The organism is Sphingobium cupriresistens LL01, from assembly GCF_001046645.1.
In the GTDB taxonomy this organism is placed as follows: domain Bacteria; phylum Pseudomonadota; class Alphaproteobacteria; order Sphingomonadales; family Sphingomonadaceae; genus Sphingobium; species Sphingobium cupriresistens.
Genome location: NZ_KQ130435.1, coordinates 599,722 through 657,392, shown reverse-complemented (window position 1 = coordinate 657,392; position 57,671 = coordinate 599,722). Strand labels below are relative to the sequence as shown.

Sequence of the window (57,671 nt, the reverse complement as noted above, 5' to 3'; positions counted from 1 at the left end):
CTGCGGTTCAGCAGCGCCTGCGCCTTGGCCACGTCGCGCGCCATGATGGTGATGTCGGGCACGCCCAGGCTGGACAGCGCGAACAGGATCGCGCGCGCCGCGCCGCCCGATCCGACGATCACCGCGCTCTGCCCCTTCCACTTGTCGCGTAGCAGCGGCTGGAGGAAGCCGCCCGCATCGGTATTGGTGCCGATCAATGGCCCGCCGGTTTCGCTGGCGATGGTGTTGACCGCGCCGATCCGCTCGCGCACCCCGCCCGGGTCGTCGACATAGTCCATCACCGCGATCTTGTGCGGAATGGTGACGTTGCAACCCAGCCAGTCGGGATCGCTCCGCCGCATCAGGAAATAGGCGGCCAGCCCCTGCGGCGTCACGTGGGTTTTCTTATATTCCGCCTCGATATCCAGCGCGTTCAGCCAGAAATTGTGAATCAGGGGCGATTTGCTGTGGTCGATCGGATCACCGATCACTTCGGCATAGGGCAACTTGTCGGTCATGCCGCCAAAACGCCGCGCACGCGCAGAAAGTCAAGCAAAGGCAGCAAAGGCAGTCCTTGAATCGCGAACTGGCTGCCCTCGACCTTGCTGAACAGTTGTGCGCCCGGACCCTCGATCCGGTAGCAGCCCACGCACCAGCGCAATGCGTCCCAGTCCGCGTCGAGATAGGAAGCGATGAAGGCGTCGGACAAGGGCCGCACCGTCATCCGCACCCGCTCGACATGGCGCCAGATCGGCTCGCCATTTAGCACGATGACCGCCGCGCTGTGGAGGTGATGGACCCGGCCGGACAAGAGCTGCAATATCCGTGTCGCGTCGGCGCGATCAACCGCCTTGTCGATCATTACGCCGCGATCATCGCCATCGCCGATACTCAGCGTCTGGTCGCAGCCCAGCACCAGCGCGCCCGGCACGCGGCGCGACACCTTGAGCGCCTTCAGTTCCGCCAGCGCATCGGCCAGCGCGCGCGCGTCCAGCCCGTCGGCGCGCAGCGCGTCTTTGGCGGCCTCCTCATCGACGCCGGGCGAGAGGGTTTCGAACGGCACCAGCGCCGCAATCAACATCGCCTTGCGGCTCGCGCTCTGCGACGCCAGCACGATCATGCCTCTACGCCCTCCGCCAGTTCGCGGTCGTTGAACAGGTTGATGATCGCCGCGGCGGCCTCCTCGATCGACCGGCGGGTCATGTCGATCACCGGCCAGCCATTGTCGGCGAACATCCGTCGGGCGAAGGCCAGTTCCTCCTGCACCTTCTCATTATCGACATAGGCGGTTTCGGGCGCCTGGTTGAGCGAGAGCAGACGGTTGCGGCGGATCTGGATCAGCCGTTCGGGGCTGACGGTCAGCCCCACCACCATCGGATGCTTCAGGCTGTAGAGATTATGCGGCGGCGGCGATTCCGGGACCAGCGGGATATTGGCGGTCTTGTAGCCGCGATTGGCCAGATAGATCGATGTCGGCGTTTTTGACGCGCGCGACACACCGGCCAGCACGATGTCGGCCTCCTCCCAATTTTCATGGCCCACGCCGTCATCATGCGCGATGGTGAACTGGATCGCTTCGATCCGGGCGAAATAGGCTTCGTCCAATATATGTTTGCGCCCCGGCCGGGTCCGCGTCTCTTGCCCCAATATGTTGGACAGGGCGTCGGCCACGCTGTCGAGCGCCGCCACATGGGGCAGGCCAAGCGCGCGGCAGCGCGTCTCCAGCCGTTTGCGCAGGGGGTGGTTGGTCAGGGTGAAGAGGACGAGGCCGGGATTGGCGCTGATCTCCTCCATGATCCGGTCGAGATGGACATCGGACCGCACCATCGGCCAGAAATGGCGGATCGCCTCGACATTTTCGAACAGGCCGATCGCCGCCTTGGCGATATTCTCCAGCGTTTCGCCGGTGGAGTCAGACAGGAGATGGAGATGGATGCGCGCCATGGGCATATCTCTGTGGGCAGGCTGTGGATAAAGCAAGGGATGAAATAGGGGATAAAAACCCGTCTTTCCGCCATCCCCGGAGCCGGGAATCTTATCCACATGCCCCCAACAGACCCGTAATTTCATCCACAGCCTGTGGATAGCGTGGATGACCATGGTGACTCGGACGGCAAAGCGCGGCGCACCTGAGTCAAGCTGTTGGCAAATCCGGGCGCAACGCATAAACCCCGCTGCCAACCGCCCTACTATCTCCATCATCCTTTTTGAATCTTAATAATAAGAGAGACTATAGATGAGCCCCGCTGCGCCGAGCGACCGTCCCGCCAAACCGCTCATGGCCGTTCTCAGGGGCGAGCGTCCCGCTGTTCCGCCCATGTGGCTGATGCGCCAGGCCGGCCGCTATCTCCCGGAATATCGCGCGCTGCGGGCCGACAAGGGCGGGTTCCTGGAACTGGTCTATGACAGCCCCGCCGCCGCCGAAGTCACGCTCCAGCCCTTGCGCCGCTTCGGCTTCGATGGCGCGATCCTCTTTTCCGACATTTTGATCGTACCCTACGCCATGGGCCAGCATCTGTGGTTCGAGGCTGGCGAAGGCCCGCGCCTCGCCCCCATATTGGCCGAAACCGACCTGTCGGCGCTGACACCCGATTATAGCCGCTTCGAGGCGGTCTACGAAACGGTGCGGCAGGTGAAGGCGGCGCTGGACCCTGCGGTCACCTTTCTGGGCTTTGCGGGCAGTCCCTGGACCGTTGCAACCTATATGGTCGCGGGGCAGGGCAGCAAGGATCATGGGGCGGCGCGCCGTATGGCCTATCAGCAGACGGAAAAGTTCGCCGCGCTGATCGACGCCATCGTCGATGCGACAGTAACCTATCTGTGCGGCCAGATCGACGCGGGCGTCGAAGCCGTGCAACTGTTCGACAGCTGGGCCGGCAGCCTGTCTCCGCTGCAATTCCAGCGCTGGGTGATCGAACCCAATAAGCGGATCGTCGCGCGACTGAAAGCGCTGCACCCGACCATTCCGATCATCGGCTTTCCCAAGGGCGCGGGCGCGAAGCTCGCCGACTATGCCGCGCAGACCGGCGTCGATGCGGTCGGCGTCGATGAAACCATCGATCCGCACTGGGCGAACCAGGCGTTGCCAAAGGGGATGCCGGTGCAGGGCAATCTTGATCCGCTGGCGCTGATCGCGGGCGGCCGCGCGGTGGAGCAGGCGGTCGATACGATCCGCGCCGCCTTCGCCGACCGGCCGCATATCATGAACCTGGGCCATGGCATTTTGCCCGATACCCCCATTGCGCATGTCGAAGCGCTCATTAGCTATGTGCGAAGAGCATGAAGCCGCTTAAGGGAGTTTCCGTCTGATGGCCTATCTCGGCGCCGCCTATCTCTGGGTGAAGGCCGCCCATGTCATCTTCGTCATCTTCCTGATGGCGGGGCTGTTCATGATGCCGCGCTTCTTCGTCTATCATCAGGAAACCGTACCCGGATCGCCCGAAGACCAGAAATGGATCGAGCGGGAAGGACGACTGCTCAAGATCATCCTCAATCCCTCGCTGGTCCTGGTCTGGCTGTTCGGGCTGATGCTGATGGTGGAGATCGGCGCGTGGAGCTTTGGCTGGTTTCACCTCAAACTGCTCTTCGTCCTCGGCCTGTCGGGCTATCATGGCTGGATCGCGGGCTATACGAAGAAGCTTGCGCGGGGTCAGCGCCCGCTCAGCGACAAGCAATTGCGGATGATGAACGAAATCCCCGGCATCGCCGCCGCGGTCATCGTCATCGCGGTGATCGTGAAGCCTTTTTAGGTATCATAATGGGGTAACGCCCTCTCGACGTGATCGATCGATCAGGCCGGATCGACCGCGATATTGTCGATCAGCCGGGTCTTGCCCAGCCTTGCCGCGCCCAGCAGCCGCGCGGGTCGATCCAGCACCGTCATCGGCGCCAGCGTCGCCGCATCGCACAGGCTCACATAATCGACCGGGTCGAAGCCATGCGCCGCCAGCGTAGCGATCGCCTTGGCCAGCGCGCCCTCGACGGGTTCGCCCTTCTCGATCTGCCGTTTAGCCTCGCCCAGCGCGCGGGGCAGGGCCAGCGCCGCCTTGCGCTCTTCTTCGCTCAGATAAGCGTTGCGGGAGGAGAGGGCGAGGCCGTCCTCGGCCCGCTGGGTCGGCATCCCGATAATCTCGACGGATAGGTCGAGGTCCGCCACGAAACGGCGGATCACGGCGAGCTGCTGATAATCCTTCTCGCCAAAAATCGCGACATCGGGCCGAACCTGGTTGAATAATTTGGTAACAACCGTCGATACCCCGTCGAAATGGCCCGGCCGGGCTGCGCCGTCCAGCCCGTCGCTGATCCCGGACACGCTGATGTTCGTGGCGTAACCGGCCGGATACATGACATTGACGGGCGGAATCCAGAGGATGTCCACGCCTGCCGCGGCCAGCATCTGCGCATCCTTCGCCTCGCGCCGGGGATAGGCGTCCAGATCCTCGTTGGGACCAAATTGGCGGGGATTGACGAAGATCGACACGACGACATGCCGCCCGCGCCGCCGCGCTTCCTCCACCAACGCCATATGACCGTCATGCAGCGCGCCCATTGTGGGCACCAATGTCAGCGGCTTTCCGTCGCTTTTCAGCGCATCGACGGCGGCACGAAGGGCGGGCAGGTCACGCAGCGTTTGCACGGAAGGAACGGCTCCGATAAGGGCTTCACTATAGCTGTCCTGCTAGGCTCGCGCCGGCGCGACCGTCAACAAACATTGCGACAATCAACGGGGTTAACCGGGGCAAATGGGCAATCCACAGCCGCATCTCATCGTCTTCGCCAATGAAAAGGGCGGCACCGGCAAGTCGACCACGGCGGTTCACACCGCTATCGCCTTGAGCGCGCTGGGTCATCGCGTCGGCATGATCGACCTCGATCCGCGCCAGCGGACCGTCACCCGCTATATGGAAAATCGCCTCGACACCGCGCGCCGCCGCAGCATTGAATTGCCCACGCCCGATTTCGCCGTCTTCACCGGCGACAGCATCGCCGCGCTGGACGACCAGGTCGTGACCCTGGCGGCCGACAAGGATTTCCTGGTGGTCGATACGCCCGGCCGCGACGACGTCTTCGCCCGGCATCTGGCGCCGCACGCCAACACGCTGGTAACGCCGATGAACGACAGTTTCGTCGATTTCGACCTGATCGGCCAAGTCGACCCGGAAACCTTCAAGGTCCGCCGCCTGTCCTTTTATTCCGAACTCATCTTCGAAGCGCGCAAGACGCGGGCGAAGGTCGATGGCGTGGCGATCGATTGGGTGGTGCTGCGCAACCGCGTTCAGCATCATGACGCGCGCAACAAAAAACGGGTCGGCGACGCGCTGATGGAACTCTCCCGCCGGGTCGGCTTCCGCGTCATACCCGGCCTGTCGGAGCGCGTGATCTTCCGCGAACTCTTCCCTTCCGGCCTCACCCTGCTTGACAAGGGGCATCTGGGCGAATTGGGGGTCAGCCATATCGCCGCGCGCCAGGAATTGCGCGAAATGGTGTCCGGCCTGGCTCTGCCGACGCGCGATGGCGTGACGTCGATGGACCTGCTCGGCGCGGCCTGATGGGCGTGCTGACGCTCTTCATCGCAGCGCTTGCGATCTGGCTGATCTGGACGGGAAAGTTGCAACGCATGACGGCAAAAGATGGCATGGCGTTGGGCGCGGCGCTGGTCGGCGCGGTGCTCGCGGCCAAAGGCAAAGCCGTCATCGGCGCGCCGCTGCTGATCGGCGCGGCGCTGTTTTTCGCCAAGCAGGGCAATATCAAGGCGAAAGCCCGCACGCGCCCCGCCGCGCCCGTCGCGCCGCCGCCTGCCGATGACGTGGCGAAGGCGCGAGCGCTGCTGGGGGTCGCACCCGATGCGGATGCCGGGACGATCCGGGCCGCCCATCGCCGCCTCATCGCCTCGGTCCACCCCGATAAGGGCGGGACCGAGGCGCTCGCCGCCCAGATCAACGCCGCGCGCGACCTGCTGCTCGACGATCAGACGCAGCGTTGACACACCTTTTCGATCCCACGTTGCTGCGCGATTATGATCTGCGCGGCAGGGTGGGCGATACGCTGCGCGCCGCCGACGCCTGGGCGCTGGGGCGCAGTTTCGGCACGATCGTCGCCCGCGCCGAAGGACGACGGATTGCGGTGGGCTATGACGGGCGACTGAGTTCGCCGATGCTGGAAAGCGCGCTGGTCGAGGGATTGACCGCAACCGGCATCGACGTGCTGCGCATCGGCCTTGGTCCAACGCCGATGCTATATCATGCCGACATGGCGCGCGATCTGGATGGCGGCATCCAGATAACCGGCAGCCATAATCCCGGCGACCAGAACGGCTTCAAGCTGGTCCACCGTCATGCCCCTTTTTTCGGGGACGATATCCAGCGTCTGGGCGCGCTGGCGGCGGCCGGTGACTGGAACAGCGGCGTGGGGCGTGTCGAAACGATTGACGTCATGGATAGCTATGTCGCGCGCTTGATGCAGGGTTTCGACGGCCCGGCCTGCCGCATCGGCTGGGACGCGGGCAATGGCGCCGCTGGTCCGGTGGTGGAGAAGCTGACGCAATTGCTGCCCGGTGAGCATCATCTGCTCTTCACCGATATAGACGGACATTTCCCCAACCATCATCCCGATCCTTCCCAGGAACGGAATCTGGCCGACCTGCGCGCGCTCGTCCTTGCCAAGCAACTCGATTTCGGTGTGGCTTTCGATGGCGACGGCGACCGGATCGGCGTGATCGACGGGCTGGGTCGGACGATCGCGGGCGACCAGCTGCTCGGCCTCTTCGCGCAAATCATATTGGAAAAGCGGCCCGGCGCGCCGATCGTGGCGGATGTGAAGGCCAGCCAGACCGTTTTCGACCGCATCGCGATGCTGGGCGGACGACCCGATATGTGGAAGACCGGCCACAGCCATATCAAGTCCAGAATGAAGCAGATTGGCAGCCCGCTGGGCGGCGAAACCACCGGTCATCTCTTCTTCGCCGATGCGTATCCCGGCTATGACGACGGTCTTTACGCCGCCGTCCGCCTGATCCGCGCCGTCGGATCGCTGGGACAAAGCCTGACCGCCCTGCATGACGCGATGCCGACCAGCATCATCACACCCGAATGGCGTTTCCCGGTGGCCGAAGCGCGCAAGTTCGCGCTGATCGCCGATATCCTCGCCCGGCTGAAGGCCGCGGGCGCTGATATCTGCGCCATTGACGGCGCGCGAGTCCGCACCGTCGATGGCTGGTGGCTGCTGCGGGCGTCCAATACCGAGGCTGCGTTGGTGGCGCGCGCCGAATCGGCCGACGAGGCGGGACTGGCGCGGCTGATCGCGCAAATGGATGCGCAACTGGCCGATTCGGGCGTCATCCGGGCAGAATCGACCTGAAAAGCGCCTGCGCCGCTCTCATATTTTGGTATCGTTAATCCGTTTTCTCCCGCTATCTTCCCTTACGGAAAGCATGGCCTGAGATAATGATTGCAGGAAACGCAATCGTCCCTCCATGTTTCGCATTTGCGACAATCCGCGCTGCACCGCAAAAGGAACTCGCCTTTCAGGCATCCTCTCCTAAAATCTCAAGGCCGTCCTTCGGGGCGGCTTTTTTTTCGTCTCGATCCGTTTGCCGTCCTGCCCTGTTGCCGTAGCGTTTCGCCCTGCCACATGCGCCTATAGCCGCGAAAATGGGATGGATCGGGCGATCCGCTCACTGGAATTTAACCACAATCCTGATAATCGGGCTGCGTCCAAACAGCCGGTCGGGCGTTCGAACGCCACCGATCAAGGCCAATATCATGCCCAGTAGAGGATCTGTCATGTTGCTTCGCGGTCGCCCTTTTTCTGCTCTTCTCCTGACCGGCGTCATGCTGGCGTCCGCGACCCCGGCCTTTGCCGGCGGATTCTACCTGCAGGAACAATCGCCCAAGGAAACCGGACGCGCCCTGTCCGGCGGCGCGGCGGCCGGGGACGATCCATCCACCATCTATTTCAATCCGGCCGCGATGACGCAGCTGTCGGGCATCCAGACCTCGGTCGGCGGCGTCGCGCTGATGGCGTCGGCGCACCAGACCAATCGCGGTTCGCGCCGCACCATCCCCGGATCGACCCTGTCGGTCCCGGTCGGCGGCAATGACGGCGGCAATCCTTTCGAAAGCGTCATCCCGATTCCGAGCTTCTATGCCAGCGCGCAGGTCAGCGACCGACTCTGGGTCGGCCTGGGCGTCAACGCGCCTTTCGGCCTGAAACTGGAATATGATGACGGCTTCTTCGGTCGCTATGACTCGCTCTACACCGACCTTAAAACCTATAATATCCAGCCTTCGGCCGCCTATAAGCTGAGCGACAATCTGTCGATCGGCGGCGGCGTCGACGTGCAATATGTCAAGGCGACGCTGACCAACGCGCTGCCGCAGCTCTCGCCCCTGGTCACGACGGATGGTTTCGCCAGCCTGAAAGGCGACGACTGGTCGATCGGCTGGAATGCGGGCCTGTTCTACACCACCGGCGATACCAATTGGGGCGTCCATTATCGGTCGGGCGTCAGCCACAAACTGGCCGGCACGCAGATCGTATCGGGCCTCGTCGGGCCGGTCGCCGCGGGCAATGGCGAATTCGCCGCCACCGCGCCGCTGGAACTGCCCGACATCGTCACCGTCTCGATGATGCATAAGCTGACGCCTCAATTGCGCGCGATGGTCACCGGCAAATGGTATAATTGGTCGAAGTTCAAGGGCATCGCCGTCACCTCGGCCGCGGGCACCACCAACAAGGAACTGGATTACAAGGACAGCTATTCGGTCAGCGTCGGCGGCGAATATGATGTCAGCCCGGCCTTCACGGTCCGCGCCGGCACGATGTTCGATCGTTCGCCGACCAATCCGCAGCATCTGACCACCCGCGTCCCCGATGGCGACCGCGTCTGGCTGACCGGCGGCGCGACCTGGAACATGTCGGATGCCTTCGCGCTGAACCTCAGCTACGCCCATACCTTCGTGGAAAAGGCGAACATCATCCGTCCCGACAGCTATTTCCCATCGCCAGCAACCGTGACCGCCACCACCTTGTCGCAAACCAGCGGCAATGCGGATCAGGTCGCCGCATCCGCGACGCTGCGCTTCTGATTCTCGCGGTGCGGCCTGTTTCAGCGAAGCTGAAACGCAAGGATCTCCCGCTTCTAACCGTCACCAAACATCCCTATAGAGGCTCCGTAGCTTACGGAGCCTCTTTTCATGTCCGATCATAATCCCGGCCTGCGCCCCTGGCGTGACATAGCGCGGCGGCAGTCGCGCCAGATCATGGTCGGCAATGTGCCGGTCGGCGGCGGCGCGCCTGTCACGGTCCAGACCATGACCAACACGCTGACCCATGACGTCAAGGGCACGATCGACCAGATCCGTCGATGCGAGGAAGCAGGCGTCGATATCATCCGCGTCTCCTGCCCCGACGAGGAATCGACGGCCGCCTTGAAACAGATCGTCCGCGCGTCCCGCGTGCCGATCGTCGCCGACATCCATTTCCACTATAAGCGCGCGCTGGAAGCGGCCGACGCGGGCGCGGCCTGCCTGCGCATCAATCCGGGCAATATCGGGTCGGAAAAGCGGGTGAAGGAAGTGGTCGATGCGGCCAAGGCCAATGGCTGTTCGATCCGCATCGGCGTCAATGCCGGGTCGCTGGAGAAGGATTTGCTCGAAAAATACGGCGAACCCTGCCCCGAAGCGCTGGTCGAATCCGCGCTCGACCATATCAGGCTGCTCCAGGACCAGGATTTCCACGCATATAAGGTCGCGGTGAAGGCCAGCGACGTCTTCCTCGCCGTGGCCGCCTATATGCAACTCGCCGACGCGGTCGATTGCCCGCTGCATCTGGGCATCACCGAAGCCGGCGGCCTGATCGGCGGCACCGTGAAAAGCGCGATCGGCATTGGCAACCTGCTCTGGGCCGGCATCGGCGACACGATCCGCGTGTCCCTGTCGGCCGAACCCGAAGAGGAAGTCCGGGTCGGCTATGAAATCTTGAAGTCGCTCGGCATCCGCACCCGCGGGGTCAAGGTCATTTCCTGCCCGTCCTGCGCGCGCCAGGGCTTTGACGTCATCCGCACCGTGCAGGCGCTGGAGGAACGGCTCCAGCATATCCACACGCCGCTCTCGCTGTCGGTGCTGGGCTGCGTCGTCAATGGTCCAGGCGAAGCGCGCGAGACGGACATCGGCCTGACCGGCGGCGGGGCCGGCAAGCATATGGTCTATCTGTCGGGCATCACCGACCACACCGTGCAGGACGAAGGCATGGTCGATCATATCGTCCGCCTGGTCGAAGCCAAGGCGGCGGAGGTCGAGGCGGCCAAGGCGGAAGCCGACATGACCGACGCGGGCAAGGCCGAGGCGGCGGAATAAGCGGAGCGACGCGGTGCGCCCCACGCCCGGCGGGTTCGCCATTCCCTTCGCCATATGCTGCATCGGCGTCGCGCTATTCTCTGTGATGGACGCGGCGATGAAGGGGCTCAGCCTTTCCATCGGCCTCTATAATGCGCTGCTCTGGCGCGCCGCGGCGGGCAGCTTGTTAGGCCTTGCGCTGATGCTGCTCACCCGGCAGCGCTGGCCGGACCGCGCCGTGCTGCGCCTGCACCTGCTGCGCGGCGCGGTCGTGGCGCTGATGGCGGCGCTCTTCTTCTGGGCGCTCATGCGGATGCCGCTCGCCGAAGCGATCGCGCTCTCCTTCATCGCGCCGCTGATCGCCCTCTATCTCGCCGCGTTGCTGCTGGGTGAAACGATCGGACGGCAGGCGATCGCCGCGTCGCTGCTGGGACTGGTCGGCGTGGGGGTGATCCTGTCGGGCAAATTGCAGGGGCGTTATGACGCCGACGCGCTTTTGGGGGCAGGCGCGGTGCTGGCATCGGCCGTCCTTTTCGCCTGGAACCTCATCCTTCAACGGCAACAGGCGCAGCGCGCTTCGCCGATCGAGGTCGCCTTCTTCCAGCATATCGTCATGCTGGGCGTCTTTGTGCTGGGCGCGCCGGCCTGGGCTGTGCTGCCCGACCGTTCTGCGATTCCGCTGGTGCTGCTCGCGGCCGGCCTCGCCTTCACTTCGCTCGCCGCGCTCGCCTGGGCCTATGCGCGGGCGGAGGCGCAGCGGCTCATCCCGGTCGAATATAGCGCCTTTCTCTGGGCGGCGCTGATGGGCTGGCTGGCGTTCGGCGAGCGATTGACCCTGACCACGGTGGCAGGCGCATTGCTGATCGTCGCGGGTTGCCTTATCGCCGCCCGCAGCAAAGGGGCCAATGTCGCCCATGTGGAAGCAGGAACGGCATGACCGACATCATCATTCGCGACGCGCAGGCCGACGATATCGGCACCATTCATGACTTCATCCTGGCGCTGGCCGATTATGAACGGCTTGCCCATGCGGTGAAGGCGGACCGCGCCACGCTCGCCCGCTATCTGTTCGGCCCGCGGCCGATGGCGGAGGTGCTGATCGCCGAACATGAAGGCCGGGCGGTCGGTTTCGCCCTCTTCTTCCACAATTTCTCGACCTTCGAAGCACGGCCGGGCGTCTATCTGGAGGATCTGTTCGTCCTGCCGGATGCGCGTGGCCTGGGCGCGGGCAAGGCGCTGCTCGCGCGCCTCGCCGCGCTGGCGATCGAACGCGATTGCGCCCGGCTCGAATGGTCGGTGCTCGACTGGAACGAACCCGCCATCGCCTTCTATCGGTCGCTCGGCGCGACGGCGATGGATGAATGGACGGTGCAGCGGGTCGATGGCGACACGCTGGCGGCGCTCGCCGCGCTCTGATCGAGCCAGCGCGACGAGCCGATCGGCCGCACTCTTGACGGGGACTCGCCGTCGGGTTCATTGTGCCGAAACGGAACATTTGGGGGACAAGCAGGATTATGGCCGTCGGCCGCACCGTGAAACGCACGCCGGAATGGCGCGAAATGCTGAAGCGCAGCGTCATCCGCAGCGGCGCGCTGATCGGCGCGATCACGCTCATGCTGGCGACCCTGTTCCTGGCCCTGGCGTTGCTCAGCTACGCGCCGAGCGATCCGTCGATGAACACCGTCGCGGGCGATCATGTCGCCAATATCATGCAGGCGCCCGGCGCCTGGACGGCCGATTTCCTGCTCTGGCTGCTGGGCGTCCCCGTCGCCCTGATCCTGCCGTTGATGACGGTCACCGCCCGCCGCATGTGGGGCGACCAGGATATGAGCGGGTGGAAGGGGCAGTTCGGGCAATGCCTGTTCGGCATCGCCCTGATCGGCATCGCGCTCGCCTTGTTCCAGAGCGCGCCGCTGGTCGGCCTGCCCGCGGGTTGGGGCGGGGTGATCGGCCTGGTCGTCGCCAAGGGGATCGCCAGCCTGACCGCGCAGGCGCCGGCCGCCGCGCCCTGGATCACGGGCATTCTTATCGTCGGCGCGCTGATTACGGGCCTGTTCGCCTGTTATCGCAGCCTGGCGCTGGAAAAGCCGATCATCGCGCTGCGTCGGCCCTCCTTGCCCAAACTCAACCTGCCGCGTCCGACGCTCGGTTTTGCCGGCCCCGCCGCTGCGGTCGATGATGACGACGACGCAGAGGATGAGCTGGCCGGGCGCGTCATCGCTCCGCGCAAGCAGGTGTCGCACGAACCCAAGCCGCCGATCACCATCCAGTCGCCCAAGCCCGCGCCGGTGCAGCGCGCGATGGCGCCAGTCAGCCAGGACGACCTGTTCGGGCACAGCTCGCTGCCCTCGCCCGACCTGCTCAACCCTGTCCCCGCCAACCAGGGCGGCAAGATCGACAAGGCCGCGCTGGAACGCAACGCCCGTCTGCTCGAATCGGTGCTCGACGATTTCCATGTGAAGGGCAACATCACCGAAGTCCGCCCCGGCCCTGTCGTCACCATGTATGAACTGGAACCCGCGCCCGGCATCAAGGCGAGCCGCGTGATCGCGCTGGCGGACGATATCGCCCGCAACATGTCGGCGCTGTCCGCCCGCGTCGCGACGATCCCCGGCCGCACGGTCATCGGCATCGAACTGCCCAACGCTCATCGCGAAGGCGTGTCCTTCCGCGAACTCATCACCAGCGAACAGTTCATGCAGGAAGCGACCCTGCCGATCATCCTGGGCAAGAATATCTCCGGCGAACCGATCATCGCCGACTTGGCGCCCATGCCGCACCTGCTGATCGCGGGCACCACCGGGTCGGGCAAGTCGGTGGGCTTGAACGCCATGATCCTGTCGCTGCTCTACCGCATGACGCCGGACCAGTTGCGCCTGATCATGATCGATCCCAAGATGCTGGAACTGTCGACCTATGACGACATCCCGCACCTGCTCTCTCCGGTCGTCACCGAACCGGCCAAGGCGATCCGCGCGCTCAAATGGGCGGTGGAGCAGATGGAGGATCGCTATCGCATGATGGCGTCCATATCGGTGCGCAACCTGGCCAATTACAACGAAAAGGTTCGCGCTGCGAAGGCCAAGGGCAAGCCGCTCGGCCGGCGGGTCCAGACCGGCTACGACCCCGAAACCGGCAAGCCCATTTATGAAGAGGAACAGCTGGATTTCCAGCCGCTGCCACAGATTGTGGTGGTGGTGGACGAGCTGGCTGACCTGATGATGACCGCGGGCAAGGAAGTAGAATTCCTGATCCAGCGGCTCGCGCAGAAGGCGCGCGCCGCGGGCATCCACCTGATCCTCGCGACCCAGCGTCCCTCGGTCGACGTCATCACCGGCGTCATCAAGGCGAACCTGCCGACCCGCATCAGCTTCTTCGTCACCAGCAAGATCGACAGCCGCACCATATTGGGCGAACAGGGCGCCGAACAGCTGCTGGGCAAGGGCGACATGCTCTACATGCATGGCGGTAAGGGTCTGACCCGCGTCCATGGTCCCTTCGTCTCGGACGATGAAGTGCGCGTCGTCGCCGACCATTGGCGCGCGCAGGGCCAGCCCGACTATATCCAGGCCGTCACCGAGGAGCCGGAGGAGGGCAGCTTCGCGCTCGACGGCGTGGACCTGGGCGACGACAGCCCCGACGCGCAACTGTTCCGCAAGGCGTGCCAGCTCGTCTTCGAAAATCAGAAGGCCTCGACAAGCTGGCTGCAACGCCAATTGCGCGTCGGTTATAATTCGGCAGCGCGCCTGATCGAACGGATGGAGGAGGAAGGGCTGGTCGGCCCGCCCAACCATGTTGGCCGCCGCGAAGTGCTGCGCGACGAAAATGGCAATCCGCTCTGATACTGGCCAGATGATCTGGCCAAAATTGGTTACGATTGCGTATCGTGCAATCGCTCCTGCGGCCTTCGCATTTGCAGCATGAAGCGGAACCGGGCAATAGGATCAGGCCTTTCAGGCATCCTCTCCTAAAACTTTTCGGGCTGATCTTCGGATCGGCCCTTTTTTTTATCCGCGATTAGGACTAGGCGAATCCCGCTGCTGCCGCGCCGATAACATAATTGGAGCGGTGCCGCCGGTCAGACCGGCAGGGCGAGGCGGGAGCATGGGGGATCGAGCTGTCGCGACCGTCTGCGGATGCTCTCCCCCATCAAGCCCAAAGCTTGCTATTTCGGAACAGCCGGGTTCACAACGGGTTCAAGCCCGACCGCATATCCACCACTTTCCTGAACAACTGGAGTTGAACGCCATGCAGCGCAGCCTTGCGCCCCTGATCCTGGCCCTCGCCGCCGCGCCGGCGGCCCTGTCGGTCGTCGTGCCGACCGCGCCCGTCGCCGCGCAGCAGGCCTCGCCCGACCTGACCCAGGTCAATGCCTATATTCGCGGCGTCACCACCCTCACCGCCGATTTCACCCAGACCGACCGTAGCGGTCAGACCCTGACCGGCAAGCTGACCCTCAAGCAGCCGGGTAAGATCCGCTTCCAATATCAAAAGGGCGTGCCGCTGCTGATCGTGGGCGATGGCAGGGCGCTGACCATGATCGATTATGAAGTACGCCAGGTGCAGCGCTGGCCGATCGGCAACTCGCCGCTGGGCGCGCTGCTTGATCCGAACAAGGATCTGTCGAAATATGGCAAGCTCGTGCCGACCGGCGATCCGTCGATCCTGAGCGTCGAGGCGCGCGATCCCAAGCGGCCCGAATATGGCACCATCACCATGATCTTCAAACGCAACGCCTCCGGGCCCGCGGGCTTGCAGCTTTACGGTTGGGTGGCGCTCGATTCGCAGAATAACCGGACGGCGGTGCGGCTGAGCAACCATGTCTATGGCGCGACGGTGGCCGATTCCGCCTTCCGCTGGACCGATCCGCGACCCAGGGGACGGGCGGCGGGCGGCTGACCGGAGCGCCTTGCAGGACGGATGGAAAAACTTGGCGCTTCGTTCATCTGCCGCTCATATGGCGGGCGCTAATCAAGACCCAAGGCGAGAGACAACCGGGATTTCCCCCCTGTTACCCGGTCCCCCCTCTCGCCGCGAAGCGCTTCAAGGGCGCGATCGAGACCCCCGTTCCACGCCCCCGGAGCGGGGGTCTTACTTTGTGCGGCCTTCTCTCAGCCGCTTGCGTGTCCGCCTGCGGCCTCCTAGGTGGAGGGCATGGCCGACACCCTCTCCATCTGCTCCTGGAACATCAATTCCGTCCGCGCGCGTATCGACATCGTCGAACAACTGCTGCGGCTCGAAGCGCCGGACATATTGTGCCTGCAGGAAACCAAGGTGGTGAACGAGACTTTCCCCACCGAAATGTTCCGCCGCATGGGCTATGTTCATCAGGTGCTGAATGGCCAGCGTATGCACCATGGCGTCGCGATCATGAGCAAGGTGCCGGTGCATGAGGATGACCGGTTCGACTGGCAGGCCAATGGCGAAGCGCGCCATGTCGGCGTGCGGCTCGACAATGGCGTGCGGATCGAGAATGTTTATGTCCCCGCTGGCGGCGACATTCCCGACCGTGATCTCAATCCCAAATTCGGCCAGAAGATGGATTTCCTCGAACGGATGATCCAATGGTCGTCCGCGCTAGGCAGCCAACCCGCCATCCTGACCGGCGACTTCAACATCGCCCCGCTGGAATGCGACGTCTGGAGCCACAAGCAATTGCTCAACGTCGTCAGTCACACGCCGGGGGAATGTGAAATCCTCGCCCGGTTGCAGGCGTCGAACGACTGGGTCGATATCGGCCGCCATTTCCATCCCGCGCCGGCGCGCCTCTATACCTGGTGGAGCTACCGCGCGAAGGATTGGGCGGAATCGGATCGCGGCCGGCGCCTGGACCATATGTGGATGACGAAGGACGTGGCGAACAAGGCGACCAGCCATCGCGTGGTCGAACCCGCGCGCAGCTGGATCAAGCCGTCCGACCATATCCCCATCATCACCGAATTCGCTTTCTGATGCCTAGCGTCGCCAACGGGCGCGATGCTGCGCGCGCCATAGACGCGCTGCGTCGCGGCTGGGCCGTGCGCCTGTCTGCGCCCGATGGCGCGATTCGGCTGATGGCGATCGAGGGCGCGGATGCGGTCACGCTGGCGGACTTCGACCCGCGCGGCCAGGCCGATATCCTCATATCCGCCGCCCGCGCCGAAACCTTGAAGCTGGCCAACCAGTTGGCGGCGGCCGACCCCGACCTGCCGGTGCTGGTCGAACGCGCGCCCTGGATCGACGCCGATGTCGCCACCGCCATTTCCGACCCGGTGCTCGATCTCGCCTCGCCGCTGAAAGGACCGTTTCGCGCCCGGTCGCTACCCGCGCCCCAAGCCGCCAAGGCGGCGCTCCGCCTCGCCCGGCTGGCCGGCATCTTGCCCGCCTATTTCCTGTCGAACGGCGACGCCCCGGTCGAAGCGACAGTGAGCGCCGACGCGATCGCCGCCTATGACGACGCCACCCGCCTCGCCATCGCCACCCGCGCGCGCCTGCCGGTGTCGGCCAGCGAGAGCGGCGAAATCATCGCCTTCCGCAGCCCGGACGAACCGCGCGAACATATCGCGCTGGTGGTGGGCAAGCGCGATAGCTCGCCGCCGGTCATCCGCCTGCACAGCGAATGCCTGACCGGCGACGTGCTGGGCAGCCTGAAATGCGATTGCGGCCCGCAACTGCATGAGGCGCTGCACCGGATCGCCGATGCGCCCTGGGGCATCCTCCTCTATCTCCGTCAGGAAGGGCGCGGCATCGGCCTGGTCAACAAATTGCGCGCCTACGCGATGCAGGATCAGGGGTTCGACACGGTGGATGCCAATGTCCGGCTGGGATTCGCCATCGACGCCCGCGATTTCTCGGTCGCGGCGCGGATGCTCGACCTGCTCGGCGTGGACGCGGTGCGCTTGCTCACCAACAATCCCAACAAGGTTGCGGGGCTTGAAGCGGCGGGTATCGCGGTGACGGAGCGCCTGCCGATCATCCTGCCCACCAACCCGCATAATGAACGCTATCTCGCCACAAAGCGCGACCGCACCGGCCATCAATTATGACCGTCATCCGCGTCGATTGCGGCGCGGGTCGCCTGACCTTGCGCGATCTGGCGATGGATTGCGCCATCGGCCGCAGCGGCGCCTGCCCGGCGGCGGACAAGCGGGAAGGGGACGGGTGCACGCCCTTGGGCCTATGGCCGATCCATGGTGTGCTGCTGCGCCCCGGCAAGGTCGAGGCGACGGATATACGCCTTCCCTGGCGCTGGGTCCGCGCGAACGACGGCTGGTCGGACGATCCCGAAGACCCCGCCTATAACCGCCCGGTCCGCCTGCCGCGCCCCTTCTCCGCCGAAAGCCTGATCCGCAGCGACGACGCCTATGACGTCATCGTCGTGTTGGGCCATAATGACGCGCCGCCGGCGCCGGGGCAGGGGAGCGCCATCTTCCTCCATCTGTCCGAAAGCCGCCCCACCGCCGGCTGCGTCGCGGTGGACCGGGCGGACATGCTGCGCCTGCTCCCGCTGCTCGCGCCGGGCGATGCGATGGAGATCGTCCCCTAAAGCGCGGTATCATGAAAACGCTGTTCGCCCTGAGCCGGTCGAAGGGCCTTTGTTTCGACCTCGGAAAAGAAGAACAAGGCGTCGACAGGCTCAGCCCGAACGGAATTGGGCGATCTTTAGCGGGTGACGCGCATCACGCTCGCTCCAGCGCCTCGCCCACTTCGCCGCCGGCGGCCTCCAGCAAGCGCCGCTCCAGCGTCTGCAACCGCGCCTTGCTCTCAATCTTTCCGCCGAAAAGGTCGGTGACGTAGAAGGTGTCGACCGCCCGCTCGCCATAGGTGGCGACATGGGCGCTGTGGACCGTGACCTTCGACTGGAACAGCGCATTGGCCAGGCTGAACAGCAGCGCGGGCCGGTCGCGCGCATTGACCTCGACCACGGTGAAGCGGTTCGACGCCTTGTTGTCGATCAGCACATTGGGTTCGATGCGGAAGGCTTCGGCGCGGGTCCGGGGAAGCGGGCGCGCCGCCAGTTTGGTGATCATCCGGTGCCGGTTGGACAGCGAATCCTCGATCGCATTGCGGATGCGCTTCAACTGGTCGGGGCTGTGGAATGCGCCGCCCAGCGGGTCCTGGACCAGGAAATTGTCGATCGCCACGCCATCGCGCGTCGTGTGGATGCGCGCGTCGATGATATTGCCGCCGGCCAGATGGATGGCGCCAGCGACGCGATAGAAGAGACCCGGATGGTCCGCGGCATAGACCGTCACCAAGGTCGCCCCGCGCTGCGGATAATATTGCGCGGCGATCGATAGCGGGGATTCGCCCGCCGCCAATATATGCTGCGCATTGTGGAACAATATGTCGTCAGGTTCGGCGATCCAATAGGATTCGGGCAGCCGCTTGCTGAACGCGGCGAAGGCGTCGTCGTCAATGCCAAGCGCCCGTTGCAGCGTTTCCTGCTTCACGATCACTCTTTCGCCACGCCCCTTCTGCTTATGGCCCAGCCGCAGCACCTCTTCGGCGGATTCATACAGGTCGCCCAGCAACTGGCGCTTCCAGCTATTCCACACCCCCGGTCCCACCGCGCGGATGTCCACCACCGTCAGGCACAGGAGCAGCCGCAGTCGTTCCGGGCTTTGCACCACATCGACGAAGTCGAGGATCGTCTTATAGTCCGACAGATCGCGCTTGAAGGCGGTGGCCGACATCAGCAGATGATAGCGCACCAGCCAGGCGACCGTCTCCGTTTCAGCTGGAGTCAGCCCCAAGCGTGGGCACAGATGCTCGGCCACTTCCGCGCCCAGCAGGCTATGGTCGCCGCCGCGCCCCTTGGCGATATCGTGCAGCAGGACGGAAACGTAGAGGACGCGCCGCGACAGGATCTTGCCCATCAGGTCGGTCGCCAGCGGATGATCCTGCGGCAACTCGCCCTTCTCGATCCGCGACAGCAGACCGACGGCGCGGATGGTATGCTCATCGACCGTATAATGATGATACATGTCGAACTGCATCTGCGCGACGACGCGGCGAAAATCGGGCACGAACCGGCCGAACACGGTCGATTCGTTCATCCAGCGCAGCACCGTTTCGGGATCGCGCGGGCTGGTCAGCACTTGCAGAAAAGCCGCATTGGCGCGCGCATCCTTGCGGATTTTGGCGGTGATCAGGCCCGCGTCGCGGCTTGCCGCGCGGATCGCGCTGGGGTGGATCTGCAACCCGTGCTTGTCCGCCACGGCGAATATTTCCAGCAACCGCACCGGGTCCGCCTGGAAAAAATCGTCGCTCGGCAGGCTGAGGCGCCCGCGTTCCAGCACGAACCCGTCCAGCTTCTTGGGCCGGCGGAAGATGGACGGAATGTAGCGCCGGCCCTTCTCCGCCATCTGATCGTCCAGATGCGCCAGGAACACGGCGGTCAGGTCGCCCACGATCTTCGCGTTCAGGAAATAATAGCGCATGAAGCGCTCGACCCCGGACCGGCCGGCGCGCCCGGTGAAGCGCATCCGCGTCGCGGTCTCCAGTTGCAGGTCGAAGGTCAGCCGGTCCTCGGCGCGCCCGGTGATGGTGTGCAGGTGGCATCGCACCGCCCACAGGAAATCCTCGGCCTTCTGGAACTGGCGCAGTTCCAGTTGGGTCAACAAGCCGACATCGACCAGCTCGGCGACTGAACGCACCCGGTTCACATATTTGCCGATCCAGAAGAGCGTGTGCAGGTCGCGCAGACCGCCTTTGCCTTCCTTCACATTGGGTTCCACGACATAGCGGCTGTCACCCATCCGCTTGTGCCGTTCCTCGCGCTCCTCCAGCTTTTCGGTGACGAAGGCGCGGGCGTTGCCCTGCATCACTTCGGCGTCGAACCGGACCGACGTCTCCTCATACAGCGCCCGGTCGCCCCAGACGTAGCGCGCCTCCAGCAATGCGGTACGCACGGTCAGGTCGGCCTTGGCCATCCGCATCGTCTCATCGATCGACCGGCTGCTATGCCCGACCTTCAGCCCCAGATCCCACAGCGAATAGAGCATGGATTCGATGACCTGCTCGGTCCATCCGGTCGGCTTCCACGGGGTGATGAAGCCGATATCGACGTCGCTGTGCGGCGCCATTTCGCCCCGGCCGTATCCCCCGACCGCGATCAGGGCGATCCGTTCGCCGGTGCTGCGATTGCCCGCCGGATAGAGGTGATGCGTCGTCGCGTCGTAGAGCAGGCGCAATATCTGGTCGATCAGGAAGGCGAAGGCGGTCACGGATTCGCGCCCGCGCGTCGGCTTGGCTTCCAGCCGCCGCGCCACCTCGGCCCGGCCCTCGTCCAGCGCCGCCTTCAATTCCTGGACGATAGCGGCGCGCAGCCGCGCGCTATCGCCCCGATGCTCCATCGCCAGGGCATTGATCGTGTCGGAAATTGCGCGCCGGTCGATGATCGCGCGGCGCGATCCCAGCGCGGGGAACTGCATGACCATTTGCTGTCTCTAGTCGGACCGCCGCTCAGCGGCCAGTTGTTTCAATCGATATATGTGATCGAGCGCCGCGCGCGGAGACAGCGCATCGGCGTCGATCGCGTCGATCGCCGTCAGCAGCGGGTCGGGCGCGGCCTCTTCCTGCACCGCCGCCGCCGCGAACAGCGGCAGGTCGTCCAGCCCCGCCGCGATCCCGCCGGTTTTCGCCTTGCCCGCCTCCAGCCGCGCCAGCACGTCCTTGGCGCGCTTCAACACCGGCTGCGGCAAGCCCGCCAGCCGCGCCACCGCCAGGCCATAGCTGCGATCAGCCGGACCCTGCGCCAGTTCGTGCAGCAGCACCAGATCGCCCTTCCACTCGCGCGCCCGGACATGGTGCAGCGACAGCGACGGCAGCGTCTCGGCCAGCCGGGTCAGCTCGTGATAGTGCGTCGCGAACAGGCATCGGCAGCGATTGACCTCATGCACCGCCTCCACCACCGCCCAGGCCAGCGCCAGCCCGTCATAGGTGGACGTGCCGCGCCCGACCTCGTCCAGGATGACGAAACTCCGTTCGGTCGCCTGGCTCAGGATTGCGGCCGTCTCGACCATCTCGACCATGAAGGTCGATCGCCCCTTGGCCAGATTGTCCGACGCGCCGACGCGGCTAAACAGCCGATCGACCAAAGTCAGCGTAGCGGACTGCGCGGGGACGTAACCGCCCGCCTGCGCCAATATGACGATCAGCGCATTTTGCCGCAGGAAGGTCGATTTGCCGCCCATATTCGGGCCGGTGACCAGCCACAGCCGGTCGCTCTCGCTCAAACGGCAATCATTGGCGACGAAGGGCTGGCCTTCACGCCGCAACGCATCCTCGACCACCGGATGCCGCCCGCCCACGATGTCCAGGCACGGACCGGCGCCGTCTTCAACCACGAAATGCGGCCGCTGCCATCCGCCTTCGACCGCCCGTTCGGCGAGCGACGCGGCGACGTCCAGCCGCGCCAGCGCCTCGGCCGCGCGGGCGATGTCGGCCTTGCGGTCCAGCACGGCGGCGATCAACTCCTCCAGATGCGCGGCTTCGGCGACCAGCGCATGGGCGCCCGCCTGCGCCACGCGCCCGGCCTCTTCATGCAGGTCGATCGAATTGAACCGCACCACGCCCGCCAGCGTCTGGCGATGGGTAAAGCCGCTGTCGGGCGCCATCAGCGTGTCGGCGGCGCGCGCGGGCACCTCGACATGATAGCCCAGCACCCCATTATGCCGGATCTTGAGCGCGGAAATTCCGGTCTGCGCCCGATATTTCGCCTCCAGCGCGGCGATCGCGCGGCGGCCATCGCCCGCCATCCGGCGCAGTTCGTCCAGCGCGGGATCATAGCCGTCGGCGATATAGCCGCCGCTCGCCGTTTCGGTCGGCGGCGCGGGCACCAGCGCGCGCGCCAGCGCATCGACCAGCGCGCCATGGCCGTCCAGCGCCGGCAATATCCGCGCCAGCAACAGCGGCGGCTCGGCGATCCGCCCCAACCGCTCGCGCAACAACCGGGCCTCGCCCAACCCATCGCGGAGCTGCCCCAGATCGCGCGGGCTGCCGCGCCCAACCGCCACGCGCCCCAACGCCCGACCGATGTCCGGCAGCGTCCGCAACGCGCCGCGCATCTGGTCGCGCAAGGTCGCATCGTCGTGGAAGAGCTGCACCAGCCCCAGCCGCGCCTCGATCGTCGCCAGGTCCATCAGCGGCGCGGACAGATCCTGTCCCAGCAGCCGCGCGCCCGCGCCCGTCACCGTCCGGTCGATCGCGCCCAGCAGGCTGCCCGCCCGCGCGCCCGCCATGGTCGCCACGATCTCCAGGCTCTCGCGCGTCGCCGCGTCGATCGCCACATGGCCGCCGCTGGTCTTGCGCAATGGTGGGGCCAGGAAGGGCAGGGTGCCCTTGCCCGCATGATCGAGATAGGCGATCAGCCCGCCCATCGCCGCCAGCTCGGCGCGGCCGAACTGGCCGAACCCGTCCAGGGTCGCGACCCCGAACAGGCGCTTCAACGCCTCGTCCGCTCGCGCGCTCGAAAAGGCGGCGCGATCGAAAGGATGGCCATCGGCCACGCCCAGGCTCGATCCCTCCGCCACCACCGTCTCGCTCGGCCGCAGCCGCGCCAGTTCGGCGGGCAGGTCGCCGATCGGGCAGGTCATCGTTTCGAACCGGCCGGTGGAAATATCGGCGGCGGCGATGCCGATCTCGCTAGATACGTCGCCGCCGACCTGCGCCAGCGCGACCAGCATATTGTCGCGCCGGCTGTCGAGCAAAGTCTCCTCGGTCAGGGTGCCGGCGGTGACGTAGCGCACGATCGCCCGCGCCACGAGCGTCTTGCCCCCGCGCGCTTTGGCCTGCGCCGGCGTTTCGGTCTGTTCGGCGATGGCGACGCGATGCCCGCCCTTGATGAGCCGCGCCAGATAGCCTTCCGCGCTATGCACCGGCACGCCGCACATCGGGATCGGCGCGCCGCCATGTTCCCCCCGGCTGGTCAGTGCGATGTCGAGGGTTGCTGCCGCCATCTTGGCGTCGTCGAAGAACAGCTCGAAAAAATCGCCCATCCGGTAAAAGAGCAGGCAGTCCTGCGCCTGTGCCTTGAGCGTCAGATATTGCGCCATCATCGGCGTCGGGGCGGCTGTATCGGTCGAAAGGGCCATGGCCAAAGCCGATAGCCTGATCCTCCCCCCGAAACCAGCGCTTCGCCCAAGCGGCCAGAAAATTGCGCGTCTCGCACTTGCCCACAGGATAATGTTACCGCTAGGGCCGCCCTGTTGTTCCAATATATGGGTGCCGCGATGTCCGACAGATCGAATGTGGAATTTTCCGAGCGCGAGGCGCTGTTCTTCCACTCGACCGGACGCCCCGGCAAGATCGAGATCATCGCGTCGAAGCCGATGGCAACCCAGCGCGACCTGAGCCTTGCTTATTCCCCCGGCGTCGCGGTGCCGGTGCTGGCGATCGCGAAAGACCCGGCCTGCGCCTATGATTACACCGCCAAGGGCAATCTGGTCGCGGTCATCACCAACGGCACGGCGATTCTGGGCCTGGGCAATCTCGGCGCGCTGGCGTCGAAGCCGGTGATGGAGGGCAAGGCGGTCCTCTTCAAACGCTTCGCCGACGTCGACAGCATCGATATCGAGTTGAAGACCGAAGATGTCGATCGCTTCATCGAGGCGGTCGAACTGATGGAGCCGACCTTCGGCGGCATCAACCTTGAGGATATCAAGGCCCCCGAATGTTTCATCATCGAACAGACGCTCAAGGAGCGGATGAACATCCCGGTGTTTCATGACGACCAGCATGGCACCGCGATCATCGCGGCCGCCGGCGTCATCAACGCCGCGCTGCTGACCGGGCGCGAGATGAAGGACATGAAGGTGGTGGTGAACGGCGCGGGCGCCGCCTCCATCTCCTGCACCGAACTGATCAAGGCGCTCGGCGTCCCCCATGAAAACGTCATCATGTGCGACAGCAAGGGCGTGATCTATCAGGGCCGCACCGAGGGCATGAACCAGTGGAAGTCGGCCCATGCCGTCCGCACCGACGCCCGGACGCTGGCGGAAGCGGTCAGGGGCGCGGACGTGTTCCTGGGCCTTTCGGTCGCAGGCGCGATGACGCAGGATATGGTGAAGTCGATGGGGCCAAAGCCGATCATCTTCGCCATGGCCAATCCCGATCCCGAAATTCTGCCGCCCGACGCCCATGCCGTCCGCCCCGACGTGATCGTCGCCACCGGCCGGTCGGACTTTCCCAACCAGGTCAACAACGTCCTGGGCTTCCCGTTCATCTTCCGCGGCGCGCTCGACGTGCGGGCGACCGGCATCAACGAAGCGATGAAGCTGGCCGCCGCCCACGCCATCGCCAATCTGGCGCGCGAACAGGTGCCGGAGGAAGTGGCCAAGGCCTATGGCCGATCGCACAGCTTCGGCCCGGACTATATCATCCCCGCGCCCTTCGACCCGCGCCTGATGGAGGTGGTGCCCGCCGCCGTCGCCCAGGCGGCGATGGAAACCGGCGTCGCGCAAAAGCCGATCGCGGACATGGCCGCCTATCGCCAGTCCTTGAAGGCCCGGCTCAACCCGACCACCACCGTCCTCACCACCGCCTATGAAGTGGCCAAGGCCAATCCCAAGCGCGTCGTCTTCGCCGAAGCGGAAGAGGAAGTGGTGCTGCGCGCGGCGATCCAGTTCCGCGAGCTGGGCTATGGCATACCGGTGCTGGTCGGCCGCGGCGACGTGGTCGAAAAGCTTAAGGAACTGGGCGTCCGCGACCCCGAAAGCTTCGAACTGCACAACAGCGTCAATTCGCCGCTGGTGCCCGACATGGTCGACATGCTCTACGCCCGGCTCCAGCGCCGCGGCTATCTGCGCCGCGATTGCGAGCGGATGGTCAATCGCGATCGCAACATCTTTGGCACTTTGCTGGTCAAGATGGGCGTGGCCGATGCGATGATCACCGGCATGACCCGCCCCTATGCGCAGACGCTGCGCGAAGTGAAGCGGGTGATGGACCCGGCGGCCGGCCGCACCCCCTTCGGCATCCATGTCATGGTGGCCAAGGACAAGACCGTGTTCCTGGCCGACACGACGGTCAACGAACGCCCTACCGCCAGCGAACTGGCCGACATCGCGGAAGGCACCGTGGCGGTCGCCCGCCGCATGGGGGTCGACCCGCGCGTCGCCTTCCTCTCCTATTCCAATTTCGGCAATCCGCCCGGCGCCTTCCTGGAAAATGTGCGCGGCGCGGTGAAGCTGCTCGACGAACGCGCTGTCGATTTCGAATATGAAGGCGAAATGACCGCCGACGTCGCGCTCAACCCCGCCGTCATGAAAAATTATCCGTTCAGCCGCCTGTCCGGCCCGGCCAACATCCTGGTCATGCCGGGGCTGCAATCGGCCAATATCTCGGCCAAGCTGCTGCGCGAACTGGGGGGCACGTCGATGATCGGGCCGGTGCTGGTCGGGATGGAAAAATCGGTGCAGATCGCCACCATGTCGTCCAATGCATCCGAACTGCTGACCTTGGCGGTGCTGGCGGCGGGCGGCGTCGCGCTCTGATCGGGCGCGCGCCGTTCGCGGCTTACCTCCCGTCGGATATGTGTGCTTTGCACTTGCATGGTGCATGTTGCGCGCGCGAAAAGATTGATGACCCTTTCGGGAGCAAGATATGAGCGTAGCCAGTTTCGACAGTGCGACCTTCCGGCGAGTGCTGGGCCATTATCCGACCGGCGTGTGCGTCGTCACCGCGGTCGAGGCGGACGGCACGCCCGCCGCCATGGTGGTCGGTTCCTTCACCTCCGTCTCGCTCGAACCGCCGCTGGTGGCCTTCTTCCCCGCCAAAAGCTCGACCAGCTGGCCGCGCATCCAGGCGGTCGGCAAATTCTGCGTCAATGTCCTCGCCAGCGACCAGAAGCCGCTCTGTCGCCAGATCGCCGGTCCCGGTCCCGACAAGTTCGCCGGCATCGCCCATCGCGTCTCGGCCAACGGCTCGCCGATCCTCGACGATGTCGTCGCCTGGATCGACTGCACGCTCGATGCGGTGCATGAAGCGGGCGACCATGACATCGCGCTCGGCCGCGTCGTCGCGCTGGAAGTGGACCGTCCCGGCAGCCCGCTGCTCTTCTTCCAGGGCAATTACGGCGAATTTTCCCTGCTCGAATGAAGGAAGGGCGCGCGCCGCGCCGTCTCAGGGGGCATGGTGGATGACAGGGGGCGGCCCGTTTTTTCCGATAACGTCCGTTCGGACATATCGGGGAAACATTACGCCTCCTTAACCCCGCTCATCTATTGCAGGCTTGTCGCCCCCTGACCGGACCGCCCCCATGACCGCGCTGCTCATCACCATCGACACCGAACTGTCTTCTGCGCTGCACCATCGGGGCGTCAGCCTGGCGGACAATGTGGATCGCTCGATCTGGGGACTGGCGCAGGGCAGGCCCTATGGCATCGGCTGGCAGATGGACCTGCTCGAACGCCATGGCCTCAAGGGCGTCTTCTTCCTCGATCCAATGCCCGCGCTTGTCCATGGTGCCGCTTTTCTGGCCCCGATCGTGGGCGCGATCGTCGGGCGCGGACATGAAGTGCAGATGCACATCCACAGCGAATGGCTCACCTGGGCGAAGGACTCGCCCGTCGGCGGCCGGCAGGGCCGTAATATCGGCGATTTTTCGCTCGCCGACCAGATCGTCCTGCTGGGCCTCGCCAAACAATGGCTGGAACAGGCGGGGGCGCCCGCCATCACCGCTTTTCGCGCCGGCAATTTCGGCGCCAATGACGATACGTTGCGCGCGCTGGCGACGCTCGGCCTCGCTTGGGACAGCAGCGTCAATCCCGCCTATCTCGGCCGCGAATGCGGCATCACCGCCGATCCCGCGCAGATCGGCGCGACACGATCGCAGGGCGTCGCCGAACTGCCCGTATCCGGCATCGCCGACCGCCCTGGCGGTTTCCGCCCGGCCCAAATCTGCGCCATGTCGGCCGCCGAAATGCGCGCCGGGATGCGCCACGCCGTGGGCGAAAGGCATGACGCCTTCGTCGTCGTCACCCATAGTTTCGAAATGCTCTCACGCGACCGCCAGCGCCCCAACCGCGCCGTCATGGCCCGGTTCGAGGCGCTGTGCCGGCAAGCCGCCCACCTGCCCGACATGCACGGCGCGGGCTTCAACGACCTCCCCGCCGACCTCGCCGACCGCCCGGCGCGCAGCCTCAGCCGGGCCGCGCCCAGCCAGTGGCGCACTGGCCTGCGCATGGCGGAGCAGGCCTGGGCGACCTGGCGCTACGAACACCGGCTGGTGCCTGCGTGACCGCGTTTCCGGGCGTTCTGCTTCTGGGTATGGAAAATGCGATCGCCCTGACGGTCGTGCGCGAACTGGGCGGCCATGGCGTGCCGGTCCATGGCATCGCCCGCAGCGCGACGTCGATCGGGGCGGCATCGCGCCATTGCGCCGACTGGACGATGCGCCCGGCTGGCCCGATCGCCGACTGGCTGCCCGGCCTGATCGCCCGCACCGGCGCGCGAGCGGTGCTGGCGATTTCCGAATCCGACCTGATCGAACTGGCCGCCCTGCCGCCGATGATCGGCGACTGCCATCTCCTCGTCCCCCGGCCCGAGCCGCTGGGCCGGGTGCTCGACAAGCTGCAGACGCTCCATGCCGCCGCGGTCGCCGGGCTGCGCGTGCCGCAGACATGGCAGCCGCGTGCTGGCGAGGATTTCGCCGCCCGCGCCGCCCAGATGCGCTATCCGCTCGTCGCCAAATGGGCCAATCCGCCGGACATCATGGCGGTGCTGGCGCAGGCGGGGCTGGAGTGGATCAAGACCGACTATGTCCGCACGCCTGACGAACTGGTCGCGCTATTGCACCGCTATGCCCCGGTCGGCCGCTGGCCGCTGATCCAGCAATATTGCCGCGGCGTCGGCCTTGGCCAGATGCTCTACATGCAGGACGGACAGGCGACGCTACGCTTCCAGCATCGCCGCCTGCACGAATGGCCGCCCGAAGGCGGCGTATCGACCCTGTGCCGCGCCGAGCCTGCGGATGCGCATGGCGCGCAGATGGCGCTCTCGGAAAAGCTGCTGCGCGCGCTCGATTGGGAAGGGCAGGCGATGGTCGAATATCGCTACGAGCCCGACAGCGGCCGCTACTGGCTGATGGAAGTCAATGGCCGCTTCTGGGGCAGCCTGCCGCTCGCGCGCCATTGCGGCGCCGATTTCGCCTGGGAAGCCTATCGCCGCAAGGTGCTGGGCCGGACCGATGTCGCCCCCCCGCCGCGCGACGATGTGCGCGCGCGCTACATGGTGCCGGAAACCAAGCGGCTGGCGCGCGTCCTGCTGGCGCCCGGCCGCATCGGCGATCCCTTCTTCCGCCGTCGCCCGCTATTCGACCTCGCCAGCTATCTGCTCGCCTTTTTCGACCCGCGTGCTCGCTACTATGTCTTCAGCGGTTCCGACGTGGGGCCTTGGCTGCGCGACATGGGACAGATCGTCAGGAAAGCCGTGCGCCGGGAAAGGCGCTGACCAGCGCGCCGATCGCCCGATCGATCCGCGCCAAGCAGGTCGCCATATAGCGGTCGTCCAGCCCGTAGGGGTCATGCAGATGCGGCAGCATCGGCCGGGTCCAGCACCCCAGCAACAGGCGCGGCAGATCGGCCAGGCGCGGATCGGCGGCCAGCCGATGCAGTTGCCGCACCTCCATCGCCAGCAACAGGTCGCCTGCTTGCGGCACATAATCCTTCAGGTCGATCGCCTTATGGTCCGACAGGTCATGGCCCAACGCTCGCGCCGCCACGATCGCGGCGTCATGCGCGGCCCGCCCGGTGGTGGTGGACAGGCCGACGGACGCCGTGTTCAACCCGGCCTGCCGGCCCGCGACGTCGGCAAAGGCGCTGCGACAGATATTGCCCTGGCACACGAACACCAGCCGCCGCACCTGCGCCGGATCGGGCGCGCGGCTGGCCGACTGGCCGAGCAAGAGCTGCGGATAGGAAAGGGCGAGGCGGAGAAGCCCGCGAAAGGTGCCGAAGCGGGATCGGATCAACGCGCGGACCCTGTAAAAATTGGCGGAGACGGAGTCCTTCTAACTTCTGTCCGTCTATATTCAAGAGAGTTCATAAAGCCCCTAAATTCTTGCACTTATACTCAGTTTATGTCGCCGTTGTCCGTTGACGTTCAGCCAAAACCGCGATCAAGTGTGGGGCTAAATGTGGTAACGGAGTCAGGGTAGTGGGTAGTTTAACGGTCTTGCAGGTTAAGGCAGCAACCAAGCCCGGTCGCTACGTCGATGGCGAGGGTTTGATGTTAGTCGTAAAGCCGGGCGGCGCAAAGACATGGCAGCTTCGCATTCAGGCAAATGGCAAACGTCGCGATTACGGCTTGGGATCGGCTAGCATTGTCAGCCTCGCAGACGCCCGTGAACGTGCCTACGAGATGCGAAAGCAGGTGAGGGCGGGGGATGATCCCGTCGCGCTGAAAGAGGCCGCACGCAAAATCAAAGCCACCGTTCCCACATTCGAGGTTGCCGCACGCGATCTCCATGAGGAGCGTAAAGCGGGTTGGCGAAATGGCAAACACAGAGACCAGTGGCTTTCATCGCTAGAAGCATATGCCTTCCCTGCGATCGGATCGACACCGGTTGACCGTGTTAACGTGGCTGACATTCGAGACCTTTTAGCCTCAATCTGGCTGGTCAAGCCGGAAACAGCACGTCGGGTATTGCAGCGCACTGTCACCGTGTTGGATTGGGCGCACGCGAAAGGACATCGGCCGTCAGAAGCACCCGTTCGGGCGGTGCGAGCGGGTCTCGGCCGACAAACCAAGACAGATAGCCATTTTTTGGCGCTTCCTCATGATCAGGTTGCAGACTTGATGAAAGATTTGAAGGAATCAGACACAGCGGGTCGGTTGGCCTTACGCTTTCTCATATTGACGGCCGGGCGATCGGGAGAGGTTCGTGGCGCGAAGTGGAGCGAGATTGATTTTGATAAGGCTTTGTGGACTATTCCGGCCGAACGGATGAAGGCAAAACGCGAGCATGTCGTGCCGCTTTCGTCTGCTGCCTTGGAGGTGCTACGGATAGCTTTAACTCTGCGACGTGGTGGCGAGGACGTCGTGTTTCCGGGAATGAAAGGCCAGCCTCTCAGCGATATGACTCTGACCAAGGTATTGCGCGTTGCGCTGCCCGGAAGCAGTTGGACCGTCCACGGTTTCCGATCAAGTTTCCGGGATTGGTGCGCCGAATGTACCGGCTATCGAAGCGAGGTGGCTGAGTCCGCGTTGGCCCACACTATACCAAATAAGGTCGAGGCGGCCTATCGTAGGACCAATTATCTCCAGCTTCGTACAACACTTATGGCTGACTGGGCTGTTTATCTCGGAGAAGGTCCGGTGACGGCGATCATATCGCCCAAGACGACATAATGCATAATCACTGAGTGATTACGCAGAGTGGAAGTGCGCGCTCAATCCGTTTCTCTATAGTCTCATTTCAAAGGAGACAGATAACGTGACCAATTTGAGTCTGCAAAGTTCGAAGTCGGGCGCTGCCAATGACGATGGACAACGACGGATTGCTTATAGCATCGCTGAGGCCGCTAAGCTGACGGGCTTGGGGCGGACAACCCTCTATAGCCTTTTGGGCAACGGTCGGCTTGCTTCTGTGAAAATAGGTAACCGGCGCTTGATCCATAGTGCTGCGTTAGAACGGCTGGTCAGCGGTGAACCGGGCGTGCATTGTTGAGCGAAACCTTGCTGGCCCCGCCGAACTGCGTTCGGTCCAGCGGGGTGAGGGACATTTAAGACGGGTGGGTATGAGCTTGCAAATGGTCGGGCGATTGCTCGGACATGCGCAAACGGCGACGAGCAGCCCGCTATCTCCACCTTTCGGCAACGCCCATTCAAGCAGTAATGACGCGATCGGCGTAAAATTAGGACGCCTACCCATCTTAATAAAATTGCGGCGGCAACTGGCTCAAGAATCGGCGAGAGCACCGCCTAGGTCTCTTTCATCTCGTCTGGACTGGCGACTGAGCCGACCTTTGTGTCATATAAGCGCAGCAAATTTGCGGACAGGGCTAGCCTCGCTTTGTCACGCATCTCGTTTGAGCTTTCTATGCCCTCAAGGATATTGATTGACATGCCGACAGCGTTGATGCGTTCCAGCACGTTTACGTAGCCTTTCGCCTGCGACATAGTAGACCGGAATATTAAGAGGATGGTGCCTCCGATTATCTGAATGACGACACCGGCCAGAGCGGCGAGAGCAGCCGGTTCAATCTTGTTCGGATCGTTCAGCGACTTCCACACCCCAAGGCCAATGAAGCCCATTCCAATAAGCATCACGAAAGCGGTGAGATAGAAAATGGAAGACACCTGACGAAGATTCCGGTCGAGGTAGCTCTCTAGCTTCTCCTGCGCCAGCAACCACGCCAGCTTTGGCTTGTCAGGCTCGTTTTTAACTCGTTCTTCGAGGTCATTGACGGCCTGATTTTTGTCCCGCTGTTTTCGGTAGTCATAACTGGCCGTTGCGCTCGCCAGCGTCACGACAGCAAAGAATATAATCCCAATCCCTGCAAACAGTGCGTTGTGGGGTAAAACTTCACCAATACTAGCTACGACAACGCCGCCGCCTATTAAGAAGGCAGGCGCACTGACGAAAGCCAATTGCTGCTCGCGCCGAGTCCCACGATCTATGATCTCAAAGACACTTGAGGCTGATTCCAGTGATACCCCCAGGGCTGAGCCGCTAAAATTCGTGATAATCGACAAATCGGCTCCCCCGTCCCAAAACTTCGATTAATCTACATCGTCTCGACGGTTTTGCCAGTGGCGATCCTTTTTCACAAAGTCCCTCGGACAGGGCGATCATGGTCGACAGCTAATCCCCTTCGCCGAGCAAAATCTCGACTACCTCCCTATTACCGGGACAATTTCACCGGCCCGTTAATAGCCTCTGTGCCGCAATTCTGGCAGGTGAATTTCGCGCTTTCAGCATGGCCTCCATTAAGGTGAAACGGCCCCGCGATGTTCACTTCAGTGCTATCAATTTTCCAATTATTATGCGCTGGATTTTCTGTTTCCTGCCACCAAGCCGACCCTTTGATGCCACATGCACATGTGATTTCACGCTCCAGCGTTTCCATCTTCGCCATGAGACCCTCCCTCATCTTAGTTGGGAACATATTTAGATGCCGATATTAAAGCAGCATCTAGAAGTAAAAAGGACGCCGAATAAATCCGGCGTCCCTCTCGCTCAAAATGGGAATGATCCCTGGACCGGCGGAACGCCTGGGTGTCGGTATCCGCGCATGACTTCGGATACCCGTCCCTGGTTCACTCCGCACAACGCTGCCGCTTGATGTTGATAGAGGCCACGAACCTCGATCAAGTAGCGAATATGCGCCGCCATCTCAGCCGATATGGCTGGGGAACTTCGTCGTTCCATTCGTCCTGTTCCTTCGAATGAACGATGGAACGCGGTTGACAATCAACGCGAGCAGGCACAAAACATTCGTGCTGCAGCAAATTCCAACCGCGTCCATCGTGGTTGCTTCTTTCGAGCCCGAGGTGTTCCACCACCTCGGGCTCATTTCGTTATGAACGCTGAAACAAATGAGTCAAAGGGTAAATGCGTTTTTAACGGTCACACAGCCACTTCCCTGTGTGTAACCTACCCTTGACACCTAAAAATTTCTTTTCGAGCCTCATGGCTGCTCTAAGGCTGCAGAATGGCTGTCTTCAGATGCCATTGCGTCACCGTAATCGTACGAAACGAGAACAAGCCGGTCTCATGCGGTTGCATAGGGGCGCATAGGGACTCACTCACCACCGGGTGAACCTATAATTTCCCCGCTGCAATACGCCGTCTATCGCTCATAGCATGTCCGCCGAATGCATTTCATTTTTCCTCAGAATGGAGATAGGTCGGTCCGATCGTGTACGGCGGGAATGCGCACCGGCCTTTTAATGGGAAGTCGCGATATCGAGATATCTACATGTCGCCTATTCTGAGGGTGTCACCGGCACCGTAGACAATTGCTGCACCAGCAGGCCGCCGACAAACGCAATCATTGGACCTAGCTCAGGCTCGCCGGTTGCGGCATAGGCCTCGTCTGCCACTTTCAACGCGGACTGATATTCATCGCGGTTCTGCATGATTAGATCGATGACCGTTGGACTGCCAGGCAGGAAGAATCCAATTTTCAGGCAGATACATGCGTAGCAGAACGCTCGTGCCGATCGCCCGTTGCCATTCTTAAAAGGATGCACCCAATTCACCACCCATAGAGCGTATGCCCCTATGTTGACCGCGTCCGCTTCACGCCATTGGGCTTCTATCAATTGAAAGAAGCGAGTCATGTGTGTAGCTACTTCATCGTGCGATGGCGGCATGTGCACCACCCTACCGTCCTGCGTAGCAACGTGCACTTGGTCAGTCCGGAATTCCCCCGGATGATGCAGCAAAAATAGGGTCGCCGTTCGATGGAATTCCCGGAGAACATTTACATTGGGACCGACCAAGCAGCCCTTTTCATCAATGCCGTGGTTGTGAGTAAGCAGCCGAACCAGCGCCTCGATGACATTCACCTGATTCGAATAGTTGAGCACTTCGATCGCGTGGGCAGCTTCGCCGTTAATTAAATCCCAATTGTCGTCGATCACCGCGCCGCCCCTAAATACACAAAAGCCCGACCAATTGGCCGGGCTTATAGGGTGCAAATCTTAATTTCAACTACGTGGCACTACCTTCAAATTCGTCTAGCAACGTTTCGACCTTCTCCTTGGTCAGGGTAGAGGTGTGGCCGCGCATGCCATAAACCAAACTAACGCGCTGGCTACGGCGCTCTGTCGGCGTCATCTTGTGATTCCGCGCGCGGTCAATCAGGTCGGTTAGTTGAGCGTTTAGAGACACGTCTCTCACTCCTCGTTAAACAGTTCACCCACTCTACAACGGATCGGTTAACGGTCCGTTCCAGGGAGCAAACTGGATGCAAAGCATCTAGTTGGAACTGGGTTTCGCCTTATCAACAGTTTTTCACGCATCCTGCAATAGGCCGGCGCGCAGACCGCCTTAAAAAAGCAAAGTCAAGTCTTGACTTGCGAAAGAGGCAGCAAATCGCGAAGCACTAGATATAGGCACGCTCTCAAGGCCTTGACCATTAAGTGGCGGAAAACTGGCTCGACCGCCCGACCTTCTTGTGGCTGCCTGACCCTGTCAGGCTTCAATCGTTGCGTCCCTAATTTCGTCGCGGCTCCGGCTATCGATAATGCAAGGAAAATTTCGCGCCGGTTCACGCTCCACCACGTCATATCTAGCCTAAAAAAGCAGGATCGCGCCTGATATTGCTCGGTCTATCGACAACAAAGGATGCCACCATGAGTGAGATTTTTGTGAACGAGCGTGAAGCAGCAACTCGGCTGGGATTGGCACCGGCCACATTGAGTAGATGGCGGTGGGCTGGCAAAGGTCCGCTAGCACGAAAGTTCGGCGGCGCGGTGCGTTACGCGGTCAGTGACCTCAACCAGTTTGCTGAAAATGCGGGTGAGCGGTCATGAGCGCGGGCGGAACGGATCAAAACGGTGGCTGGGAGAGCCATCAATACGAAGATGGCAAAATGATCTGGGGCCGTCCGGGCGACGAAGACGAAATGTGGGGCGATGACGCCTCCATTGTGCACGGTCCTGAGGCATATGAGACAGTGGGCCTGGGTGCTGTCAGCGTCTTGGACCTCTATCCCGGTGATAACGCATACGATGCAATGCATCGGACAAAGCGCCTTCTTGCCCGATTAGAGAAGCATACAGGGCAACGCGGATGCGTCCGGCGGGAGAGCTTCATTCCGAATGCGAGCAGCCGATTGTTGGTAACGGGATTGAAACCGGGCTCAAGCGGTCGACTATCGACGTGGATCGATTTGGAAGTGGATGAGTCTCTTTTTCTAGGATCTTCCTTGAACGACGCCGATGAAAAAGCAGCAGGCCGGATTGCCCGATACCTTGAGCGCCGTGGTCACGGCCGGTTTATCGTTTTCTTGGACACCGAAGACTTGATGTGGGTGAAGCGGGTAGAGTTAGCGTCAAAAGTGGCCGACTTGGCTAGTCCGGCGGGCCTGCTCACGGTTGGGTGACGATTCAGGCTGGGATGGTCCATCCGCTCCAACCTCCCTTTCAAAGAGAAAAAGGCGAGTGAGGTTCTCCTGTAACAAAATGAAGTTCTTAAATTTATACCCCTTCAGTTTGTATATTACTGTTTTATATATATATTTTTCGATTATCTGCCTCTCCTCCTCCTCCTCCAAAAAAAAGATAATATATAGGGAAGGGGTGTAAAATTAAGAACTTCGTTTTTGTATAGAGTAAACTCCCCATGCCTTTTCCTCGCCCTGACGACCTTCAAACAGTGTATGATCTGGAAATTGATCAGGAATGCCGCCTATCGCCTGCCGAGGGGGAAACGGTAGAGCGAGCGTTTCAACGACTGAAGCTCCGCACGGCCAAATATGCTAGCAAAGATCGCTACTACCGATTGAAGATAGAAGATAATTTCATCTTCATTCAAAGGATAAAAAAGGAATTTCGTGGTAAGCTCTGCGATTTTCTTAAAATGAAGCCGGGAACTCAAATTCTTCTTAAAACAAAACCTACAGACAGTGACGTTACGAAAGCACGTAATAAGGCTCAATATCTTGGTGGTTACAACTTCTCTACCAAGCGTGATAGGAAAGGTTACTACGAAGCGCATAAGGACAGAATAGGCAGGCTGGTTATAATTTGCAGTATGTCGGCTATGGGGGAATATGACGAGCAGCTCTCTGACAGTTGGTGGAACTGGCCGATGACGCAACTTTGGGAAGGAGAGTGGAAATGAAATGCGCTCCCGCGGTCCCAGGATGCCTTTATAACCCCTAGCCCGTCTTATTCAGCGGTGGGGCTTTGAGGGTTGGCGGGAGTGGCGTAAGCCTTTGGCTTGCTGTAGGAAATTGGATGTCTAGACCAACCTGCAGCGAGGCAAAAAATGCCACAGGCCACACCCGCCGAGAGCCACGATAGCGCGGCGGTGATTTCGTTTCCAGCGGTGTTGCGCAAGAAGGTGACGGGCGCCTTCGACGGAGGGCGACTGACCTCGGACGGTGGTGTAGTGCTGCTGGCCCAGGCCGAGCGGGAGATGGGTATCTGCAAGCGCCTTGCCGCCTGCATCGCCGACCCGCGCGACCCTGCGCGGGTGATCCATAGAGTGGATGATATCCTGCGGGCGCGGGTTCTGGCGATCGCCTGCGGCTACGAGGACGCCGACGACCTCGACGCCCTGCGTGACGATCCGGGGTTTCGCCTGGCGCTGGGTAAGTCGCCGGAGGCAGGGGTCGGTCTGGCGAGCCAGCCGACGATGAGCCGGTGGGAGAACGCCCCGACCACGCGCGAACTGGCACGGATGATGATTGCGATGGTCGGCATCTACTGCGCCAGCTATTCCAAACCGCCCAAAGCGGTGACGCTGGATATCGATGACACCTGCGACGTCGTGCACGGCTACCAGCAACTTTCGTTCTGGAACGGTCACCATGGCGAGCGATGCTTTCTGCCGATCCACGTGTACGATACGGCGACGGGCCGCCCCGTCGCCATGCTGCTGCGCACCGGCAAGACGCCCTCGGGTGCGGAGGCCGCCGGGCACATCCGGCGCCTCGTGCGGCATATCCGCCAGCATTGGCCCGCTACGCACATCACCGTCCGTGGCGACGGGCATTATGGCAGGCCCGAGGTCATGGCCTTCTGCGAGGCACATGGCATCGACTATGTCTTCGGCCTTCCCACCAACGCCGCCCTGCGTGCCAATCCCGACATCGTGGCCGCCGCCGATGCCTGTGCCGTCCAGCGTGCCGAGGAAAACCGGGTGGTGCTGCGCAGCTATGCCGAAATCCGTTATGGGGCGAAAAGCTGGAAGTGTCAGCGCCGCGTCGTCGCCCGGATCGAAGCCAGCACCTTGGGCATGGACATCCGCTACGTCGTCACTTCCCTGGCAGAAGGCTCGGCCGAGCACATCTACGACAGCCTTTACTGCGCCCGTGGTCAGGCCGAAAACCTGATCAAGCGGCACAAGAGCCAGCTCAGCAGCGATCGAACTTCATGCCGATCGGCCAACGCAAACCAGATGCGGCTGATCCTGCATACCGCCGCCTATTGGCTGATGTGGCGCATCCAGCAGGCGATACCCAAGACAAGCGCGCTCGCCGCCGCCGAGTTCGCCACGCTGCGCCTGCGGCTCCTCAAGGTCGCCGCCCGCGTGATCGAAACCGCAACCCGCATCCGCATCGCCTTCGCGTCAGCCTGTCCCGAGGCCAGCACCTTCCGGGCCATTGCGGCCGCCTTCAGGCCTGCCCCGACATAGCCGCCCCGGCCGCACGTCAGAACCGCTCCCTCCAACTCGCAAGCCTATCAAATATCCGCGGTGAAATAGACGCAGCGAAATCCCTCGTCCTGATCACATACAGGCTGGCACCGAAAAACGCGGACCGCCGAAGCGAACAACGTCACGAATAATCCGGGCTAGGAGCCTCGCTGAGCGCGAAATGAAGTTTTTGGCCCCAATGTGGCTGATGAGCCTCTATCGCGACTCACGGGGGCTCCTGGAGGATTCTACGGCTGTTTTATCATTGCCGCTCTTGTGATTATTGAGTTTCGTCGATTGCTCCGATCGAGCCGGTCGCGGGGGCAAATCCCTTCCTGCGCCAAGGCCATGAGAAAGCGCGCGGGATTGACACAAGGCAAGGTGTTAACGCCATCTGATGGATGGATGGTTTCGTGGATGGCACGCGACGTATTGAGCAGACGTGCGCCACCAACGTCGGGAAGGGCGGCGTTGGAGAGTGATTGCCTGCAATCTCAACCCAGCGGTTGGAAAATTGCAAAAATAGCATCTCAGGCCAGCGGCCCCTATTGCCTAAGTCTGCAAGTTATCCCTCAAATAGGTGTGTTACCCTTGATCAATGCGACCGATCCGGCATAGATAAGCCCGTCGTTCCGATCTTGATCGGTAGGAGCGACCCGCAACGTGCGGGCGAACACAGGTCCTCGACTTCGGTCGGGCGGCCTGCCGAATATAATACCTTCGGGGAATACGCAGGGCGCGTGTTCACCTGTGTTCGACGTGCGATCAACCGTCCCGACTACCGGGCGGAGCGGCGAACGCAGGGGTGCGTCTTATGGAATTTGTTATCATCTGGGTTGTGCTCGCGGGCGTGGTCGCGGTCGTAGCGAACTCAAAGGGCTTCGATACATTCGCGTGGTTTCTTTATGGGGTATTGCTATTCCCCATCGCGTTAGCCCATGCCATTGTGAAGCCAGCCGTTGCGCGAAACGTCCATCAATCAGAACAAAGCGATAAGAAATGCCCTCAGTGCGCGGAACTCATTAAGGCGGAAGCGGTGGTCTGCCGTTACTGCCAGAATCGCGATCTCCCACCGGTGGAGCAAGTTCTTGTCAGCCAAATGCGCCCCCAACCGACTACTTGGCAGCGGCTATGGTGGAACCCTCACACTCGCAAATAACTAAAAGCACATATGGTGCAAACTGACTGTGGGAACAACTGTGGGGCTGCTTGGCAGCCCCACGTTCTTTTCCGCGCCATTTCAAGCGGTTAAAAAAAGAAAGTGGCGGAGACGGAGGGATTCGAACCCTCGGTGGCCCCTTAAGGCCACGACGGTTTAGCAAACCGCTGGTTTCAGCCACTCACCCACGTCTCCGCACGAAATTTGCCCACCCAGACAGGAAAGCAATGGCTGGCAGGGGCTATAGCGAGGGCTTTGCAGCATGGCAACGGGCTGTTTGCGGAATTTTTCGCCGTCTTTCCTCTTTCGTTCCGGCGCGGAATCGACTCAGGTCGCCGTTCGTTCATTGTCGTTTCAGCTTGCTGGTCGCAATGCCATGATATGACATTTAAGCGGGCTTTTCGGGGAGTATCGGGCATGATCGGCATCAACGGGCAGATAGGGGGCCGTATCGCGCGCGCCACGGCGCTGGTCGCGGCGCTCGCGGGCATGGCGCTGACGCCGATCGCCGCCTCGGCGCAGGTCAAGACGATCGATCCCAATACGGCGATCGATTCCGACCTCGCGCCGCCGCCGCCGGTCAATAGCGTGCCGACCGATCCCGGCGTCGACAGCAGCGTCAATCAGGGCGTCAGTCCCGGCGTCACCCCCTATGAAGCGCCAGCCGGCAGCGCCGCCGGCAACACCGCCACCGGCGCGCCGGTGACGAGCAATTCGCCGCCTGCCGCCCTTTCGCCCGCCGAATCCTATCAGGAAGACGACCTGATCGGCGCGGCCGAAGGCGTGTTCGGCAAGGGCGCCGAAGGCCTCGCGGGCCTCATCGAAAAAGTGCTGAAGGATCAGGGCCGCCCCAACGCCTATATCGCCGGTCGCGAAGCGTCGGGCGCCTTTGTCGTGGGCCTGCGCTACGGTTCGGGCACGCTCAACCATAAGGTGGAGGGCAAGCGCGAAGTCTATTGGACCGGCCCGTCGATCGGCTTTGACGTCGGCGGCAATGCGGCCAACACCTTCGTCCTCGTCTATAATCTCTACGATACCCAGGATCTCTACCACCGCTTCCCCGCGGCGGAGGGCACCGCCTATCTGGTCGGCGGCTTCACCGCCTCCTATCTGCGCTGGGGCAATGTCGTGCTGATCCCCATCCGCCTGGGCGTCGGCTACCGCTTGGGCGTCAATGCGGGCTATATGAAGTTCAGCGAAAAGCGCACTTGGCTACCCTTCTAATCCTCCCCGGTACGGGGAGGGGGACCGCCGCCGCAGGTGGTGGCGCAGGGGGCGCGCCACCCGCTCACCCCTTATAAGCCCAGCGCCAACTGCCCGCCCTGCGCCTCGCCCCCTTCTTCCCCCTCCAGATTATGCACCCCCAACCCCAGCAGCCGCGCGCCCATGCGCAGCGGCAGTTGCGCGACCAGCAATTCCCGCCCGGCCTGCGCCAATATGTCGGGCGACCGCACCGGCGTCGAAAAACTCCGTGACCGGGTGATGATGCGGAAATCGGCGAACTTCACCTTCAACACCACGGTCCGGCCCCAGGCCTGCGCCTTTTCGATCCGGGTCCACAGGCTCGCCGCGATCCGCTCGATCTCCGCCACCAGCGCCGCCTCCTCGACCAGATCGTCGAAGAAAGTGTCCTCCACGCTCACCGACTTGCGGCCCTCCCGCTCGCGCACCGGCCGGTCGTCTTGCGCCCGCGCCGCGCGATAATAATAGTCGGCTGCGCTGCCGAAATGCGTCTGCAGAAACCGCATGTCCCGCGCCCGCAGGTCCGCGCCCGTTTCGATCCCCAGCGCCTGCATCCGCTTGGCCGTCACCGGTCCCACGCCATGGATGCGCCGCACCGGCATCGCCGCGATGAAGGCCGGCCCCTCGCTCGGCCGCACCACGCACACGCCGTCGGGTTTGTTCTGGTCCGACGCCAGCTTCGCGATCAGCTTGTTGTAGGACACGCCGGCCGACGCGGTCAGGCCGGTTTCCGCCCGGATCATCCGCCTGATCTCTTCGGCGATCTGCGTCGCCGATGCGATGCCCGGCTTGTTCACCGTCACGTCCAGATAGGCTTCGTCGAGCGAGAGCGGCTGGACGATGTCGGTAAAGCGGCTGAAAATCTCCCGCACCTGCCCCGACACGGCGCGATAGACGTCGAAACGCGGCGGCACGAAGATCAGGTCGGGGCAGAGCCGCCGCGCCCGCGCGCCCGGCATGGCGGATCGCACGCCAAATGTGCGGGCTTCATAGCTGCATGTCGCCACCACGCCGCGCGGGCCGCCCCCGCCCACCGCGATCGGCAATCCACGCAACGACGGATCGTCGCGCTGCTCCACCGACGCATAAAAGGCGTCCATGTCGACATGGATGATCTTGCGCAGCGGCGGCGGCGAGGCGTCCATGCCGTCGCCTATGCCATAATCAGGAACGAAAGGGAAACAGACTCGGCCGCCTCAATCCTGCACGCGCAGATTGTCGAGCAACGTCTCCAGATGGGCGCGGCTGATCCGGCTCCACACATTATAGGTGCAATGCTGTCCGCCGATCCGCAGATAGGCGAGCGAATGAAGCCCTTTGCCGTCCGCATTGTCTGCCGGATAGGGCTCCGCGCCGACCACGCCATAACCGGCAAAGGCAGGATGGGGCAGCGTGGGCAGATCGCGCATATAGGGCCATTGCCGCGTCAGCCGCGCCCGCTGCGCTGCATCCGGCTCGGCATCGATCGCGATTGTCCCCGGCCCGGCGAAGCCATAGGCGCTGCGCACCCCCGGCAGGTCGAATGCGACCGCCCAGCCGCCGCTAAACTGCGCGGCGCGCGCCTTGCCCGCCGCGCCGCCGTCGGACCGCAGCGCCAGCGGCGCGCATTGCGTCCGATTTTCTGCCACATCCCACTGGACCCGCGCGACATCCGCGCCGATCAGTGGCGAAGACGCAGGCGCGGCGGGTGGCGCCGGTCCATCGGACGATAGTGGTTTGGGGGACGCCGGGGGCGTCACCGGCGGCGGGGCGCACCCACCCGCCATCATCGCGGTCATCAGAATCATGCGTCTCATGGCAAGAGGGACGCACCAGTCTATGCGCGGTTCCCTATTCCCGTTTCCCTAATCCTTGTCCTTCAGGCCCAGCAACACGGCGAAAGGGCTGGCCTGCTCCTCGCTCAGCACGCCGGCCTCCTTCAGATAGGCGTCCGCGTCCGGCGCGCGGGGGAAGGGGGTCATCGCCAGCGCCATCGTTTCGGCCACCGCTTCGCCCATGTCGATCACATGGCCGTCATAGCCGATCGTATCGCAATCCTCCGCATCCAGCTCCAGTTCGTCGGCCGCCTGCGCTTCCTCGCTCTCGACCACGAAGCGCAACACGAAATCGCTGTCGATCGTTTCGGGCACCGGCACGCCGGTCGCGACGCAGGGCTGGGCCAGCTCCGCGCGCACTCGTCCGCGCGCGACGATCGCGCCATCCTCCATGGCGACATTATAATCGGCCTCCAGCCGATCGAGCGCCGACAGCCCGAATCGCAGCGCCAGCGCGTCCCGCTCCGGCTGCTTGGCTGCGATATGCAGCTTGCCCGCCAGCCGCGCGATCTGATCGACCTTGTGGGTGCGCGCAAATTCGGGGTTGGGGTTGATGGTCATCCGATATCTCCCGTCAGCATCGCGTCGCGCGACACGCAGCCCAGCCGCGTCCAGCGCGCCCGCAGCGCGCCTTCGACATGGTTGATCGCGCCGTCGTCCACCGCCGCGCCACGATAGAGGTTGCGCCGCAGCGCGTCGGCAAGATCGGGGGCCAGGCCGGCCTCCCCGGTCAGCGCCGCGCGATAGGCGCTGATCCGCCCGCCCAGCGCGCTCATCATCCGCCCGATATGCTTGCCGACCACCACATCGCCAATGCCTTCCTGCCGCAACTGCCCGTCCATGTCGTCGACGAACAATTCGGTCAGCCACACGCTGTCCTGCGCGCCATTCTGCTGCTCCAGCCGGATCAGCACCTGCGCCAAAATCGCGACGATCATGTCGAATCGCCCGTCCAGAGTGTCCGGCACCGCGCCCTCGACATACCAGTGCGGCTGCCGTCCCTCCCGGATCACGGCGTTATAGAGCGGGCGCAGCCCCTCTTTGGGATCGGTGCGGCCAAAGAGGCGCTGGAGGAAGGAGGGGGAAGCGGACATCGGGCAACAGCTTTTCGTGACGGATCGGACGGCGACGCGCCGTCCGATGTTTTGCGCCCCTTGCCGGGGCTTGCGCATTTCCATATTGATCGCTGCGTCGCCCAATGCAATGGCGACATCAGTTTCTTGGGTTCGCGGGACGGCCCCCCGCAGGAGAAGTTCATGCGTCAGTTCAGCCGTCATTCGTCAAGCGGGCGCATCCTGCTCGCGATCGGCCTCAGCGCGCTGGTGCTGGGCGCATCGGGCTGCACCCGCGTTCGCACGCATCAGGGCTATTCGATCGACAAGCTGCTGGTCGATTCGGTTCAGCCCGGCATCGACAATCGCGCTTCGGTGGAAGGAACGCTGGGCCGTCCCAGCTTCATTTCGCAATTTGGCGAGCAGGACTGGTATTATGTCTCGCGTGAAATGCGCGCACTCGCCTTTTCCAATCCCAAGCCGGTGGAACAGACCGTGCTGCGCGTCCGCTTCGACCCCGCAGGCAATGTCGCGGCAGTCGATCGCATGGGTCTGGATCAGGTTGCCCACATCTCGCCCATGGGCGACAAGACCCCGACACTGGGCCGCAACCGCAGCCTGTTCGACGAGATTTTCGGTAATATCGGTGCGGTCGGCGCTGGCGGCATGGGCGGCGCTGGCGGCGGCAGCAACACCGGCGGCGGCCCGAACGGCAGCTAAGGTTGGATGACTTAACCCCGTTCGTGCTGAGTAGGGGCTGAGCGCAGTCGAAGACCCGTATCGAAGCATCAAGCGCAGCGCATGTATCTTCGATACGCCATTTCGACTTCGCTCAATGGCTACTCAGGACGAACGGATGGGATCAATGTAATCACGCTCGCGGCCTTCACGACAAGTCACCCTCATTCCCAGCCGCCGCCCAGCGCCAGGAAGATCGCAATCTGGTCCTGCACCAGTTGCGTCCGCGCCGCCGCCGCTATGACCTCCGCACTGGCCAGGCTGCGCTGCGCGTCCAGCAGCGACAGGAAATCGCCCCGGCCAAAGCGGAACAGCTTGCCCGCCTGATTGGCGGAGAGCGCCGCGCTGTCCCGCGCCCGGTCCAGCGCCGCGGCGCGCTCTGCATCGCGGCGATAGCTTTCCAGCGCCGTCTCGGTCTGGCGCAACGCTTCCAGCACGGCGCCGTCGAACCCGGCCAGGTCGCCCCGCACCGCCGCATCGGCTTGCGCGATTCGCGCCCGCACCACCGGCCGGTTGGGGAAGCTCCAACTGATCAGCGGCCCCAGGCTGAAGCCGAAGGCCGTGCCAGACCCCAGATCCTTGAGCGGTCCCGACAGGCCGACCGACCCGCCGATGCTGACCTGCGGATAGAGGTCGGCGGTCGCCACCCCCAGCCGCGCGGTATCGGCTGCGATCGCCCGCTCGGCCTGCCGGATGTCGGGCCGCCGCCGGATCAGCGCCGCGCCGTCCCCCACCGGCAGGGCCATGCGCAACGCCGGTAGCGCGGCGCAACTCTCTACATCGCGCGGATAATCGGCCGGCGGCCGCCCCAGCAATGTCGCCAGCAGATAAAGGCCGTTCTGCCGCTGCGCCTCGAACGCGGGCAGCGCCGCCGCGCTCGTCTCCACCGCCGCCTGCGCCCGGCTGACGTCGAACGCGGTGCCGCGCCCGCCCTTGGCCAGCCGCCGCGTCGCGTTCAGCGTGTCGCGCTGCAACGCCACCACCTGCCGGTTTACGCCCAGGCTGTAATTGGCCGCGCACACCTGCGCATAGGCGCGCGCGGTCGCCGCCGCGACGCTGACCCGCACATAGTCGCGCGCCGCCGCGCTCGCCTCGACATCGGCGCCGCTCGCTTCGATCGCGCGCTTGATCCGGCCATTGAGGTCCAGCGGATAGCTGGCCGACAGGCCCAGATCATAGCCGACCACGCCGGGCAGGCTGTATCCGGTGCTGGACGGACGCGACAACGTCGTCCCGCCGCTGACCCCGGTCGCGATCGTGCGCCCGCCCTCCGCCTCGCGCAGCACGGCCTGCGCCTGGGCCAGATTGGCGTCGGCTTGGGCGAGGTCGGTATTGGCGGCCAGCGCCTGTTCGATCAGCGCGTCGAGCTGCGGATCGGCATAGAGGCGCCACCAATGGTCGGGCAGGTCGGCCTGGCTATAGGGTCCGCCCTGGGCCGAATGAAACGCCCCGGTCGCGGCCGGCGCGGTGGCGGCGGACCGTTCGGGGGGGCGATAATCCGGCCCGGCGGTCGCACAGGCGGACAGGGCCAACACCAACAGCGCGCCCCCCAAACCCTTATGCGGTCCCGCGCAGGCGGGAACAGGCTGCCTTTTGGCCCGGTTAGCCTTAGCCATGACGGCAAACCCCCGCCTTGCCATCCTTGTCCCCATTTTTCTCAGGCGCCGCGGGCTGCACCGTCACCGTTGCGGTCCGGCCCGAAATCAGCCGCAACCCCGCCGGCGCCTTGTCCAGCTTCACCCGCACCGGAATGCGCTGCGCCAGCCGTACCCAACTGAAGGTCGGCTCGACGGAGGGGAGGAGGTTGCCGCTGTTGGTCCGGCTGTCGTCGTCGATGCCGAAGGCGATGCTCTCGACCCGGCCGTGCAGATCCTGCGCCTCGCCCATCAGTCGCACCGTCACCGGCGCGCCGATGCAGATCAAACCCAGCTTGGTTTCCTCGAAATAGCCCTCGACCCGCATCGAATCGCTGTCGATCAGCGCCAGCGCCTGGCTGCCCGCGCCGACATAGTCGCCCGGATGCAGGTCCAGGTTGGTGACCACGCCATTGACCGACGCCAGCACCCGCGTCCGTTGCAGGTTCAGCGCCGCGCCCTCGCGCGCGCTCATCGCCTCTGTCAGCGCGGCCTGCGCCGTCTCGACCCGCGCGACATTCTGCTCATGCGTCTCCGCCGCCACCAGGTCGCCCAGCGCCAGGTCGCGCCGCGCCTCCCGCCGTGCCTGCGCCAATGTCGCCTGCGCGCTGGCGATCTGCGACCGGGCCTGATCCAGCGCCAGTGCGTAACGCGGCGTATCGATCACGAACAGCAGGTCGCCGGGCTTCACCCGCTGGTTGTCATGCACCGCGACCGACGTCACCAGCCCGCTGATGTCGGGCGTCACCCGCACCACATCGGCGCGCACCCGCCCGTCGCGGGTCCAGGGGCTGCGCTCATAATGATTCCACATCCAGATCGCGACCAGCGCCGCGGCGATGACGAGCAGGATGGTGGCGGCGCTGCGGACCAGCGTGGACGAGAGGCGGTTCATAGACGGATTCCAAAGGTGGGGACGAGCAGCGCGAGGGCGCCGAGCAGGAGGATGAAGAGGCTGAGGTCCACCGCCGCACGATAGGCCAGGAAACGGTACAGGCCGAAAGCGCCGATCAGCCGGGTCAGCGCCCAGCTCAGCACCAGCGCGACCAGCGCCAGCAGCAACAGGGTGGGGATATAGATGCCCCCCAGGGCGATTTCGCCGGTCATGCCATGGCCCTCCGATAGGCATGGGCGTCGGGGAACAGGTTGCGGCGCAGGCTCACCAGCCCCAGCACGCCCTCCCGCCGTACCGGCAAGCGCGGATGGGCGCTGATGTCGCTGATGGCGCTGTCGATATCGTGCAGCAGCGCAGGGTCGGCTTGCGCCGGCCCGTCCGGGTCCAACCCGCGATAATGGCGGCTGACCCCGCCCAGCACGGCGGCCAGCGGCGCGCCTTCCTGGATCGGCAGGTCCAGCCGCAACTGGCGCAACTCGCCGATCGCGACCCCGGTGCGCAGGTCGCGCAGCGCATCGTAGAGCGGTTTGCCGCTATCGGCGCGGGTCGCCGCCAGACGCGGGGCGAGCAGGGCGATCCGGTCGAGCATCCGGTTGATCCAGCCACGCACGTCGGGGGGGCTCATCAGCGTCGCGCGATTGGCGATGTCGGCCCAGCCCGCGCGCAACGTGCGGCGGATCGCGTCTTCGACCCCGGCCGATTGCAACAGCCCGGCCATGATGATCGCGAACCAGATGCCGACGATCTGCGCCACCGCGCCGTTGATATAGCTGCCAAAGGCGCTGACATAGTTGCTCGACAAAAGCACCGGGCTGCCCAGCCCCAGCAGGGTGGGCAGCGCAATCCCCGCCCAGCGCGGCGAGGCCATCATCGCGCCGAGCATCAGCAAGGCGGGCGCATAGGCCAGCGCCAGCATCGCAAAACCGTCCAGCCGCGGCATGATGGCATAGCCGTACAGCGCGCCCAGCGCCGACGCGGCGATCGTGCCGACCATGAATCCCTTGAGCGGGGCCAGGGGATTGTCGAGCGCCGCGAACAAGGCCAGGAACACGCCGGCCAGCATCACCGCCGTCCCGCCATCCTTCCACCCGCTCAATATCCAGATCGCGCAGCCCAGCGTCACGGTGACGAAGGCGCTGAACGCGCCGCGCGCCGCGCTGGCGTAATCGCGGTGCAACTCGCGATTGCGGCGACCCTCCAGCAGCTGCGCGACCCTCGGCGTCACCGCGGCGCGACTGTGCGTCGCCATCTGGTCGTGCAGGTCGCGGCAGTCGCGATGCGCCGCGATCAGCGTGGCCAGCCGGGCATAAAGGCTCAACCGCATCATGTCGGCCCATCCCATGTCGGGCGTCGCCGCCGGCTCCATCGCCGCACAGCGGTCGATCAGCGCCTGGGCCAGCAGCGCCCGGCTGTCATTGTCCACCACCGGCGAATCCAGCCAGGCGCGTATATCGGCGATCAACGTCTCGACCTGCGGCGGCACGGTCCCGCCATGGGCGGCCTTCAATTGCGCCAGCCGGTCTTCCGCCGCCGCGCCCAGCGGCAGCAGCATCGACAATTGGTCCTGCAATGCGCGCACGGTGCGCACGCGCGGCGCCAGGCGGCTGATGTCGAAGGGCAGGTGGACCGACATCTGGTGCAATTCCGTGACGTCCTGCGCCAGCCGACGGCGTTCGGCATCCAAACCTGCCACTGGTTCCGTCGCGATCGCGTCGCGCGACCAGCGTTCGGCGTCGCGCAGCATCCCCTCCACCCGCGCCAACAGCGTGGTGGTGATTGATCCGGGCAGTATCACGCTATGGACCAGGCTGCCGCAGGCGATGCCGATCAAAATCTCCTGCACGCGCAGCGACGCCACCGTGAAGATCGTTTGCGGCGTATCGACGTCGGGGAAGACGATCAGGCAGGCGGTATAGCCCGCCAGCACGAACATATAGGATCGCGGCGTCCGGTCCATCAGCGAGACGAACACGCACAGCGCCAGCCATGACGCCATGGCCAGCGCCAGCAATTCGGGCGCATTGACCAGCGGCGGCACGATGGCGACCGCGAACATCGCGCCGACCAATGTGCCCACGGCGCGGAACACCGCCTTGGAAATCACCGCGCCGGCCATGGGCTGGGCGACGATATAGCTGGTCAGGAACGCCCAATAGGGCCGCTCCAGCCCGATGCTGAACGCGACATAAAGCGCCAACATGCTCGCCGCGAGGCATTTGAGGGAAAAGAGCGCGGCTGGCGCGCCGAAGCGCTCGCCGATGATTTTGCCGCTCATGGCCGGATGCTCACGCCGGGCTCTTATGCTCGGCGATGCGCAGGCTCAGCAGGTCGAGCAACCACACGGTGACCTCGATCGCGCCGTCCGGCACGTCCTTCAGCAATTCGCCCCGCAGCGCGTCGAGCTTCGCTTCGATCCGGCCGACCAGTTCCTGCCCGGCCGGGGTCAGGGCGATGATGTTGGATCTTTTGTCGTCGGGATGCTGCGCCCGCGTCACCAGCCCCGCCGCCTGCACCTGGTCCAATGTGCGAACCAAAGAGGGTTGGCTGATGTCCAGCGACTCGGCCAGCGCGCTCTGGCCCACCTCGCCGCCCAGCCGGTCGATATGGATCAGGCACCAGGCGGCGCTGTTGGACACGCCGAATTCCGCCAATACGGTATCCGCCAACTGCCGCCAGGCGCGGGCGACCGGGGCCATCTTGTGCGCGAGCGCGCGCTTGGGTTCTGACAGGGGCATTTCCATTAGATAGCTAACTAATGAAAATTGTCAATGGCGCGCAACTGTCTCGTTCGCTGTCGCACAATCGACAGTGGGGCGCGCGATCGACCAGCAATGCGCCGTGCTCCCGCGCAGGCGGGAGCACGGTCCTGCGGTCTGAATTGGCCTCCCGCCTATGCGGGAGCACCGTCAAAGCATCTTATCCCCGGCGCGTCCCGTTAAAGGCCGACGCGCCGAACGCGCCGAGCTGCATAGTGCCGGTAATGGCGTCGCCCGCCACCTCGGCTTCGCATTCCAGCGTCATCGGCATGGGCATGGTCATCTCCATCTTCCATGTCAGCGCGTCGCCATCGACCTTGCCATCGACCACATCCAGCGACCCCATCATCCCGGCGAAGGTCCCGTTGAAACGGTCGCCGCTGCTGACGACGGTGAACACGCCCTTCTGGTCGCCCATCGGCGTCTTGGCCACGCAATCATAAGCGCCATCTACGGTTGCCATATCCAGTCTCCTTTACGTTCGCGTCAATCCGCGAGTGTGCCCATTTCCACCGGCAGCCCCACCGCGTCAAGCTGCGGTCGCACCAGCTTGGCGTCGCCGACCACGACCCAGATCAGCCGGTCGGGGTTGATCGCCTCGCGCGCGGCCTTGTCGAAGTCCGCGGCGGTCATGGCGCGATAGACTTTGGGCAATGTCTCGTAATAATCGTCCGGCCGGCCGACCAGGCTGTTGCGCATCATCGCGGACAGCAGGTCCGACGATGTCTCGAAACTGCCCGGCAGCGACAGGATCTGGCTGTTGATCGTCTGGTTGCGCTCCGCCTCCGTCGTGCCCTTGGTCGTCAGATAGTCCTTGATGTCCTGCCGCGCGGCGATGATCGACTCGCCGGTCTTGTCGGTCTGCACCGGCGCATAGACCAGCAGCGGGATCGCCTCCTTGACGCCCGGCAGCGCCGTACCTGCGCCATAGGCCCAACCCTTCGTCTCGCGCAGGTCCATCGTCAGGCGCGACGTCGTGCTGCCGCCCAGCACTTCATTGGCGGTCTGCAACGTCACCGGATTGTCGGTCCCCGCCTTGTTGGTCAACAACCCGCCCAGGATCAGCGATTGCGGGCTTTGCGGCTTGTCGATCAGGATGATCCGCGACGGACGCATCATCTTGTCCATGCGGAACGTCTTGGTCCCCTTCGCCGTCTTGGGCGCCTTCCAGTCGCCGAAGCGCTTTTCCAGCAGCGGCATCAATTCGGCCAGCGTCGTATCGCCCGCGACGAAGATGGTCGCATTGTCGGGCCGCAGCCAGGCGTCGTGGAAGGCGGTCAGGTCCGCCCGCGTCACCGCCTTGACGCCGCTTTCCGTGCCAGACCCGGTGAAGGGAATGCCATAGGGATGCGCCTGCCCATAGAGCAGGGGCGGCAGCATCCGCTGCGCGATCGCCATCGGCTCGGTCTTTTCCGACGCGATCCGGGTCAGCACCTGCCCGCGCAGTCGCTCGACCTCGGCCGGCGCGAAGGCGGGGTTGCGGATCACATCGGCCAGCAGGCCCAACGACGCATCCAGATTGGGCTTCAGTGCGAACAGGCCGACATTGGTCCGGTCCATGCTGTTGGCCGCGCTGATCGACGCGCCCAGCCTTTCCTGCTCCTCGGCGATCTGCACCGACGACCGGGTTGTGGTGCCTTCGTCCAGCAACGCGGCGGTCAGCCCCGCCGTGCCCAGCTTGGCCCGGTCGTCGGCGGCATTCCCTGCGTCGAAAGCGACCGATATCCGCACCGTCGGCACCGTCGCGCGATGGGCCAGAACCACCGGGATGCCGTTCTTCAATGTGGCATGTTCGACATCGGGAAAGTCCAGATCCTTGACCGGCTCGATCGGCGGCTCGGCGATCTTGGTCGGCGCGGCCAAAGCCCCTGCCTGCGTCGTGATGACGGGCGCGGCGGCATCGGGATTGCGGAAGAAGGCGGGCCTGTGCGTCGCATTCCCCGCCAACGCATTGTCCGCGGCGCTACGCTCGCCCGGCGCCACGGTCAGGCGCAACACGGGCCGGCCCAGCCATTTGCGCGCCGCCGCGCTCACCGTTTCGGGCGTCGCCCCGGCATAAACGGCCAGGTCTTTCTTATATTTGGCCGGATCGTTGGAATAGACCGCGCCCTCGGCCAGCGTCACCGCCTTGCCCGAAAAGCCGCCGACCTTTTCCAGCCCGGAAATCGTGCCCGCCGCCTGGGTGGTCGCCGCGCGCAGCACTTCGTCCGCGCTCGGCCCCTTGGCCAGATAATCGGCCAGCAGCGCGTCCAGCCGCTTGCCCACCGCCACCGGGTCCGCGCCCGGCTTCACGTCCACGGTGATCTCGGCGATGCTCAGCTTCTCGAACGGCTGGATGCTGGCCTTCACGCTGACCGCGACCTTCTCGTCGCGCACCAGCACATTGTCGAGCCGCGAGGATTTAAGCCCCCCAAACACTGTCATCGCCAGGTCCAGCTGTTGCAAATCGGCCGAATTGACCCCCGGCACGATCCAGTTGCGATAGAGCCGCGTCGCCGCGACATTGTCGTGCATCACCTTTTCGACATCCTTGTCGAGGCTCGGCACGGTCGCGTCCACATCCTTGGGGGCCGGGCCGGCGGCGATATTGCCGAACCACTTCTCGACCTTCGTCTTGGCGGTTGCGGCATCAATGTCGCCCGCCAGCACCAGCACGGCATTGTTCGGCCCATAATGGGTCTTGAACCAGCTCTGGACGTCGGCCAGGCTCGCCGCGTTCAGGTCCGCCATCGATCCGATGGTGGAGTGGCGATAGGGGTGGCCAGCGGGCAGCATCGCGTCGAGCTGCGCATATTCGACCAGGCCATAAGGCTCATTCTCGCCCATCCGCTTTTCATTCTGCACCACGCCGCGCTGCGTATCCAGCTTGGCCTGCGTCACCGCGCCCAGCAGATGCCCCATGCGATCCGATTCCAGGAACAAGGCCCGGTCCAGCGCGCCTGTCGGCACCGTCTCGAAATAATTGGTGCGGTCGAACCAGGTCGTCCCGTTCCAGTCGGTCGCGCCGATATCTTCCAGCCGTCCGAAGAAGGGACCATCGGCATTTTCCGAGCCATAGAACATCAGATGCTCGAACAGATGGGCAAAGCCGGTCTTGCCGACAGGTTCATAACGCGACCCGACATGATACCAGATCGACACCGCCACCACCGGCGCCTTGCGGTCGGTATGGACGATGACGCGCAGCCCGTTCTTCAGCGTGAATTCCTCATAAGGAATATCGACCTGGGACACGAGGCTGGCGACCGGGGCGGGCGCTGCGGCCGCTACGGGCTTGGCGGCCTGCGCCATGGGAGACAGCGCCAGGACCGACAGGCCCAGCATCAGGGACAGGCGGCGCGACATCGGGGAAAGGGCCATGAGAACCTCATGAAAAGGGGAGCTTTAGCGAGTGCAGAACGCGGCTGAAGCGACAATGGGCGCAGCATAGCGGGCCGTTTTAGACGTGCAATACGCTTATTGCTGGACATGGCCGGGGGAGGGCGGCAATCCTCCATCGATACCGTAATCCAGTGGACATATCCTTTCATGAAAACCGCCATTGCCTTCGCCGCCATGACGGCGCTGTTGTTGCCCGCCGCCCTCTCGGCTCAGAACGCCGCCGATCCGGTCTTCACCCCCGCGGCCATGCGCGCTCATGTCGAATTTCTCGCCGACGACCTGCTCCAGGGTCGCGACACCGGCAGCGAAGGGCATGAGATCGCCGCCCGCTACGTCGCCAGCCAGTTCGACGGTCTCGGCCTCAAGCCTGCCGGCGACAATGGTAGCTGGCTCCAGCGCATCACCTTCCAGAAAACCGAATTTGACAAAACGCCCGCCACGCTGACCGTCACCGGCCCGGCCGGGGCGAAAAGCTTCACCCACGCCGGCGACGTGATCGTCGGCATAAACGCCGACCAGCCGCATCTTGACGTCACGGCGCCGCTCGTCTTCGTCGGCTATGGCCTTGAAAATGCGCGGCTTGGCCTCAACGACTATGCCGGCCTCGACGTGAAGGGAAAGATCGTCGTCACCCTGCGCGGCTATCCCAAGGGGCTGCCGAGCGAGGAGGGCGCACATCTTTCCGCCACCAAGGGGAAGATCGCCGAATCCCATGGCGCGATCGGCATGATCGCGTTCAACACGCTCCAGTCGGCCAAGGCCCGTCCCTGGGCGCGGATGGTGCAGTTCGCCGACGAACCCGATTTCACCTGGGTTTCGCCCGAAGGCGTGCCGTTCAACGCGGCACCGGGCCTGCGCGCGTCCGCGATGCTGAACGATCCGGCGGCACAGGCTGTGTTCTCCGGCGCGCCCACGACCATCGCCGCGATCCGCAAGACCGCCGACAAGCCGGGCGGCAAGCCCAAAGGCTTCGCGCTCAAGACCGGCGTGACGATCAAGGCCGATACGGTCAGCCAGCGCGTCACCAGCCCCAATGTCGTCGCCATCCTGCCCGGCAGCGACCCGAAACTTAAAGACGAATATGTCGTCCTCTCCGCCCATCTCGACCATATCGGTGTCAGTGCCGCCAAGCCTGGCGACGCGCCGGACAAGGACCGGATCAACAATGGCGCGCTGGACAATGGCGCAGGCATCGCCACCATGCTGGAAGTCGCCCGCGCCATGGCTGAGGCGCCGGACAAACCGCGCCGCTCGATCATCTTCCTGGCCTCCACGGCGGAGGAAAAGGGCCTGCTCGGCGCCGACTATTATGCCCGTCATCCCAGCGTCCCGGTCAGGCAGATCGTCGGCAATGTCGATCTCGACATGCCCTTGCTGCTCTATCCCTTTACCGACCTCATCGCCTTCGGCGCGGATCATTCCACGCTGGGACCGATCGTGGCCAAGGCGGTCGCGCCCATGGGCGTGACGCTCGCCGCCGATCCAATGCCGCAGGAGACGATCTTCGTGCGCTCGGACCATTATATGTTCGTGAAACAGGGCGTCCCCGCCGTCTTCCTCGCCACCGGCTATGCCAATGGCGGCGAAAAGGCTTGGGAAGCATTTCTGGGCGGCGCCTATCACCACCCCGGCGATGACATGAGCCAGAAGATCGACTGGACCGCCGGCGCCCGCTTTGCGGAGGCCAATTACCGCATCACCCGCGCCATGGCGGATGGCGATGCCGCGCCCCTCTGGTATCAGGCGGATTTCTTCGGCGACACCTTCGCGCCGACCGTGTCCAAGGCGGCCAAGCCCTGACGGCAAAATAGGGGGAGCCTGGCTCCCCCCACCCTAGAATCAGAAGCGGTAGCCGACCGTCAGCGTCAGCGAGTCATAATCTGCATTCTTGAAATATTCGTTCTTCGCATGGGTGTAGAGCAAACCAACGCGCAGCAGGTCGCTGCCCGCGCGCTGCTCCGTCTCGCGCATGCGGAAACCGAAATTGATCGCGGCTTCATGCACCTGCTCGAACGCCATCGTGTCCTTGGCGCCCAGGGTGAAGACATAGCTGGTGCGCAGCGACGTCTGGCGCCCGAACATCCGGCCGCCCAATGGCAACTGATAGGCCAGCCCGTTACGGAACCACCAGTTGCGCTGCTTGAAATAGTCGGCGCTGTCCTGGCTGGTGATGCCTGTGCGGACCGTCTGGGTATAGCCGACCAGATTGCCCATGGTCAGTTCGCCACGCCCGATGCCGGCAAAGCGATAGTTGCTGGACAGGGTCGCCGACGCCAGTTCACCATCGCCGCCCAGCCCCTTGCTGGCGTCGGTGGCGGTATAGGACACGCGCGGGGTCAGCCACCAATTGGTGCTGACCGGAATCTGCACGCCCACGCCCAGCCCGATCGAAAAGGCCTTGAGGCCGCCATGCGCGCTGGCAAGGCCGCCGGCCGTGCTGTTGACGTTCAGATATCGCGCCGGGACGGTGATCAGCAAGCGGGTGCGGTTGCGTTCCGACAGGCGGATGCCCTTGGCATATTTAAGGTCGAAACGCTGGCCATCCTCATTGGCGACGCTCCACGCCGTCGCCGCGCCGCCGATCGTGTCTGAATCGCCGTCCAAGTCGAAATCGAAATCCATGTCCAGCGCATCGGCGACCGCCCGGAAATTGGCGCTGTCGGGGCTACCGCAGCTCAGTTGCAGCGGTGTGCTGTTTGCAAAGGAAAAGGGAATGCCAAGAATCGTCAACTGGCTGGTGCGCAACGGCACGATGCCGCCCGTCACAGTGGGTACGTTGATCCGTTCTACGCCAGCCGTATCGATATAGGGAATATAGGTGCCCGGAACCAGGCCGATCGGCGATGCGCCGATCGTGTAGCCCCCGACGGCGTCGCAATGGGTGTTGGCATAGGCTACCGGCGTGGAAGCCAGCATGGCCGCTAGAATGACAAGTCGCTTCACGAAATTTTCCCCCCGGAATAATGCGGTGCGACCCGGTGGAATCGATTAGAAGAAGAAATCGGATCTGCCTAGATGGTGCGAAGGTGCCGGGCTTACCGCGGTGGGCGACAAAGTCTGTTTCCGCTCTTGTGTTGCTATTGGGCAACACTACATCAGGGGCAATTCTTTCCAAGGGGCTATCATGAACCTCGAAAAATTCACCGACCGCGCCAAGGGTTTCCTGCAATCGGCGCAAACTGTCGCGATCCGCATGAGCCATCCGCGGATCGGCCCGGACCATTTGTTGAAGGCGCTGCTGGAAGACAGCGAGGGCATGGCGTCCGGCCTCATCAAGGCGGCGGGCGGCTCGGCGCAAGTCGCGTTGCGCGACATCGACGCGGCGCTGGCCAAGGTGCCGGCCGTGTCCGGCTCCGGCGCGCAGCAGACGCCAGGCCTCGACAATGACGCCGTGCGCGTCCTCGACAGCGCCGAGCAGGTCGCGGCGAAGGCGGGCGACAGCTTCGTCACCGTTGAACGGCTGCTGCTCGCGCTCACTCTCGCCACCACCACGACCGCGGGCAAGGCGCTGGCCGCCGCCGGGGTGAAGGCCGAAGCGCTCAACGCTGCGATCAATGCCTTGCGCGGTGGACGCACCGCCGACACGGCAGGCGCGGAGGATCGTTACGACGCGCTCAAGAAATTCGCCCGCGACCTCACCGAAGCGGCGCGCGCGGGCAAGCTCGATCCCGTCATCGGCCGCGACGAGGAAATCCGTCGCACCATCCAGATTCTTGCCCGCCGGACCAAGAACAACCCGGTCCTGATCGGCGACCCCGGCGTCGGCAAGACCGCGATCGCCGAAGGCCTCGCGCTGCGCATCGCCAATGGCGACGTGCCCGACACGCTCAAGGACCGCACCCTGATGGCGCTCGACATGGGGTCGCTGATCGCGGGCGCCAAATATCGCGGCGAGTTTGAGGAGCGCCTCAAGGGCGTGCTGGACGAAGTGAAGGGCGCGGACGGTCAGATCGTCCTGTTCATCGACGAAATGCACACGCTGATCGGCGCGGGTAAAAGCGAAGGCGCGATGGACGCGGGCAATCTGCTCAAGCCCGCGCTCGCCCGCGGCGAACTCCACTGCATCGGTGCGACCACGCTCGACGAATATCGCAAATATGTCGAAAAAGACCCCGCCCTCCAGCGCCGCTTCCAACCGGTCTTCGTCGGCGAACCAACGGTCGAGGACACGATCAGCATCCTGCGCGGCCTGAAGGAGAAATATGAGCTGCACCATGGCGTGCGGATCACTGACGGCGCGCTCGTCAGCGCGGCGACGCTCTCCAACCGCTACATCACCGACCGTTTCCTGCCCGACAAGGCGATCGACCTGATGGACGAGGCCGCCAGCCGCCTGCGCATGGAGGTCGAATCCAAGCCGGAGGAGATCGAAAATCTCGACCGCCGCATCATCCAGCTCAAGATCGAGCGAGAGGCGCTGAAGAAGGAGACGGACAAGGCGTCCGCTGACCGCCTGACCACGCTGGAGGAAGATCTCGCCAATCTGGAGGAGCAATCCGCCGCGCTGACCACGCGCTGGCAGTCGGAAAAGGACAAGATCGCCGGCGAAGCCAGGGTCAAGGAACAGCTCGACGCCGCCCGGCTAGAACTGGAGCAGGCCCAGCGCGCGGGTGACCTCGCGAAGATGAGCGAGCTGTCCTATGGCAGCATCCCCGCGCTCGAAAAGCGGCTCGCCGAAGCGGAAACCGCGTCGGAAGGCGCTATGCTGCGCGAGGAAGTGACGGCGGAGGATATTGCCGGCGTCGTCGCCCGCTGGACCGGCATCCCGGTCGAGCGGATGATGACCGGCGAGCGCGAAAAGCTGCTGGCGATGGAAGAAACGCTGGGCAAGCGCGTCATCGGGCAGGCCGATGCGGTCAAGGCCGTGTCGACCGCGGTGCGCCGCAGCCGCGCCGGCCTGCAAGACCCCAACCGCCCGCTCGGCTCCTTCCTCTTCCTTGGCCCCACCGGCGTCGGCAAGACCGAGCTGACCAAGGCGCTGGCAGGATTCCTGTTCGACGACGACAGCGCGATGGTGCGCATCGACATGAGCGAGTTCATGGAGAAGCACAGCGTCGCCCGCCTGATCGGCGCGCCGCCGGGCTATGTCGGCTATGAGGAAGGCGGCGTCCTGACCGAAGCCGTCCGCCGTCGCCCCTATCAGGTCGTGCTGTTCGATGAAGTGGAGAAAGCGCATGGCGACGTGTTCAACATCCTGCTCCAGGTGCTGGACGACGGCCGCCTGACCGACGGGCAGGGACGCACAGTGGACTTCACCAACACGATCATCGTGCTGACGTCGAACCTGGGCAGCCAATATCTCACCGGCCTGGCCGATGACGAGCCGGTGGAAAAGGTCGAGGATCAGGTAATGGACATCGTCCGCGCCCATTTCCGCCCGGAGTTCCTGAAC

The 57,671-nt window shown here is 63.9% G+C and carries 51 protein-coding genes and 1 tRNA gene (2 of these 52 only partly in view); 28 read left to right on the top strand and 24 right to left on the bottom strand.

Annotated features, from left to right (window positions below; translation table 11 throughout):
- The 3 genes in view from aroE to V473_RS16255 are tightly spaced (each overlapping or abutting the next) and all read right to left on the bottom strand, a layout consistent with a single transcriptional unit that may run on beyond the window.
- Positions 1-497 carry the 5' portion of a shikimate dehydrogenase gene (gene aroE, locus V473_RS16265; RefSeq protein WP_066607219.1) on the bottom strand. Its footprint begins 331 nt before the window's first position, so 497 of the gene's 828 nt are visible here — the first part of the coding sequence; its start codon is at positions 495-497; its stop codon lies off the left edge, out of view.
- Entirely contained in the window at positions 494-1,099 is a 606-nt protein-coding gene (locus V473_RS16260; protein WP_066607218.1) for a Maf family protein, read from the bottom strand. The genes aroE and V473_RS16260 overlap by 4 nt, the downstream gene beginning before the upstream one ends.
- Positions 1,096-1,923: a pyruvate, water dikinase regulatory protein gene (locus V473_RS16255; RefSeq protein ID WP_066607558.1), complete on the bottom strand. Its 828-nt coding sequence runs from the start codon at positions 1,921-1,923 to the stop codon at positions 1,096-1,098. The genes V473_RS16260 and V473_RS16255 overlap by 4 nt, the downstream gene beginning before the upstream one ends.
- 292 nt (positions 1,924-2,215) lie before the next feature.
- On the opposite strand from V473_RS16255, the gene hemE reads away from it, so the two are divergent.
- Positions 2,216-3,262, top strand: coding sequence for a uroporphyrinogen decarboxylase (hemE, locus tag V473_RS16250; RefSeq protein ID WP_066607213.1), 1,047 nt, complete (start codon positions 2,216-2,218; stop codon positions 3,260-3,262).
- A 25-nt stretch (positions 3,263-3,287) separates the two neighbouring features.
- The gene (locus tag V473_RS16245) at positions 3,288-3,728 is read left to right on the top strand and encodes a CopD family protein (RefSeq protein WP_066607210.1); all 441 of its coding nucleotides are present in this window, start codon (positions 3,288-3,290) and stop codon (positions 3,726-3,728) included.
- A 41-nt stretch (positions 3,729-3,769) separates the two neighbouring features.
- Here the strand turns inward: V473_RS16245 and panC are convergent, their stop codons facing one another.
- The gene (panC, locus tag V473_RS16240) at positions 3,770-4,615 is read right to left on the bottom strand and encodes a pantoate--beta-alanine ligase (RefSeq protein WP_066607207.1); all 846 of its coding nucleotides are present in this window, start codon (positions 4,613-4,615) and stop codon (positions 3,770-3,772) included.
- Between the two features lie 106 nt (positions 4,616-4,721).
- Between panC and V473_RS16235 the strand changes: the two genes are divergently transcribed.
- The 12 genes from V473_RS16235 to V473_RS16180 all read left to right on the top strand — a co-directional run bounded on the left by V473_RS16235 (position 4,722) and on the right by V473_RS16180 (position 17,838).
- On the top strand, positions 4,722-5,528 hold the full coding sequence (locus tag V473_RS16235) for a division plane positioning ATPase MipZ (protein ID WP_066607202.1): 807 nt from the start codon (positions 4,722-4,724) through the stop codon (positions 5,526-5,528).
- Entirely contained in the window at positions 5,528-5,962 is a 435-nt protein-coding gene (locus V473_RS16230) for a J domain-containing protein (protein ID WP_066607200.1), read from the top strand. The genes V473_RS16235 and V473_RS16230 overlap by 1 nt, the downstream gene beginning before the upstream one ends.
- Positions 5,959-7,335 (top strand): phosphoglucomutase/phosphomannomutase PgmG, encoded by a 1,377-nt coding sequence (pgmG, locus tag V473_RS16225; protein ID WP_066607199.1) that lies wholly within the window; start codon positions 5,959-5,961, stop codon positions 7,333-7,335. The genes V473_RS16230 and pgmG overlap by 4 nt, the downstream gene beginning before the upstream one ends.
- Positions 7,336-7,760: 425 nt before the next feature.
- Positions 7,761-9,065: an OmpP1/FadL family transporter gene (locus V473_RS16220; RefSeq protein ID WP_066607198.1), complete on the top strand. Its 1,305-nt coding sequence runs from the start codon at positions 7,761-7,763 to the stop codon at positions 9,063-9,065.
- Between the two features lie 108 nt (positions 9,066-9,173).
- Entirely contained in the window at positions 9,174-10,334 is a 1,161-nt protein-coding gene (gene ispG, locus V473_RS16215; RefSeq protein WP_066607193.1) for a flavodoxin-dependent (E)-4-hydroxy-3-methylbut-2-enyl-diphosphate synthase, read from the top strand.
- A 13-nt stretch (positions 10,335-10,347) separates the two neighbouring features.
- Entirely contained in the window at positions 10,348-11,250 is a 903-nt protein-coding gene (locus V473_RS16210; protein ID WP_066607191.1) for a DMT family transporter, read from the top strand.
- On the top strand, positions 11,247-11,729 hold the full coding sequence (locus V473_RS16205; RefSeq protein ID WP_066607188.1) for a GNAT family N-acetyltransferase: 483 nt from the start codon (positions 11,247-11,249) through the stop codon (positions 11,727-11,729). The genes V473_RS16210 and V473_RS16205 overlap by 4 nt, the downstream gene beginning before the upstream one ends.
- A 98-nt stretch (positions 11,730-11,827) precedes the next feature.
- Positions 11,828-14,155 (top strand): FtsK/SpoIIIE family DNA translocase, encoded by a 2,328-nt coding sequence (locus V473_RS16200; protein ID WP_066607186.1) that lies wholly within the window; start codon positions 11,828-11,830, stop codon positions 14,153-14,155.
- 406 nt (positions 14,156-14,561) lie between these two features.
- Positions 14,562-15,212, top strand: a complete 651-nt coding sequence (locus V473_RS16195) for a LolA family protein (RefSeq protein WP_066607184.1) — start codon at positions 14,562-14,564, stop codon at positions 15,210-15,212.
- A gap of 255 nt (positions 15,213-15,467) precedes the next feature.
- Entirely contained in the window at positions 15,468-16,265 is a 798-nt protein-coding gene (locus V473_RS16190; protein ID WP_066607182.1) for an exodeoxyribonuclease III, read from the top strand.
- A complete protein-coding gene (ribA, locus tag V473_RS16185; protein WP_066607178.1) occupies positions 16,265-17,338 on the top strand; it encodes a GTP cyclohydrolase II in 1,074 nt (357 codons plus the stop codon). Before V473_RS16190 ends, ribA begins: the two co-directional genes overlap by 1 nt.
- A complete protein-coding gene (locus V473_RS16180; protein WP_066607174.1) occupies positions 17,335-17,838 on the top strand; it encodes a L,D-transpeptidase family protein in 504 nt (167 codons plus the stop codon). Before ribA ends, V473_RS16180 begins: the two co-directional genes overlap by 4 nt.
- 133 nt (positions 17,839-17,971) lie before the next feature.
- Here the strand turns inward: V473_RS16180 and V473_RS16175 are convergent, their stop codons facing one another.
- Both V473_RS16175 and mutS read right to left on the bottom strand, forming a co-directional pair.
- Positions 17,972-20,734: a [protein-PII] uridylyltransferase gene (locus V473_RS16175; protein WP_066607171.1), complete on the bottom strand. Its 2,763-nt coding sequence runs from the start codon at positions 20,732-20,734 to the stop codon at positions 17,972-17,974.
- 9 nt (positions 20,735-20,743) lie between these two features.
- A complete protein-coding gene (gene mutS, locus V473_RS16170) occupies positions 20,744-23,389 on the bottom strand; it encodes a DNA mismatch repair protein MutS (RefSeq protein WP_066607166.1) in 2,646 nt (881 codons plus the stop codon).
- Between the two features lie 138 nt (positions 23,390-23,527).
- On the opposite strand from mutS, the gene V473_RS16165 reads away from it, so the two are divergent.
- From V473_RS16165 to V473_RS16150, 4 genes are all read left to right on the top strand, one after another.
- Positions 23,528-25,789: an NADP-dependent malic enzyme gene (locus V473_RS16165; protein WP_066607556.1), complete on the top strand. Its 2,262-nt coding sequence runs from the start codon at positions 23,528-23,530 to the stop codon at positions 25,787-25,789.
- Positions 25,790-25,898: 109 nt separating this feature from the next.
- Positions 25,899-26,393: a flavin reductase family protein gene (locus V473_RS16160; RefSeq protein WP_066607163.1), complete on the top strand. Its 495-nt coding sequence runs from the start codon at positions 25,899-25,901 to the stop codon at positions 26,391-26,393.
- A gap of 160 nt (positions 26,394-26,553) precedes the next feature.
- Positions 26,554-27,534 carry a polysaccharide deacetylase family protein gene (locus V473_RS16155; RefSeq protein WP_066607162.1) on the top strand — a complete coding sequence of 327 codons (981 nt, stop codon included), beginning with the start codon at positions 26,554-26,556 and terminating at the stop codon, positions 27,532-27,534.
- Complete coding sequence (locus V473_RS16150; protein ID WP_066607159.1) at positions 27,531-28,745, top strand: carboxylate--amine ligase; 1,215 nt, start codon at positions 27,531-27,533, stop codon at positions 28,743-28,745. The genes V473_RS16155 and V473_RS16150 overlap by 4 nt, the downstream gene beginning before the upstream one ends.
- Here V473_RS16150 and V473_RS16145 read toward each other — a convergent pair.
- Positions 28,714-29,265 carry an arsenate reductase/protein-tyrosine-phosphatase family protein gene (locus V473_RS16145; protein WP_066607156.1) on the bottom strand — a complete coding sequence of 184 codons (552 nt, stop codon included), beginning with the start codon at positions 29,263-29,265 and terminating at the stop codon, positions 28,714-28,716. The two genes, V473_RS16150 and V473_RS16145, sit on opposite strands and share 32 nt — an antisense overlap.
- A 185-nt stretch (positions 29,266-29,450) precedes the next feature.
- On the opposite strand from V473_RS16145, the gene V473_RS16140 reads away from it, so the two are divergent.
- On the top strand, positions 29,451-30,644 hold the full coding sequence (locus V473_RS16140; RefSeq protein WP_066607153.1) for a tyrosine-type recombinase/integrase: 1,194 nt from the start codon (positions 29,451-29,453) through the stop codon (positions 30,642-30,644).
- Between the two features lie 85 nt (positions 30,645-30,729).
- Positions 30,730-30,963: a helix-turn-helix domain-containing protein gene (locus V473_RS23030; protein ID WP_244884447.1), complete on the top strand. Its 234-nt coding sequence runs from the start codon at positions 30,730-30,732 to the stop codon at positions 30,961-30,963.
- A gap of 254 nt (positions 30,964-31,217) precedes the next feature.
- Here V473_RS23030 and V473_RS16135 read toward each other — a convergent pair whose 3' ends face one another.
- The 4 genes from V473_RS16135 to V473_RS16130 all read right to left on the bottom strand — a co-directional run bounded on the left by V473_RS16135 (position 31,218) and on the right by V473_RS16130 (position 33,884).
- Positions 31,218-31,991, bottom strand: coding sequence for a TRADD-N-associated membrane domain-containing protein (locus V473_RS16135; RefSeq protein WP_066607151.1), 774 nt, complete (start codon positions 31,989-31,991; stop codon positions 31,218-31,220).
- A 149-nt stretch (positions 31,992-32,140) separates the two neighbouring features.
- Positions 32,141-32,374: a hypothetical protein gene (locus V473_RS23660; protein WP_148648425.1), complete on the bottom strand. Its 234-nt coding sequence runs from the start codon at positions 32,372-32,374 to the stop codon at positions 32,141-32,143.
- Positions 32,375-32,475: 101 nt separating this feature from the next.
- Entirely contained in the window at positions 32,476-32,667 is a 192-nt protein-coding gene (locus tag V473_RS24635; protein ID WP_082679161.1) for an XRE family transcriptional regulator, read from the bottom strand.
- Positions 32,668-33,224: 557 nt separating this feature from the next.
- On the bottom strand, positions 33,225-33,884 hold the full coding sequence (locus tag V473_RS16130; RefSeq protein ID WP_066607148.1) for a Fic family protein: 660 nt from the start codon (positions 33,882-33,884) through the stop codon (positions 33,225-33,227).
- A gap of 714 nt (positions 33,885-34,598) precedes the next feature.
- Here V473_RS16130 and V473_RS23020 point away from each other — a divergent pair.
- From V473_RS23020 to V473_RS16115, 4 genes are all read left to right on the top strand, one after another.
- A complete protein-coding gene (locus V473_RS23020) occupies positions 34,599-34,778 on the top strand; it encodes a helix-turn-helix transcriptional regulator (protein WP_082679159.1) in 180 nt (59 codons plus the stop codon).
- The gene (locus V473_RS16125) at positions 34,775-35,350 is read left to right on the top strand and encodes a hypothetical protein (protein WP_066607147.1); all 576 of its coding nucleotides are present in this window, start codon (positions 34,775-34,777) and stop codon (positions 35,348-35,350) included. The genes V473_RS23020 and V473_RS16125 overlap by 4 nt, the downstream gene beginning before the upstream one ends.
- A 239-nt stretch (positions 35,351-35,589) precedes the next feature.
- Complete coding sequence (locus tag V473_RS16120) at positions 35,590-36,090, top strand: hypothetical protein (RefSeq protein WP_066607143.1); 501 nt, start codon at positions 35,590-35,592, stop codon at positions 36,088-36,090.
- Between the two features lie 147 nt (positions 36,091-36,237).
- Positions 36,238-37,608 (top strand): IS1380 family transposase, encoded by a 1,371-nt coding sequence (locus tag V473_RS16115; RefSeq protein ID WP_019052503.1) that lies wholly within the window; start codon positions 36,238-36,240, stop codon positions 37,606-37,608.
- A 1,262-nt stretch (positions 37,609-38,870) separates the two neighbouring features.
- On the opposite strand, the gene V473_RS16110 is transcribed toward V473_RS16115, so the two are convergent.
- Positions 38,871-38,962: transfer RNA gene (locus tag V473_RS16110), tRNA-Ser, on the bottom strand.
- 222 nt (positions 38,963-39,184) lie between these two features.
- Between V473_RS16110 and V473_RS16105 the strand changes: the two genes are divergently transcribed.
- Positions 39,185-39,991 carry a DUF1134 domain-containing protein gene (locus V473_RS16105; protein ID WP_066607140.1) on the top strand — a complete coding sequence of 269 codons (807 nt, stop codon included), beginning with the start codon at positions 39,185-39,187 and terminating at the stop codon, positions 39,989-39,991.
- A 71-nt stretch (positions 39,992-40,062) separates the two neighbouring features.
- Here V473_RS16105 and dinB read toward each other — a convergent pair whose 3' ends face one another.
- Genes dinB through V473_RS16085 form a run of 4 tightly spaced genes read right to left on the bottom strand, consistent with a single transcriptional unit; the run spans position 40,063 to position 42,917 of the window.
- Positions 40,063-41,154, bottom strand: coding sequence for a DNA polymerase IV (gene dinB / locus V473_RS16100; protein WP_066607138.1), 1,092 nt, complete (start codon positions 41,152-41,154; stop codon positions 40,063-40,065).
- A 51-nt stretch (positions 41,155-41,205) separates the two neighbouring features.
- Entirely contained in the window at positions 41,206-41,796 is a 591-nt protein-coding gene (locus tag V473_RS16095; protein ID WP_066607135.1) for a hypothetical protein, read from the bottom strand.
- A gap of 57 nt (positions 41,797-41,853) precedes the next feature.
- Complete coding sequence (locus V473_RS16090; protein WP_066607131.1) at positions 41,854-42,384, bottom strand: YceD family protein; 531 nt, start codon at positions 42,382-42,384, stop codon at positions 41,854-41,856.
- A complete protein-coding gene (locus V473_RS16085; protein ID WP_066607555.1) occupies positions 42,381-42,917 on the bottom strand; it encodes a ubiquinol-cytochrome C chaperone family protein in 537 nt (178 codons plus the stop codon). The genes V473_RS16090 and V473_RS16085 overlap by 4 nt, the downstream gene beginning before the upstream one ends.
- 162 nt (positions 42,918-43,079) lie before the next feature.
- Between V473_RS16085 and V473_RS16080 the strand changes: the two genes are divergently transcribed.
- Entirely contained in the window at positions 43,080-43,595 is a 516-nt protein-coding gene (locus tag V473_RS16080) for an outer membrane protein assembly factor BamE (protein WP_066607126.1), read from the top strand.
- A 182-nt stretch (positions 43,596-43,777) separates the two neighbouring features.
- Here V473_RS16080 and V473_RS16075 read toward each other — a convergent pair whose 3' ends face one another.
- From V473_RS16075 to V473_RS16045, 7 genes are all read right to left on the bottom strand, one after another.
- Positions 43,778-45,151, bottom strand: coding sequence for an efflux transporter outer membrane subunit (locus V473_RS16075; RefSeq protein ID WP_244884450.1), 1,374 nt, complete (start codon positions 45,149-45,151; stop codon positions 43,778-43,780).
- 70 nt (positions 45,152-45,221) lie between these two features.
- A complete protein-coding gene (locus tag V473_RS16070) occupies positions 45,222-46,142 on the bottom strand; it encodes an efflux RND transporter periplasmic adaptor subunit (protein WP_066607124.1) in 921 nt (306 codons plus the stop codon).
- On the bottom strand, positions 46,139-46,354 hold the full coding sequence (locus tag V473_RS16065; protein WP_066607122.1) for a DUF1656 domain-containing protein: 216 nt from the start codon (positions 46,352-46,354) through the stop codon (positions 46,139-46,141). The genes V473_RS16070 and V473_RS16065 overlap by 4 nt, the downstream gene beginning before the upstream one ends.
- Positions 46,351-48,417, bottom strand: a complete 2,067-nt coding sequence (locus V473_RS16060) for an FUSC family protein (RefSeq protein WP_066607120.1) — start codon at positions 48,415-48,417, stop codon at positions 46,351-46,353. The genes V473_RS16065 and V473_RS16060 overlap by 4 nt, the downstream gene beginning before the upstream one ends.
- A 10-nt stretch (positions 48,418-48,427) precedes the next feature.
- Entirely contained in the window at positions 48,428-48,877 is a 450-nt protein-coding gene (locus V473_RS16055; protein WP_066607553.1) for a MarR family winged helix-turn-helix transcriptional regulator, read from the bottom strand.
- Between the two features lie 181 nt (positions 48,878-49,058).
- Positions 49,059-49,361 (bottom strand): hypothetical protein, encoded by a 303-nt coding sequence (locus tag V473_RS16050; RefSeq protein WP_066607116.1) that lies wholly within the window; start codon positions 49,359-49,361, stop codon positions 49,059-49,061.
- 23 nt (positions 49,362-49,384) lie between these two features.
- Positions 49,385-52,258 carry a M16 family metallopeptidase gene (locus V473_RS16045; protein WP_066607114.1) on the bottom strand — a complete coding sequence of 958 codons (2,874 nt, stop codon included), beginning with the start codon at positions 52,256-52,258 and terminating at the stop codon, positions 49,385-49,387.
- A 168-nt stretch (positions 52,259-52,426) separates the two neighbouring features.
- Here V473_RS16045 and V473_RS16040 point away from each other — a divergent pair, with 168 nt between their 5' ends.
- Complete coding sequence (locus V473_RS16040) at positions 52,427-54,079, top strand: M28 family metallopeptidase (protein WP_066607109.1); 1,653 nt, start codon at positions 52,427-52,429, stop codon at positions 54,077-54,079.
- A 39-nt stretch (positions 54,080-54,118) separates the two neighbouring features.
- On the opposite strand, the gene V473_RS16035 is transcribed toward V473_RS16040, so the two are convergent.
- The gene (locus tag V473_RS16035; RefSeq protein WP_148648424.1) at positions 54,119-55,222 is read right to left on the bottom strand and encodes a hypothetical protein; all 1,104 of its coding nucleotides are present in this window, start codon (positions 55,220-55,222) and stop codon (positions 54,119-54,121) included.
- 181 nt (positions 55,223-55,403) lie between these two features.
- On the opposite strand from V473_RS16035, the gene clpB reads away from it, so the two are divergent.
- Positions 55,404-57,671 carry the 5' portion of an ATP-dependent chaperone ClpB gene (clpB, locus tag V473_RS16030; RefSeq protein ID WP_066607094.1) on the top strand. Its footprint extends 312 nt past the window's final position, so the window shows 2,268 of its 2,580 coding nt (coding positions 1-2,268); its start codon is at positions 55,404-55,406; its stop codon lies beyond the right edge, outside the window.

Excerpts from the sequence above, each read along its gene's own strand:
- V473_RS16260 (WP_066607218.1), bottom strand. The coding sequence starts at position 1,099 with ATGATCGTGCTGGCGTCGCAGAGCGCGAGCCGCAAGGCGATGTTGATT.
- V473_RS16255 (WP_066607558.1), bottom strand. The coding sequence starts at position 1,923 with ATGGCGCGCATCCATCTCCATCTCCTGTCTGACTCCACCGGCGAAACG.
- hemE (WP_066607213.1), top strand. The coding sequence starts at position 2,216 with ATGAGCCCCGCTGCGCCGAGCGACCGTCCCGCCAAACCGCTCATGGCC.
- V473_RS16245 (WP_066607210.1), top strand. The coding sequence starts at position 3,288 with ATGGCCTATCTCGGCGCCGCCTATCTCTGGGTGAAGGCCGCCCATGTC.
- V473_RS16235 (WP_066607202.1), top strand. The coding sequence starts at position 4,722 with ATGGGCAATCCACAGCCGCATCTCATCGTCTTCGCCAATGAAAAGGGC.
- V473_RS16230 (WP_066607200.1), top strand. The coding sequence starts at position 5,528 with ATGGGCGTGCTGACGCTCTTCATCGCAGCGCTTGCGATCTGGCTGATC.
- V473_RS16220 (WP_066607198.1), top strand. The coding sequence starts at position 7,761 with ATGTTGCTTCGCGGTCGCCCTTTTTCTGCTCTTCTCCTGACCGGCGTC.
- ispG (WP_066607193.1), top strand. The coding sequence starts at position 9,174 with ATGTCCGATCATAATCCCGGCCTGCGCCCCTGGCGTGACATAGCGCGG.
- V473_RS16205 (WP_066607188.1), top strand. The coding sequence starts at position 11,247 with ATGACCGACATCATCATTCGCGACGCGCAGGCCGACGATATCGGCACC.
- V473_RS16200 (WP_066607186.1), top strand. The coding sequence starts at position 11,828 with ATGGCCGTCGGCCGCACCGTGAAACGCACGCCGGAATGGCGCGAAATG.
- V473_RS16195 (WP_066607184.1), top strand. The coding sequence starts at position 14,562 with ATGCAGCGCAGCCTTGCGCCCCTGATCCTGGCCCTCGCCGCCGCGCCG.
- V473_RS16190 (WP_066607182.1), top strand. The coding sequence starts at position 15,468 with ATGGCCGACACCCTCTCCATCTGCTCCTGGAACATCAATTCCGTCCGC.
- ribA (WP_066607178.1), top strand. The coding sequence starts at position 16,265 with ATGCCTAGCGTCGCCAACGGGCGCGATGCTGCGCGCGCCATAGACGCG.
- V473_RS16180 (WP_066607174.1), top strand. The coding sequence starts at position 17,335 with ATGACCGTCATCCGCGTCGATTGCGGCGCGGGTCGCCTGACCTTGCGC.
- V473_RS16175 (WP_066607171.1), bottom strand. The coding sequence starts at position 20,734 with ATGGTCATGCAGTTCCCCGCGCTGGGATCGCGCCGCGCGATCATCGAC.
- mutS (WP_066607166.1), bottom strand. The coding sequence starts at position 23,389 with ATGGCCCTTTCGACCGATACAGCCGCCCCGACGCCGATGATGGCGCAA.
- V473_RS16165 (WP_066607556.1), top strand. The coding sequence starts at position 23,528 with ATGTCCGACAGATCGAATGTGGAATTTTCCGAGCGCGAGGCGCTGTTC.
- V473_RS16160 (WP_066607163.1), top strand. The coding sequence starts at position 25,899 with ATGAGCGTAGCCAGTTTCGACAGTGCGACCTTCCGGCGAGTGCTGGGC.
- V473_RS16155 (WP_066607162.1), top strand. The coding sequence starts at position 26,554 with ATGACCGCGCTGCTCATCACCATCGACACCGAACTGTCTTCTGCGCTG.
- V473_RS23660 (WP_148648425.1), bottom strand. The coding sequence starts at position 32,374 with ATGGCGAAGATGGAAACGCTGGAGCGTGAAATCACATGTGCATGTGGC.
- V473_RS24635 (WP_082679161.1), bottom strand. The coding sequence starts at position 32,667 with ATGGAACGACGAAGTTCCCCAGCCATATCGGCTGAGATGGCGGCGCAT.
- V473_RS23020 (WP_082679159.1), top strand. The coding sequence starts at position 34,599 with ATGAGTGAGATTTTTGTGAACGAGCGTGAAGCAGCAACTCGGCTGGGA.
- V473_RS16125 (WP_066607147.1), top strand. The coding sequence starts at position 34,775 with ATGAGCGCGGGCGGAACGGATCAAAACGGTGGCTGGGAGAGCCATCAA.
- V473_RS16120 (WP_066607143.1), top strand. The coding sequence starts at position 35,590 with ATGCCTTTTCCTCGCCCTGACGACCTTCAAACAGTGTATGATCTGGAA.
- V473_RS16115 (WP_019052503.1), top strand. The coding sequence starts at position 36,238 with ATGCCACAGGCCACACCCGCCGAGAGCCACGATAGCGCGGCGGTGATT.
- V473_RS16105 (WP_066607140.1), top strand. The coding sequence starts at position 39,185 with ATGATCGGCATCAACGGGCAGATAGGGGGCCGTATCGCGCGCGCCACG.
- dinB (WP_066607138.1), bottom strand. The coding sequence starts at position 41,154 with ATGGACGCCTCGCCGCCGCCGCTGCGCAAGATCATCCATGTCGACATG.
- V473_RS16095 (WP_066607135.1), bottom strand. The coding sequence starts at position 41,796 with ATGATTCTGATGACCGCGATGATGGCGGGTGGGTGCGCCCCGCCGCCG.
- V473_RS16090 (WP_066607131.1), bottom strand. The coding sequence starts at position 42,384 with ATGACCATCAACCCCAACCCCGAATTTGCGCGCACCCACAAGGTCGAT.
- V473_RS16085 (WP_066607555.1), bottom strand. The coding sequence starts at position 42,917 with ATGTCCGCTTCCCCCTCCTTCCTCCAGCGCCTCTTTGGCCGCACCGAT.
- V473_RS16080 (WP_066607126.1), top strand. The coding sequence starts at position 43,080 with ATGCGTCAGTTCAGCCGTCATTCGTCAAGCGGGCGCATCCTGCTCGCG.
- V473_RS16070 (WP_066607124.1), bottom strand. The coding sequence starts at position 46,142 with ATGAACCGCCTCTCGTCCACGCTGGTCCGCAGCGCCGCCACCATCCTG.
- V473_RS16065 (WP_066607122.1), bottom strand. The coding sequence starts at position 46,354 with ATGACCGGCGAAATCGCCCTGGGGGGCATCTATATCCCCACCCTGTTG.
- V473_RS16060 (WP_066607120.1), bottom strand. The coding sequence starts at position 48,417 with ATGAGCGGCAAAATCATCGGCGAGCGCTTCGGCGCGCCAGCCGCGCTC.
- V473_RS16055 (WP_066607553.1), bottom strand. The coding sequence starts at position 48,877 with ATGCCCCTGTCAGAACCCAAGCGCGCGCTCGCGCACAAGATGGCCCCG.
- V473_RS16050 (WP_066607116.1), bottom strand. The coding sequence starts at position 49,361 with ATGGCAACCGTAGATGGCGCTTATGATTGCGTGGCCAAGACGCCGATG.
- V473_RS16045 (WP_066607114.1), bottom strand. The coding sequence starts at position 52,258 with ATGGCCCTTTCCCCGATGTCGCGCCGCCTGTCCCTGATGCTGGGCCTG.
- V473_RS16040 (WP_066607109.1), top strand. The coding sequence starts at position 52,427 with ATGAAAACCGCCATTGCCTTCGCCGCCATGACGGCGCTGTTGTTGCCC.